Origin of the sequence: Chryseolinea sp. T2 (assembly GCF_037203685.1) — a bacterium.
In the GTDB taxonomy this organism is placed as follows: Bacteria; Bacteroidota; Bacteroidia; order Cytophagales; family Cyclobacteriaceae; genus Chryseolinea.
Window position 1 is genome coordinate 1 of sequence record NZ_JBBCAU010000010.1, and the last position, 57,671, is coordinate 57,671.

At 47.5% G+C, this 57,671-nt stretch carries 27 protein-coding genes (1 of these 27 running past the window's edge); 17 read left to right on the forward strand and 10 right to left on the reverse strand.

Going from position 1 to position 57,671, the window contains the following annotated elements:
• Positions 1-162 precede the first annotated feature (162 nt).
• The 3 genes from WBG78_RS26540 to apaG all read right to left on the reverse strand — a co-directional run bounded on the left by WBG78_RS26540 (position 163) and on the right by apaG (position 2,429).
• Positions 163-1,086 (reverse strand): chromosome segregation protein SMC, encoded by a 924-nt coding sequence (locus tag WBG78_RS26540; RefSeq protein ID WP_337329548.1) that lies wholly within the window; start codon positions 1,084-1,086, stop codon positions 163-165.
• Between the two features lie 57 nt (positions 1,087-1,143).
• The gene (locus tag WBG78_RS26545) at positions 1,144-1,803 is read right to left on the reverse strand and encodes an O-methyltransferase (RefSeq protein WP_337329549.1); all 660 of its coding nucleotides are present in this window, start codon (positions 1,801-1,803) and stop codon (positions 1,144-1,146) included.
• A 239-nt stretch (positions 1,804-2,042) separates the two neighbouring features.
• Positions 2,043-2,429 carry a Co2+/Mg2+ efflux protein ApaG gene (gene apaG, locus WBG78_RS26550; RefSeq protein WP_337329550.1) on the reverse strand — a complete coding sequence of 129 codons (387 nt, stop codon included), beginning with the start codon at positions 2,427-2,429 and terminating at the stop codon, positions 2,043-2,045.
• A 175-nt stretch (positions 2,430-2,604) separates the two neighbouring features.
• On the opposite strand from apaG, the gene ung reads away from it, so the two are divergent.
• On the forward strand, positions 2,605-3,267 hold the full coding sequence (gene ung / locus WBG78_RS26555) for a uracil-DNA glycosylase (RefSeq protein ID WP_337329551.1): 663 nt from the start codon (positions 2,605-2,607) through the stop codon (positions 3,265-3,267).
• Between the two features lie 241 nt (positions 3,268-3,508).
• Here ung and lepB read toward each other — a convergent pair whose 3' ends face one another.
• The 7 genes from lepB to WBG78_RS26590 form a co-directional block, all read right to left on the reverse strand.
• Positions 3,509-4,663: a signal peptidase I gene (gene lepB / locus WBG78_RS26560; RefSeq protein WP_337329552.1), complete on the reverse strand. Its 1,155-nt coding sequence runs from the start codon at positions 4,661-4,663 to the stop codon at positions 3,509-3,511.
• Between the two features lie 123 nt (positions 4,664-4,786).
• A complete protein-coding gene (gene dapB / locus WBG78_RS26565; RefSeq protein WP_337329553.1) occupies positions 4,787-5,494 on the reverse strand; it encodes a 4-hydroxy-tetrahydrodipicolinate reductase in 708 nt (235 codons plus the stop codon).
• Positions 5,495-5,754: 260 nt separating this feature from the next.
• Positions 5,755-6,375 carry a DUF5683 domain-containing protein gene (locus tag WBG78_RS26570; RefSeq protein WP_337329554.1) on the reverse strand — a complete coding sequence of 207 codons (621 nt, stop codon included), beginning with the start codon at positions 6,373-6,375 and terminating at the stop codon, positions 5,755-5,757.
• A gap of 18 nt (positions 6,376-6,393) precedes the next feature.
• Positions 6,394-7,323 (reverse strand): ParB/RepB/Spo0J family partition protein, encoded by a 930-nt coding sequence (locus WBG78_RS26575; protein WP_337329555.1) that lies wholly within the window; start codon positions 7,321-7,323, stop codon positions 6,394-6,396.
• Positions 7,320-8,093: a ParA family protein gene (locus tag WBG78_RS26580; RefSeq protein WP_337329556.1), complete on the reverse strand. Its 774-nt coding sequence runs from the start codon at positions 8,091-8,093 to the stop codon at positions 7,320-7,322. The genes WBG78_RS26575 and WBG78_RS26580 overlap by 4 nt, the downstream gene beginning before the upstream one ends.
• A gap of 476 nt (positions 8,094-8,569) precedes the next feature.
• Entirely contained in the window at positions 8,570-10,387 is a 1,818-nt protein-coding gene (gene yidC, locus WBG78_RS26585; RefSeq protein ID WP_337329557.1) for a membrane protein insertase YidC, read from the reverse strand.
• Between the two features lie 20 nt (positions 10,388-10,407).
• The gene (locus tag WBG78_RS26590; protein ID WP_337329558.1) at positions 10,408-12,033 is read right to left on the reverse strand and encodes a CTP synthase; all 1,626 of its coding nucleotides are present in this window, start codon (positions 12,031-12,033) and stop codon (positions 10,408-10,410) included.
• A 1,316-nt stretch (positions 12,034-13,349) separates the two neighbouring features.
• Here WBG78_RS26590 and WBG78_RS26595 point away from each other — a divergent pair.
• From WBG78_RS26595 to WBG78_RS26670, 16 genes are all read left to right on the forward strand, one after another.
• Positions 13,350-14,528, forward strand: a complete 1,179-nt coding sequence (locus tag WBG78_RS26595; RefSeq protein WP_337329559.1) for a hypothetical protein — start codon at positions 13,350-13,352, stop codon at positions 14,526-14,528.
• 1,010 nt (positions 14,529-15,538) lie between these two features.
• On the forward strand, positions 15,539-17,122 hold the full coding sequence (locus WBG78_RS26600) for a hypothetical protein (RefSeq protein ID WP_337329560.1): 1,584 nt from the start codon (positions 15,539-15,541) through the stop codon (positions 17,120-17,122).
• Positions 17,123-17,295: 173 nt separating this feature from the next.
• A complete protein-coding gene (locus WBG78_RS26605; protein ID WP_337329561.1) occupies positions 17,296-18,459 on the forward strand; it encodes a hypothetical protein in 1,164 nt (387 codons plus the stop codon).
• A gap of 3 nt (positions 18,460-18,462) precedes the next feature.
• Positions 18,463-19,239, forward strand: a complete 777-nt coding sequence (locus tag WBG78_RS26610) for a hypothetical protein (protein ID WP_337329562.1) — start codon at positions 18,463-18,465, stop codon at positions 19,237-19,239.
• A 1-nt stretch (position 19,240) separates the two neighbouring features.
• A complete protein-coding gene (locus WBG78_RS26615) occupies positions 19,241-19,822 on the forward strand; it encodes a hypothetical protein (protein ID WP_337329563.1) in 582 nt (193 codons plus the stop codon).
• Complete coding sequence (locus tag WBG78_RS26620) at positions 19,819-24,735, forward strand: hypothetical protein (RefSeq protein WP_337329564.1); 4,917 nt, start codon at positions 19,819-19,821, stop codon at positions 24,733-24,735. Before WBG78_RS26615 ends, WBG78_RS26620 begins: the two co-directional genes overlap by 4 nt.
• A gap of 46 nt (positions 24,736-24,781) precedes the next feature.
• Positions 24,782-28,441 carry a leucine-rich repeat domain-containing protein gene (locus tag WBG78_RS26625; protein WP_337329565.1) on the forward strand — a complete coding sequence of 1,220 codons (3,660 nt, stop codon included), beginning with the start codon at positions 24,782-24,784 and terminating at the stop codon, positions 28,439-28,441.
• A gap of 7 nt (positions 28,442-28,448) precedes the next feature.
• Positions 28,449-29,132 (forward strand): LolA family protein, encoded by a 684-nt coding sequence (locus tag WBG78_RS26630; RefSeq protein WP_337329566.1) that lies wholly within the window; start codon positions 28,449-28,451, stop codon positions 29,130-29,132.
• Between the two features lie 39 nt (positions 29,133-29,171).
• The gene (locus WBG78_RS26635; protein WP_337329567.1) at positions 29,172-37,478 is read left to right on the forward strand and encodes a leucine-rich repeat domain-containing protein; all 8,307 of its coding nucleotides are present in this window, start codon (positions 29,172-29,174) and stop codon (positions 37,476-37,478) included.
• Between the two features lie 11 nt (positions 37,479-37,489).
• Complete coding sequence (locus tag WBG78_RS26640) at positions 37,490-38,134, forward strand: hypothetical protein (RefSeq protein WP_337329568.1); 645 nt, start codon at positions 37,490-37,492, stop codon at positions 38,132-38,134.
• 543 nt (positions 38,135-38,677) lie between these two features.
• Entirely contained in the window at positions 38,678-47,104 is an 8,427-nt protein-coding gene (locus WBG78_RS26645) for a PKD domain-containing protein (RefSeq protein WP_337329569.1), read from the forward strand.
• Positions 47,105-47,137: 33 nt separating this feature from the next.
• A complete protein-coding gene (locus WBG78_RS26650) occupies positions 47,138-48,175 on the forward strand; it encodes a PorP/SprF family type IX secretion system membrane protein (RefSeq protein ID WP_337329570.1) in 1,038 nt (345 codons plus the stop codon).
• A gap of 270 nt (positions 48,176-48,445) precedes the next feature.
• Positions 48,446-49,870: a CCA tRNA nucleotidyltransferase gene (locus WBG78_RS26655; RefSeq protein ID WP_337329571.1), complete on the forward strand. Its 1,425-nt coding sequence runs from the start codon at positions 48,446-48,448 to the stop codon at positions 49,868-49,870.
• 233 nt (positions 49,871-50,103) lie between these two features.
• Positions 50,104-53,103, forward strand: coding sequence for a SusC/RagA family TonB-linked outer membrane protein (locus WBG78_RS26660; protein WP_337329572.1), 3,000 nt, complete (start codon positions 50,104-50,106; stop codon positions 53,101-53,103).
• 17 nt (positions 53,104-53,120) lie between these two features.
• Complete coding sequence (locus tag WBG78_RS26665) at positions 53,121-54,737, forward strand: RagB/SusD family nutrient uptake outer membrane protein (protein ID WP_337329573.1); 1,617 nt, start codon at positions 53,121-53,123, stop codon at positions 54,735-54,737.
• A gap of 274 nt (positions 54,738-55,011) precedes the next feature.
• Positions 55,012-57,671, forward strand: partial view of a VCBS repeat-containing protein gene (locus tag WBG78_RS26670; RefSeq protein WP_337329574.1) — the 5' portion only. Its footprint extends 574 nt past the window's final position; only the first 2,660 of its 3,234 coding nucleotides appear in the window; the start codon lies at positions 55,012-55,014; its stop codon lies off the right edge, out of view.

Here is a 57,671-nt window from a genome sequence, read left to right on the forward strand (position 1 = left end):
GCCTGCTTCCGTTTTGGTTCAACGAAACAAAATTCATCGAGCCAAACTATATTTACAAACTGTCAAAATTCCCGGCCACATTCAGAGAGCCTCAAACGAAAACGGCCCCTGCTGGGGCCGTCTCTAATTATCAATTGTCAATTATCAATTATCAATTATCAATTATTTCACGACGAATTCCCCACCACCCATCATGTAGTTGTCAGTATATACTTCCATGCGATAAGTGCCCGATGCATATTCCGATCCTTTGTTATAGATGAATGACAACTTCTGCCGGGTATTGTCAAACAGAACTTCCTGTGACTCCGTAAAGAATTCCTCTTTGCCATTGAGGAGGAATGTTCCGGATCCTTTGGCAACATCAAACAGTACCTGTCCATTCTCGTCAACGATGCGGATCATGATCTTCTTGCCTTCAACAGGGGCAACCTTGTTCTCAGCAATATTGAAGTCAATTCTCAGCTGGCTCAGCTGACGTGCCTTGAAGGGTGAATCGCGTTCCTTCCCTTTTTCAGTGAGGCCTACAATCTTAACATTCTCAACTTTGAGCTGTGAAGCGATCGCTACCTTGCCGGCAAGTTCGTCCTTGCTTTGGCTCAGCCGGTTTATGGAATCTCCCAGTTGATTCTTCTGAGTCTTCAGCGAAGTATTTTCTGTGAAGAGCTCTTTGTTCACCGACTGAAGATGTGCAATCTCTTCGTCCTTAACCTTCAAGAGTGTTTCGTAACCTTCGACCTTATCTTTGAGCGCTTTAATCTCCTGGCCGGTTGCACGGCGCGTGCGCTTCAGTTCGGTTTCAATTTCTGCTTTCGCCTTTTCGAGATCCGACACGTCGCCACCGAGTTTGGTAACTTCTGCGATCTTTTGATCCAGTTCCGCGCTGATCTCTGTGAGCCGCTGCTTGCTGGTCTCGAGTTCCTGCTCCGTTGAGGTGAGCTCGGTTTTGATCTCCGTCTTCTCCTGTGAGTCGAGATAGATCTTAATAAACTGGATAACAATAACCAGTGAAAGCAGGGCGATTATGATGGCGTTCTTGTTGCTTTTCTTAGGCTCCGGGGAGTGAGCCGATGAGTTTCCGTCCATAGTTTAAAAAATAGAAATACTGTGTAAAAATAGGTTTTCTTACATGCATTTCAATGGCTAATTCTGTAAAACGAAGTGTTGGCTGTTAAGTGACGGTTCAAAGAACACGAATCCGCAGCGGTAAAGGTCAGCAGTCCCTGTCACTGCCGGGTCCTGTTTGATGCTTGTCCACGCTGCTTCCATCTCTGCACTCGAATGAATATCGTCAAGCACGACAATTGATCCGGCATGTGTCTTCGAGATAATAACTTTGAAGTAGGCGAGAGTTGGGGCGAGCCGGTGATTGGCATCCAGAAAAGCGAAGTCAATACGGGGTACACGATCGACAATGCCGCTCAGGATCTCGTCGAGGTTTCCGCATTCAACGCGGATGTTGGTAAGCTTATGTTCTTCGAAAAGAGAGGATGCGAGGCGAGCTATCTCAGGCGAGCCTTCAATGGTAGTGACATTCGCTTCGGGGTCAGAGGCGAGATACATCGTGTTAACACCAAGTGACGTGCCCAACTCCAGGACATGTCGTGCATGGTAGTGAGTAAGTGCACGATAATACATCTTACTGTAATGGCTACTGCTCAAACTATGTTTCGCTATCTGTGACACTTGCCTTTTTGATCCCGACGCATGTTTGGAACCAGCACCGAGGTCGGTCACTTCGATGATCGAATGATCAGAGAGTAGTGATCGTCTGGCTTTCTCTATATGATTATGACTTTGCATTGTTGACCTGCCCGCGATTTGATCAGCGCTCTGAATTGCTGACGCACTCCCGATATGATCATTAGCTTTTATAGCTGACGCACTTCCCTTATGATTATCGGTTTGAACGGATGATGTACTGCCAGGATCGAGTACGACCTTCGTATAGAAATCGTAAAAAAACGGAGAGTGAATCGAATGAGCGTCGACGGCGTTTAGCCAGTGCGTTATGAAGGAACGGATTTGAAAGAAGAGGTGACTCAATTCAGTCGGAGCGGCGCGACCATCGTAAATTCCGGAATGTTAACCTGGAGGGTAACACCGTCAACGACGCGTTCCATCAGGTAATTGCCGATCATCTTACCAATACCGGACTTAAGATTGCAGCCTGACACATACTGGTGTGTCTGGCCCGGTTCCAACACCGGCTGTTGTCCGACTACACCTTCACCCTCGACTTCCCGCTGACTGAAACCGGCATCGTAGATGTGCCAGTGGCGGCGAAGCAACTGGATGGTGTATTCACTATGATTTTCGATGGTGATTCTATAGGTGAATACGTAATGGTACTGACTGGGACTCGAATACGCTGGCTGGTATTCAGTCTCCACACTAACCTTTATGCCTTTGGTTATCTCGGTTACCATATGGATCAAAAGTAAAAATTTTTTACAATTCCTATAATTAACGTACAGTTTTCATTGGAATTTCCTGCCGGAGAGCTGCAAATAGGGCGCCAAACGTCGATTTAATCCGTTGACATCATTGTTTGCGGTTATCCCGCGCAGACGTACTTTTGGCCCGGACCCTTTTAACCGGGACATGGACGTCAAAATATCATCAAGCTGGAAAAGTCGCCTCGCCGACGAATTCACGAAACCTTATTTTCAAAAGCTGGCCGACTTCGTCCGCCAGGAATATTCGACTCAAACTGTTTACCCTCCCGGAAAGGAAATATTCCGAGCGTTCGACGAATGTGACTTCGACCAGGTAAGAGTTGTGATCATAGGGCAAGACCCTTATCACGGTGCCGGCCAGGCCAACGGTCTATGCTTCTCGGTGCGGGAAGGAATAACTCTTCCGCCTTCACTCCTCAATATTTTTAAAGAGATCAGAGCAGATATCGGTAAGCCGATTCCTGCATCAGGAGACCTTGAGCGATGGGCCACACAGGGCGTGCTGCTGTTGAACGCCACACTTACCGTTCGGGCCTCGACACCTGGCTCGCATCAGAACAAAGGATGGGAATTGTTTACTGACGAAGTTATACGAAAGCTCTCGACAGAAAGGCAGAACATCGTTTACCTGCTCTGGGGAGCGTATGCTCAGAAGAAAGGGGAGATCATAGACCGCAACAATAACCTGGTTCTGATGTCGCCTCATCCGTCACCCTTCTCCGCCGACCGCGGCTTCTTCGGCTGCAAGCACTTCAGCAAAACCAACGCTTACTTAAAGGCGAAGGGGCAGGAGGAGATCGAGTGGTAAATTGATAATTGATAATTGATAATTGATAATTGATAATTTGGGAGGGCCTGTCGGCCCTTTTTTTTTCTTACTAAAACTGATTTGGAAAGACTTCAGGGTATTGATTGGTTTGGCGGCGACCAGGATTCAAAAAGGACCCGACATTAAAAAAAGAGGGCCGCAAACGGCCCTCCAAAATTATCAATTATCAATTATCAATTATCAATTGTAAATTATCAATTGTAAATTATCAATTGGCCCCCTATCTGATAATCTTAAAGAACCGGCTCCACCTGATTTTGTTGAAGAAGCCTGAATGGTTGTCGAGTGACAGCCAGATAAAGAAGGCTTTGCCGACGACGTGGTCTTCGGGGACGAAGCCCCAGAAGCGTGAGTCGAGGGAGTTATGACGGTTGTCGCCCATCATGAAGTAGTAATTCTGTTTGAAAGTATATTCCGTTACTTCCTTGCCGTCGATAAAGAGTTTGCCCTGCTCGATCTTTACATCGTCGTTGTGATCGTACAACCTGATCGTAGTGCCGTAGTAGGCAAGCGTCGAATCGTTGATAGCGATGGTAGCGCCTTTCTTTGGTACCCACAGTGGACCAAAGTTGTCCGCCGACCAGCTCGAATATTTCTTACCAGTACCAGACCAATCGTAATACGATGAATAGGGGATAAGTCCATCGTCGGTGTTTCGGGTGTCCTCAGTCACAGACCTGATGAATGGCAGGGCCTTCAGTTCGTTGACGCGTTCTGTTGTCAGGAACATGTTGTAAACGAATTTGCCATCCTGCTGGCGGCCGGCAATCTGATAATCTTCAGGACCAAGGTCCAGCTTTTCTAAGTTGCGGTCATTGATAGGACCATCGGCAATCACCACGTAGCTGTATTGCATCTGGGGAGGATTCTCTTCCGCAACGCCATTGGCAAATACCTGTTTGTTTCGAACAGAGATGGTGTCGCCGGCAATGGCAACGCAGCGTTTGATATAGTTCGTCTTAAGGTCGACTGGGTAGTCGATACCTTCATTCAAACCTCTCGGCGGCACATTAAACACGACGACGTCGTTGCGTTTGATGCTGGAGAATCCAGGAAGGCGGTATTGTGGCAACTTGATCCACTCGAGGTATGAGGGAATGTTCGTAAACCAGATCTTCTGATGGGTGAGCGGGACCTGAAGCGGAGTTGTTGTGGTGCGGGTTCCGTAATGGAACTTGCTCACGAAGAGGAAGTCGCCTACCAGCAGTGAGTTCTCCATAGAAGGTGTCGGGATCGTGTAGGCCTCCATGATGAGCCAGCGGATCAAAGTTGCCGCAACCACGGCAAAGAGGATCGCGTCCCACCATTCTCTAACCTTCGATTTGGGCTTGGGAGCTTCCTCAGCCTTCGACTTCTTCCAAAACTGCCAGTTCATAGTTTATCCGATAAAAAACCGTGCAAATAAAAGCAAAATTATTGAGCTGCCCTTGACCTCTGATGGAGAGGCCGGCAGGTGCAGAATTTAGGGGGAATCGAATGCGGGAAGTGGATTTTCGTTTCAGAAATCGAGGTAGTCATCCATGGTCAGGATGCCTTTTTTACCGATGATCCATTCTGCGACCATAACGGCGCCACGGGCGAACCCCTCGCGGGAATGGGCCGTGTGCTTGATTTCAATGTCGTCGATCATGGACTCATACTTTACAATGTGAGTTCCTGGCACCTGGTCGATGCGGAAGGAGCTGATGTAAAGGTCCTCTGATTTTCCGGTCTTTTCGTTTACCCAACGCTTCTTCCTTTTCGAGTGCTCAAGGATTGCCTGGGCTAGTGTAATAGCGGTACCGCTCGGTGCATCCTTCTTTTCCATATGGTGGATCTCATCCATCCGTACATCGTACTCGGGAAATGCGGAAAGAATGTGTGAGAGGTATTCGTTCACCTTGAAGAACAGGTTAACGCCGACACTGTAGTTGGATGCGTAGAAGAAGGTGCCATCATTCGCCTTAGTGAGCGCCTCGATCTCGGTCTTTTTGCTTAGCCATCCCGTTGTGCCGCATACCACGGGTATACCTTTCAGCAGGCATCGGCGCACGTTTTCAAACGCCGCTTCAGGATGCGAGAATTCAATTGCTACATCGCCGTCAGCGGTTTCAAGAGCCTCTGGATTGTCGATGTCAATCCGGGCAACGACTTCGTGGCCACGTTCCTGAGCTATACGGTCGATGGTGCGTCCCATCTTACCATAACCGAGTAATATAATTTTCATAACCTGTAGTTGCGCCAAAAATGCAACTTTTTAGGTTGTAACAAGGAATGTTTCGATGCAAATATGCGATTGAGGCGCGCAATATCTTTGAACCGAAATGTTCATGGGAAGATTCATATCCCGGCGCCGGAGACGCAATGCATGGTGCGGGAATGTATGGTGGGAATGTATTGTGCGGGAGACGCAATGTTTTGCGCCGGAGACGCAATGCATTGCGTCTCTACCCACGATTTGGGAATGACGTTGGTGATGGGAGCGAATTAAAATTTGAGGACGACGGTAAATCCCTTTTGAGAACCCAACATTGCCGATTGTTCCAGAACGGGCTCTACCGATACCTGAAGATTGGGATTGAGATCGAACTCTTTCAAGTGAGCATCCACATGGGCATCGATGATCTGCAGCAGATACATCCCTGCCATAAGGATGATCATGAAGTCGCGTTGTCGTTTATACTGGTCGACGATTTTTCGATAGTTGCCCGTTGTATAAGGAGGGTTGTCCTCCGGGTTAAAATCCCCGTCCTGTTCGAACCCGTGTTCCAGATTATAGTAGAGTTTGTTCTTATACTTGATGTATCCCTTCTGGTAGAAGTTGATTCCATAGGCAAAACCAATGAACCCTCCATATACAAGGGGAAGCTTCCAATACTTCTTATTATAGATCTGGCCCATGCCCGGAACGACTGCAGCATAGAGCAGGGCCTTCCTCGGATCATAGCGAGCGGCATATGACTTTAACAGTACTGTATCGGCAACGGCCTTTTCGAAGGTGCTGTCGCCGGCAACCAATGCGCTGTCGCGTTTTACGATGAGGGAGTCTTGCGCCAGGGCTTGCAGTCCGAAGAAGAGTATGAAACCAACAAGCAATCCTGTCCTCATGAATCGTTTAAAAAATCGCTACGAATATAGTTTCAAAATGTCGAGAATCCTGTTCAGGTCCTCCACGGAAAGGAATGGGATGCGTATATCGCCTTTCTTGCCGTCGCTTTTCACGACAACTCGCGTGCCAAAGTAGCTCGATAATTTGCTTTGAAGCTGCGCGATCTCACGTGAAGCAGGGGCAGCCGGGGCCGCGGCCTTCTCGCTGTCGCTCTGTGCTTTCTGTGATAGCTCACGAACCAGTTCTTCAACCTTCCGAACCGACAGTTCTTCACCCATGGCCTTCTTGAAGATATAGAGCTGCTGGTCGGCGTTCTCCACATTGATGATGGCGCGGGCGTGACCCATCGACAGCTTGTTGTCGCGTACTGCGATCTGGATATCGGGTGGAAGCTTGAGGAGCCGGAGGTAGTTGGTAACTGTAGAGCGGTTCTTGCCAACGCGATCGCCGAGCTCTTCCTGTCTTAGGTTACACTCCGACATCAGCCGCTGATAGCTTAACGCAATTTCTATCGCGTTCAGGTTCTCGCGCTGAATGTTCTCGATCAGGGCCATCTCCAGCATCTGCTGGTCGTTGGCAGACCTGAGATAAACCGGTATGGCTGTTAATCCAGCCAGCTTCGATGCCTGAAAGCGACGTTCGCCAGAGATGAGCTGATACTGACGCTCCGCGAGACGGCGGACCGTGATCGGCTGGATAATGCCATGTACCCTTATCGACTCTGCCAGTTCTTCAATGGCCGACTGGTCGAAGTGGGAGCGTGGCTGGAAAGGGTTTACTTCAATTTCATCCAGCAGGATTTCGGTGATACCATGAGTGATCTCCGATGCCGTATGGGTAGCACCCACCTTGCTGGTGGGCAGGTTGTCTACTTCGAGATTATCGTCGTTCGGGGTGTCGCTTAGCAATGCGCTAAGGCCACGGCCGAGGGCCTTTTTCTTTGTCATTTAGAGATGCCGTTTTTGTCGAGGACTTCATGGGCCAGGTTCAGGTAGCTGATGGCGCCCTTACTTTCAGCGTCATGCACAATGGCGGGCAACCCGAAGCTTGGTGCTTCACTCAATTTAATGTTACGTGGGATGATCGTAGTAAAAGTCATCTTCGAGAAGTGGGTTCGTACTTCTTCGACCACCTGATTGCTCAGGCTCGTGCGCGAATCATACAACGTCAGAAGTATGCCTTCTATTTCAAGCCGGGGGTTGAGACGTGTTTGTATAATCTTGATCGTGTTCAACAACTTGCCCAGTCCTTCCAATGCAAAGTATTCGCACTGCACCGGGATGATCACGCTGTCAGCCGCCGTTAGCGCGTTGATGGTGATGAGGCCGAGTGAAGGGGAGCAGTCTATTATAATGAAATCGTATTGGTCTTTAACCAGGGCGAGGGCATCGCGCATCTTTTCTTCGCGGCGTTCGATGCTTACCATTTCTACTTCGGCCCCCACGAGGTCGATGTGTGATGGAAGCACCTCGAGAAATTTCAGTTCGTTGGTTACGACCGCATCTTTTGCGTTGATGCCATCTACCATGCACTCATAAATGCCGGTTCGAACGTCTTTGGGATTAAGGCCAAGTCCGGAGGTTGAGTTCGCCTGAGGATCGGCGTCCACCAACAAGGTCTTAAACTCAAGCACCGCCAGGCTGGCGGCGAGGTTAATGGCAGACGTGGTTTTGCCGACGCCGCCCTTCTGATTTGCAATCGCGATTATCTTTCCCATGCTTTCTGCTGAAGTTCAAAAAATAAACCCCGACAACCGGTCGAGGCGCACAAAGATAAAAGAATTGGTATGCCGGCGTGGAACAGCGTGGAACAGGTTGTCAACATTCGGTCAACACAATGCCAATTGATAATTGACAATTGATAATTGATAATTGATAATTTGGGAGGGCCTGTCGGCCCGTTAATAACTGGAGCCTGGGATGCGGAACAACCCGGGGGCGAATTGATAATTGATAATTGACAATTGATAATTTGGGGGGCCTGCCGGCCCGTTTAACGTTGGGTTTTGTGACTGGCGATGCTATTAAAACTTTACTTAAGTTCATAATAGGTGTTTCTATCCCCTACATGCACTTGTCGCTGAAATTGATTCCCTTACTACACATTTCCAAAACTCGATAAAAAAAGCCCGCGTTAAGCGGGCTCCAAAATTCTCAATTGTCAATTATCAATTATCAATTATCAATTTGGCCTTTATTTCTTCTTCTTCTTCCTTTCCTCATCCGCACGCTTCCTCGCCTCTTCACCGGCCTTCATCGCGTCTTCCAGCTTACTCATGAATTTGGACTTCTTCGCCGTTCCACCTCCGGCCGCAATCTTCTTCCTGTTCTCTTCCATGATGGCCTTGATCTTGTCCTCATCCACAAAGCGCTTAATAATTGCCTGCTGGGCAAAGGTGAAGAGGTTGGAGATCAGGTAGTAGAAAGTAAGACCTGCAGAGAAACGGTTCAGCACAAAAAGGAAGATCACCGGCATCACATAGGATACAGACTTCATTGGACCCTGGACAGCACTTAGCTGATTGTTCTGCCACGTATAAATCAAAGTTGAGATCGTCATCAGCAACGTGAACAAGCTGAGGTGATTACCGAGGAAAGGAATGTCGAAAGAGAAGTGGATCAGCGAGTCGTACGTCGACAAGTCTTCCGCCCAGAACAAAGGCTGCTGGCGCAACTCGATGCTGGCAGGGAAGAGGTAAAACATCGCAAAGATCAAAGGCATCTGCAACAACACCGGCACGCAACCGCTGATTGGATTCACGCCCACCTGTGAGTACAGCTTCATTTGTTCCTGCTGCACCTTGGTCATGTCTTCACCAACGCGTTCTTTGATTTCGTCGAGCTCTGGTTTCAGCACACGCATCTTCGCCATGCTCAAATAGGAGCGGTAGGAAAGCGGAAACAATACCAGCTTCAGGAGGAACACCAGGATAATGATGATCAAACCATAGTTGGAGATGAACTGTGTTAACAGGTTGAACACCGGGAAGATGATGAACTTGTTAATCCAATAGATGGGAGGCCATCCCAGATAAACGTTCTTCGCGAAGCCGTCGGACACCTTGCCAATCTTCTGATAGTCATTAGGGCCGAAGAAGAACTTGAAGTAGGTGCCATCGGATAAGGCAGACTTCGGAACGTTAAGTTTTACGTTAGCACGTTTTACAACGGAAGGATCGCTTTCGTTGACGTTGGTCTCAAGTTGACCGCCTCCGAATTGCGAACTGGTTATGAATGCGCGAAGGAAGAACTTCTCTTTAATAGTCACCCACTTAAGCGGGTCTGTTACAGTTTCAGTTTCAGTACCTGAAGCGCGGGGATCCAGCTTGCTGAAGCCATCTTCATCCGAGTAGTAATTGATGGTACTGTTTTCACGGGTGTCGACAAGATCCTTTTCCAGTGGCTTAAGAATGCTTACCCAGTTAAAGCTCAGGTTCTCGCCTGATATGATCTCGGAACCACCTTTAATGGTGTACTTTATCTCGTGACCCTGTGCAGGGATCTTATAAGTCTGGACGAATTTCTTACCATTGGCGAGCGGAATGGAGAAGTTAACAATTGTGGTGTCTCCTGATTTCTGTTGATCTACCTGATAGTAAAGTGTATAAAGGTCGAGATCGCGTCCATTCACTGAAGTTCTAAGGCTGAACTCATTGGAAGTAGGCGTGATGAGTTTAAGAGGTGCTTTGTGGTAGGTCTTGAACTTCTTGAGCTCGAGGTCTTTGATGATACCGCCGCGGTTAGAAAAGGTAATGTCAAGATCTTCGGTTTCCACGCGGGTAGTGGTCTCTGTTCCTTCAAGTGACGAACCAAGAACACCTAGCTGCGCAACCAGGAGGCTATCCGCTGCTGGAGCTGGCTCGCCTCTCAGGGTGTCGGATTTGGTTTCGGCCAGCGACGGCACCGACTGTTTTGTAGGCGGCACAGGTTGCGTGGTTGGTGCGAACCAGTAAAAGTACACGAGAAGCAAAAGGGCAATGAGCGTAAGGCCGATGGCTGAGTTCTTATCCATTATGCGTGCGAGATCAATTATTAAAGGTTGACGATAGTGCTCTTCTTATATTGTATAGCTGCCTCAACGAAGCGCACGAAGAGCGGATGCGGATTGAGCACGGTACTCTTCAATTCCGGATGGTACTGAACAGCAACATACCAGGGGTGGTCTTTGAGTTCCACCACTTCGACCAGGTTGGAGTCTGGATTGACGCCAACAGCTTTGAGTCCGGCGTGTTCCAATTGCTCCAGGTACTTGTTGTTTAATTCGTAGCGATGTCTGTGACGTTCGTGGATAAGTCCTTCGCCGTAAGCAGCATAGGCCCTTGATCCTTTCTTAAGCTTGCAGTCGTAGATGCCGAGACGCATCGTACCGCCCTTGTTGGTAACTTTCTTCTGCTCTTCCATCATATCGATGACGGGATTCTTCGTCTTGGGATTCAGCTCGGTAGAGCTTGCCTCAAGACCCAACACATTCCGGGCAAACTCAACCACCGCGCATTGCATGCCCAGGCAGATACCGAAGAAGGGAACCTTGTGTTCACGGACGTAGCGGATCGTTTCAATCTTTCCCTCAAGGCCGCGTTCGCCAAAACCGGGAGCAACGAGTACGCCATCCAGATTGGACAGGATATCGGCAACCGATTCACGTGTAACTTCCTCAGATGAAATCCATTTCACGTTCACCTTGCAGTCGTTCTGCGCACCAGCGTGCACAAAGGCTTCGGCAATAGACTTATATGAATCGGGTAGAGAAACATACTTACCTACAATGCCTACGGTGACTTCGTTGAGCGGGTTCTTCAATTTGCCCAGGAATGTCTTCCAGCTATCGAGCTGCGGCTCTTCGCGTGAGCTTACCTTAAGTTTGGCGAGTACGCGTTCGTCGAGCTTCTCCTTGCGCATGAGCATCGGCACGTCATAAATCGTGTCGGCATCCATGGCCTCTATAACTGAGTTGAGGTGCACGTTGCAGAAGAGTGCCAGCTTCTTGCGGATCTCCAGGGGAAGTGGTTTTTCAGTACGGCAAACGAGAATATCGGGCTGAATTCCGGCCTCCAAAAGTTCTTTAACTGAATGCTGTGTGGGCTTGGTTTTTAATTCCTTAGCTGCATTCAGATAAGGTATTAATGTAAGGTGAATTACCAATGAATTGCTAGGGGGGAGGTCCCACTTAACCTGGCGGACGGCTTCAATAAATGGCAGTGACTCAATGTCACCCACGCATCCGCCGATCTCTGTTATAATGAAGTCGTACTCACCCGTTTCGCCGAGAGAGAAGATGTTTCTCTTGATCTCATCGGTGATGTGAGGAATGACCTGCACCGTCTTTCCGAGGTACTCGCCCTTTCGCTCCTTGGTGATGACGTTATTATAGATGCGTCCAGTCGTGACGTTGTTGGCCTGCGAAGTGCGTACGTTGAGGAAGCGCTCGTAGTGCCCCAGGTCGAGGTCGGTTTCGGCGCCGTCGTCGGTAACATAGCACTCGCCATGTTCATACGGGTTGAGGGTACCCGGGTCGATGTTGAGGTAAGGATCGAGTTTTTGAATAGTGACTTTGAATCCCCGGGCCTGCAGCAGTTTAGCCAGGGATGCGGCAATGATGCCTTTTCCCAGCGATGAAGTAACGCCGCCGGTTACGAAGATGTACTTAGTAGTGGACATAGGTTCCCCCTTGGATTTGAAAAATCGCTGGCAAAGGTATGGTTCTGGGGGCAAACTTCAAGGTCTGCGCGCGAAAGTTGCGGATGGTTTCGAAGCGACCGATTGCGGTGTGAGCGCACGCTCGGGGCCGGCGGAAGGGTCGATTTGAGGACATGGTCTGGGCGACTGGATTTTACTCGGCGGCGGGGTCGAGCGGGTGTGCTCGTTTCAGGAAATTATCTGGCGGCGAATTGTGTCGGGCTTTACCACGTAAAACAAGGTCGCTCAGACCATGTCCTCAAATCGACCTTCCGCCCCGGGGGAGATTACACGCAGCCTCCTGCTCGACTCTAATACCGCAATGTTTGTTTGAAACAGCCTGCAACTTTCACGCGCAGACCTTGAAGCTTCATCCAGAACCGGGAACAAAGGGAGCAACACTGTTCGCGTTGCGACCAGTGTTGCAGCAAGCCGCTTTGCGGTTTTTGTCGAACGGACAGATTCCGGTGCGATGGCCACGTTCGAGGCCCGGAAGGGTCGATTTGAGGACATGGTCTGAGCGACTGGATTTTACTCGGCGGTAGGGTCGAGCGGGCGTGCTCGTTTCAGGAAATTATCTGGCGGCGAATTGTATCGGGGTTTACTACGTAAAATAAGGTCGCCATGTCCTCAAATCGACCTTCCGCCGGGGGAGATTACACGCAGCCTCCTGCTCGACTCTATACCGCAATGTTTGTTTGGAAACAGCCTGCAACTTTCACGCGCAGACCTTGAAGCTTCATCCAGAACCGGGGAACAAAGGGAGCAACACTGTTCGCGTTGCGACCAGTGTTGCAGCAAGCCGCTTTGCGGACTTTTTCGAATCAACAGATTTCGGCGCGAAGCCCAGGTTGAGGCCCGGCGGAAGATCGATTTGAGGACATGGTCTGAGCGACTGGATTTTACTCGGCGGTGGGATCGAGGGGGCGTGCTCGTTCAATGAATTATCTGGCGGCGAGTTGTGTAGGGGTTTATTACGTAAAATAAGGTCGCTCAGACCATGTCCTCAAATCGACCCTTCGGGTCGTGGTCTCGAGGATCCAAATTATCGTATACTACGAAGCATCCGGGATGCACTTTTCAATCGGGGCTGGGTGCAGTGTCGGAAAGAGAAACGGCGGACGGGGACTGACTGGATGGATAAGATATGGAAGTGATTCGGAGGAGGGGTGGATGTACCTAAAATATCGGTATAAAACCTGTGTATGCTCTGTGTAACCTCTCTATAATGTCTTTATAAGTTTGCTCGATGCATATGCATACTTATCTTTGCAAGATAATTCTTTAAATACAATATCGTGCCAAGAAGAAGACCTTTACTGCCGCATGAACGTCCGTCTAATGGAAAGATCGTAGTTGAAAGTGCTACCTGGGGCAGGCATGAGCGTGCGAAGAGGGGAACCCATAAGCCGGCGCCCGTGAATCAGGCGTTTAATGATGCGAGGGCGAGACTGCAACTGGCAAATCCATTTGCCGCGGTCATCAATGATGCTGTCCGGCCATTCAACCGCGATATTAAGGATGGCACTCTGTGGTCGCGATTAACGAAGCACTTTCATGCGTTTATTAAGGAACAGCGTCCGATAGACTTCCGGAGTGTCGTCAATGAAGTTGCTATTCACAAAGAGCACCGGTTACATCATACCCTGACTTTCAGGGACGTTGAGCTGTCTAAGAGCGAGGAGGGGTCTCATTTGCAGATGGTTGTGCAGGGCATGACTCTTAAGTTCACGGATGCCATCAAAACAGTTGAGGCTGCGCAGGCTACCATGATCGGGATCTTTATTGACGATAGGAATGAGTTTGCAGACACGCGAACACAGGTTATCAAATTGGAACTCACCGATAAAGAGGCGCGGTTTGCGTTACCGATTCCACTAAAAACCGCAACCATCATCTTATGCCTGAAGTGTGAGGCGATCACGAAGGGTTTCGTGAGCGGGAATTTGAGATTGAAAGGAATGGACTTTGTGAAGGCGGTGCTGACTAATGAGATAGCAGTATCGGGCGAGGTTGTTCAAGGAGCTGTGGCTGCGGTGCGCGAACCGGCAACACCTGAAGATAATCTGGTCGCGCTAAGAATAGAAGCCGACTCAAACGTTAAACCAGTCCGTCAGGAAACTGAGCCGGCACCTTTTGAAATTGACGAAGTAGTAGTTGAGAACGTTACGGCTGAGGTTGAGCCGGCCGCAGTCAACGGCAGGGCTATCCAGGCTGAGGGTGAACCAGTGGCTGGTGAGCCAATATCTTTTGAAGTTCAAGCAATCCCTTTTGAAAGTGAGTCGGACCCCATCGAGGTCGCTATGGAATCAGTTGCTATCGACGTTGAACGGCTTTCAGATGACGGTGACCCGGTTACAGTTCAAGTTAATGAGCGTGTCAGCGACGTTCGTGAAGTGACTTCAAGTCCAGTATCAGATAATAAGGACACGAAGGAAAAAGTGGAAGAGGCACCCAACCAACTGTCGTTGTGGTGAGTTCTTTCAATCATAATTAAGGGCGACCATTATTAACTGGCGCAGATCGATTAATAACACTTCATCGACGTTCAGAAATGTGAATCATGAATGGTGTGCACTTCTAAGTTAGGCGAACTGTCAGATTAAGTTGGAACTACTTCATGTTATCCTTGCCATTGTTTGCTTGCTCGGAATTATTAGAACATTTCCAGCAGTCAATTTTTTGTGTTTCCAACATATACCTATCCGTTGCTGGAACACCACCTATCAACCATTGACAATTGCGTATTAGCAGGTGGGTATAGTAGAGCTTCTACAAAATCAGCAAAAATGGTCTTCATTTTTGTTGCGTACTTATAACATGTAAGAATACGCTTAAGGAATGCTCTCAATACGTCCAAGTGTGCACGCTAAAAAAAATGTTGATTAAGATTGGTTACCTATTACTCTCTTAAGTTGAAGGGTTCGTCATTACTCTAACTCAATGTATTATCCGATTCCGGCGCAGTGAATGAGGATTAAATAATTTGGATTGCGCGTGCGTTTTATCAATGATTAGCAAATTCCTGTATTCACAAGATGCATGCAATGAAAGCGATCATTTTAAAGAATTACTTTTTCGCAGAGATGCCAGTTTTGCGCCCGTTAGTTTTAAAGTTTGAGACAAGATGCTGGTCATTGTAACAGTTAGCGAAACCTGATCTGATAAGAAACCACGTAAACATCAACTAAGTCATTTATTGCTTGAGACATCAAACAGTTTGCAACGACAACAAATCGTGTCGGAATGAGATTGGTTTGTCGTTTTACGTATATGAGTCGGTCTTGACGTACATGACAGCGGCGCTGTGATGAGAGCGGGACGCTAGTTGCAACTTGCACAAACAAGACACCATAGACGACGGTTGTTCTCGACGCGAGAACTTTTTGAAGAGAAAGATTAAAGTGACTAAGCTGATTTGAGGTAACGAATTCGGATGAGGTTAAAGGAGTTAAGAGGTATTGTTGATATTATTTGGATTAGATATATGTTAAGAGTGTTGAACAAGAAAGCTTTAATTCTTATACTGACATTATGCCATTACAGTTTCGATACGTTTGCACAATGGAGTACCTCTGGCTCAAATATTTACAGTAGCAACTCAGGGAATATTGGTATTGGAACAACTGCACCGGAACGCAAGCTCCATGTCTATGGACAGGCCATGTTTCAAAACCCTGATGGTAACGGTTCAGTTATCATTTCTGGAAATCCATGGTACACCCAATTTATTTCCGATAGATTGGCGTTTTACATCAATAAAGAGCTGCAGGTTGACGGTCCCATTAAGTCCTACGGCAGGCCATTGGAACTTTACGCTCAAAACACGTTGGGACTGACAATGTCCAACACGTCTGGGTATGTCGGTCTCGGAACTTCAAGTCCGGCTTCGCGACTGCATATTTCCGGTGCTGTCGTTGTAGATGACGTCGCACCCACGCTTTTTACGGGGTCAGGATCAAGTGAGTTAAGTCGCTACGTTCATATAAAAAATTCGCCTCAGACATCACTTACCGCTGGTCTTAAAGCCGGAGGTCTATTGATATCCGATGAATATTCCTATGCCAATCCGGCAAAAAATGACCTTATCGTCAAAGGTAAGACTGGGCTAGGCGCAACTAACCTCACTGAAAATGTAAAGCTTGCAATCGCAACATCAGATTGGCATATAAAATTAAGCAATTCTGATCCTGGCGGTGTGGATTGGAGATTGGGTAGCACCTCAAACAGTTGGGCTACGGGGGGTGGCAAGTTCATAATTTCAAGTAATAACGTCCCGACCAGTGCTTCATTAGTGATTGACCAGTCGAAGAATGTCGGTATAGGAACTATATCTCCCGTCGATAAGCTTCACATAGTCGGAAACATGGTTTTGGACACATCGTCACCAACTCTTTATACCAGTTCGTCAACAAGCGATCAAAATAGATTTATCCATTTAAGGAATTCCCCGACTCAGACAGCAGTGTCTGGTTTAAAGGCAGGAGGAATTCTTGTTGCTGACAGCTACGACTATGGTAGTCCTGGTAAGAATGACATAATCGTAAAAGGGAGAGTCGGTATAGGCACACCGTTGACATCGAACCCAAATAACTACTCTTTGCTTGTTAATGGAACTGTAAACGCCACTGCAGTATATATGAATGATGAACTTGTAAGAAGTTCTCAGTGGACCACTAATAACGGTGCAATACATTATGGAAATTCAGTTGGGATTGGCACTTCGCTCACTACCAACCCGAATAGTTATAAGCTGGCTGTAAATGGGAAGATTGGAGCGCACGAAGTTCGGGTTGAAAAATCCAGTACAACCTGGCCGGATTACGTATTTGCTCAGGACTACGAACTTCCTCCATTAAACGACATTGAAAAATACATAAGAACGTACCGACACCTCCCCGAAGTTCCCACTCAAAAGGTAATAGAAGCTGATGGGCATGATCTGGGCTCTATGGATGCTATACTACTGAAGAAGATTGAGGAGCTGACGCTATACATTATTCAGCAAGAGAAACGCATGGTGAGTCAGGAAGAGGAATTAAGAAAGTTGAAAGAGTCGTTGCGCAAATGATATTACAGGAGTTATCAGGGGCCGCTATCTATAGTTTAGGTATCGATCCTGGAGTGGTAGGCTTAGAACCCGAAATCAGTTCAAATATTTCCCATGATCAATGTTTTGTACCGAATGCGTGACCGATCTATCTACTACGCAATCAAGCTCTGAAATCGTTCAATCACCAGAAGATGTTACGTCCGTTGTCAATGTTCGGGTCGCTTAAGTCGCTTGTTGCTTTCTTACTTTTCCTTAATGTGAATTGTTATGCTCAGCACATTACAGTTAGCATTGCTGACACCACTCATTTTAAGGATTCACTGCGCGTGCTTGAGCAGAAACATCAGGATGTTCTTCAGAAGACGAATAAGGTTAGCAGCGAACTCCAAAAGCTGCAGGAAGTGGGCCGAGCAACCTCGGTCGATGATGTTATTCCGGATACGATTCAGTCAGCTATAACGACTGGTACTGAATTCCTGAAACATAGGGTGTATTCAGAAAAACATTTGGCTGCGATCCGCGATTCGATAGAACGCGCGCTCGGTCGACCGCTACCGGGCAACCTACCACTGAAGAAGGAGATGTCCCCCGAAGAAATGTTAGATGCGCTCAATCAAAAGTTCCCAGGTGCAGGTGAGCATAGGTTTACAAACGATTTGGGATCCGTCACTGAAGACAGTCTGAAATCACAAGTTCCTTATCAGGACAGATTTCCGGATTTACACGATTATAAGATTTCAGCTGACCACCTCAAAGACATGGTTCCGCTGCCTGGTAGCATAGTCAAGTCAAAATATCTTCGAAGCATTGATAGTCTAAGGAGTATCAACCTCAAGGAGGAGAAGTTAAAGTACAAGGAAAAGGCAGTATCGCAGCATGCTAAACTTAGCAAATTTCAACAGAGGCCAACGTTCAAGGAACGTAGCTATTTTGAAGGTATTGTTGGCCTCATTACCGGGAAGTCATTAACTATCTATTCTGCGTCACCTGCTTTAGGCTATCATTTTGTCGACAATTTCTCGCTTGGAGCTGGTCCCAATTTGCAAGTGATCGCCGTTGATAGGGACATTAAGTTCAACGGCGGCATACGGGCTTTTTCGAAGATTGAATTCTGGAAGCGTCAGCTTTATGTTCAGATAGAGGATTCAATGAACCCTTGGTCGCCAAAGGACGAGAGGATTCAAGTGGATAAGCACAATGTAATGGTTGGGGGAGGTGTCTTACTGTCTGTCAAGGCACCGGTTACTCTAAACTTTTCCATGTTGTACAACTTGACAGAGAACAAAACGACTATTAGTGACATTTCGCCATTTGTGTTCAGGATAGGTATTAGCACCGTGAAAGTTGAAAAGTAGTTTATGAAATCTTCAGTTCGTGTGATGGTCTTTGTTGCGATGGTACTGGTTACGATTATGGCTGCAGGCCAATCGAGCGTCAATTCGGAAACTCAGCTGTACATAGATATCAACAAGGTCAATAAAAAAACGGTGTCTGATATTAAAGACGAAGTTCTTGGCCTTCAGTACATGGATGCATATGGACAGCTCAAGTCGATTCGATTGAAAGTTTATGATTGGAAACGAACGCAAGCTGCTGAGCTTGAACTGGCGAAATCCCGAGGTCAAAATCATTATAGGCTGAACCTTAATCAGATTCTTCCTGGTCGTGAAAAGGATGTGATATACACGCTGTCGTTTGTTGATGAAGCAGGGAAGGAATATAAGATTCTTGTTCGATTTATTGATTTGAAGAAGACCAGCGAAGTGACTTGCAATATCACGGTGAATCCAAAATACATCCACTGTGACGATGAGTTAGAAGGCAGCCTTATAGAATTCTTAGGCAATACGAGCAAAGGCAAAGCACCTTATACAGTAAGCTGGTATGTGCTGAATGACAGCCGAACAAAGTTTCTATTTCAACCCCGTGAACAGATTCTTGAAAGGCCAGGATTGACCCCATCGATCATGGTTGATAAGCAGCCCGATTACTATGTGATCATGACTGTGAAGGATTCCTGTGGAGGGGAGGAACATCAAGTAGTTCATGTAGTCTGCGAGAACGGACAGAAGAGAATAAACACGGTGTTCTTTGAATCCGTGCAGGAGATGACGAATACAAAGAACATTCAGTAGGATGATGAAGAGGAGTATCTTATTCGTTTTGATGCTGGTGTTGTCAGCTTCATGCCAGCGCCGATTGGATGGCGAAGCCTTCGGAAAGTGGATCCATGATTTGGATAATGGTCTTCATGTGCGGAAAAGGTCGGGCGAGTTCCTGTTCGACGTTCAATACGAGCCTTCATCTTATGTCGCGCTCAAACAAGTGATCAGCAGTCCGGGAATGTCATATGATAGTGCGTTGCATGACACCGAACAATTGCAATACTATACGTTGATGATTGGGTTGCCAGAATCGACGAGCGACTTTTTAGAGAACCAGGTGGGTTCGCCTGAAGAAAAGCAGCAGTTGCTATACTACTATTCCTATCAATTTCAGAATGATCTTATACTTGAAGATGGAGGTTCGAAGCTGCCTTGCGTGTTATTTCATTTTGAACGTTCGGCGGATATGAAGAATAGCCGAACGTTCGTGCTTGCATTCGAGAACGTGCATGCGGATTCAAGAGAAGTGAACCTCTCTATACAATCTGAGCTGTTCCCTCAACTTATTACCATAAAGATTTCCAAGAATAACATTCCATCGTTAAAGGTATGATTCGTTTCCTTAGTCAGTATCGACGATCGTTAGCTGTTCTTTTTGTTCTCCTGCATGCGAGTTCTTTCTTGGGTTCTATCCAGGTTTTTGCCCTGACCAGTGGGCCATCTCAGCCAGAGCAACAGGCCTTTCAATCCGCAGGAACTACCGAAATGGTCGATCTTTTTTCCGGCGATTTCGGATATAACATACCACTCTTCGAATTGCCGGGACCCAATGGCGGTTACCCATTTAACCTGTCCTATCAGGCGGGTGTTGGTATGGATCAGGAAGCAAGTTTTGTAGGTCTTGGATGGAGTCTGAACCCGGGTACGATTAATCGACAGATGCGAGGACTACCTGACGAATTTAAGGGTGATGTGATCAAGACCAAGACGGCAATTGAACCGAACATCACGGTGGGTCTGGGTGTTGGCGTGGGTGTCGAATTGTTTGGCGCTGATAATGAGAAGGGCAAAAAGATCAAGGGGACGGGCTTAGGAAAAGTGTCTTTGGGACTTGGCGTGTATAGGAATAGCTATCGTGGAATTGGATATTCTATTGACAACACGCTTGGCTTCGCGGCGGCTACCAACTCCGGACTGACCGGCGGCATAGGTCTCAGCGCAAGTGTCGACTCGAAAGAAGGTGTGAGTATTGCGCCATCGCTCAACTTTGGATACAAAATAGGCAGTCTTGGAGTTCGCGCAGGATACAATTCGAAGGAGGGATTGAGCTCTGTTTCGGCGTTGGTCGATGTGTCGCGTACTGAGCAACGCACACGTAACGTGGGAAAAAAGGAAGTAACAACATCGTACAAACAGGGATTCGCCGGTACTGCTTCGATTAGCTTTGCTCATCCAGGTTATACGCCGCAGATCAGCATGCCCGTGCTGAACACGAACATTGCTGCGAGTTTCAAGGTCGGAGGTGCTTTCTGGGGTGTTTACGGAGAGGCTTATGTCTCAGGCTTCTACAACGAGCAGCGCCTGCGCGACAACGCGAAGAAAGTGCCCTCACCTGCATATGGCTATCTAAACTATCAGTATGCAACCGGCGATAGGGACATGATGGACTTCAATCGCGAAAAGGACGGCATGGTGAGTACCGTCACACCGAATCTCGCGATTCCATCGCTTACATACGACATTTATTCCGTCACGGGTCAGGGCATATCGGCAATGTATCGCCCGATGAGAAACGATATTGGCGTTGTACGCGATCAGGAAGTGGAGTCTCTCTCTGCGGGAGGTAGCGTAGGCGTTGATGTGGGCATTCCTGCGCACGTCGGCGTTAATATAGGTGTCAATCATTCACGCTCTGTGTCGGGTGCCTGGAAGGGTGATAAGAATCAATTCCGCAATGACTCGGACATGCAGTTTCAGCAAGAATCTTTAAACAGTGATTACCAACCCTGGTACTTCAAAGTTCATGGCGAAGCGGCTTTGGAGCGTTCTTCAACAATCGAGTCAATAGGTGGCGAAGATGCTGTTCGAGTTAAACTTGATGAAAACCGTGAACACCCTACGGCCTTGAACAGATTGCAAAGCGAAAACAAGAGCTTTGACAAATCAACGCCAGACCACTTTAATCGTGAGCGAAAGTCGCGCAACCAGGTCGTTGAGCCAATCACCGGCGAGCAACTATTGAATGGATCAACTGAAATGAATCCTTTGTTCAAGGTAGCCTATTATGACAAAGGCGGCGTGCTGACGTCTTATGTCCGCGATAGCCCTCTTCACCACACAGCAGGTTTTACCGCCCTTACTCCCGAAGGCCTCCGCTATGTTTATGGAATTCCTGCCTACAATTTAAAGCAGGAGGAGGTTACGTTCAGCGCAAGAAAGTCTACAGCAGATCCTAAACGGGTTGAGGTATTGAAGCCGGGCTCTAAAAAGAATGGCAATGCTGATCCGGACTATGAGTACGCCGGCACCGACAAATATTTGAACCGTGTGGAAATGCCCAGGTTTGCACATTCTTATCTATTGACTGCCATTGTCGGGCCGGATTATGTAGACCTAAAGGGAGATGGCGTAACTGTTGATGACCTGGGTTACTGGGTAAAATTTTCATATCAGCGGGTTAACGATGCTGGCTCACCATACAAGTGGCGGGATCCGTACACCAAAGCCCATTATCAGGAGGGCTGGAAGACCGATGCCCGTGACGATCGGGGAAGTTTCGTTTATGGTGAAAAGGAAATGTGGTATTTAGTTAAGGCCGAAACTAAATCACATGTGGCTTCCTTTTCACTTGCTGATCGTGACGATGCTCGCGGCGTAGGAAGTTTCCTGCAAAAAGCGGATTCTGCTCAGATCGGATCGCCATCTAAAAGATTATCCGAAATAAAACTTTATACACGTGCTGCCGGCGAAGCGCACCCAATTAAGGTGGTGAAGTTCGAGCACGATTATTCTCTTTGTCGGAACACGCCCAATAACATCAACCAGGGAGGTAAACTGACATTAACAAAACTCTGGTTTGAGTATGGTGGAAGTCAGCGAGGAAAACTGAATCCTTATGTGTTCGACTACCATGCAAGCAATCCCCTTGAAAATCCCAACTATAGTCCTTACGAATACGATCGATGGGGCAACTATAAGCACAACTCAACGACCGACCCTTTGTACAATATTGACTTTCCCTATGTAGACCAGAACGTCAACAACAAAGATGTGCTTGACAAAGAAGCTGCTGTCTGGAGCTTAAAAGAAATAAGGCTTCCCTCAGGGGGAAAGGTGATCATCGACTATGAGACCGACGACTACGCGTATGTACAGCATAAGCAAGCCATGCAAATGGCGAAGATTGTTGACCCGGTCGGAACGGAAGCGAATTTTAGAATATCGGATAACAATCTTAAGGTGAAGTTCAGATTGGCCGCTCCCATAGACAGTGCACTAAATGCAGATCAACAAAAAGCAATGGTATTGCGCTATCTGGACCAAAAAAGTAAGCAAGTTTATTTCAAGCTTAAAGTAAATCTTGGAAAGGCTCAGGTCGAAAACCTCTATGAGTATGTTTCCGGGTACGCAGATATAGACTTCGAACAGGAAATGGGGCTGATCGCCGAAGGTCAAGACTACGTATACGGATATTTTTACTTAAAGCCTGATCACAACCGTCACCCGTTCTCATTACGCGCATGGCAGCACATGAGGACCAATCAACCTAATCTTGCGAACTCTACTGATCCCATAGAGCGCACCGAGGATAAAAACCAACGCGTTGACCTTATAAGAGGACTCACCAGCCTAGGCAGTCAGGTCAGGCGAATGTTCGACGGATACAACAAATACTGCGCTGACAACGACTGGGGCCGCGAGCTTGTGGCCGACAAGTCATGGATACGTCTGAAATCACCGGATCAGAAGAAATATGGCGGCGGTCTGCGGGTACGACAAATCACCATGATGGATAGCTGGCAATACGACAAAGAGGGGATATATGGCCAGGTGTACGACTACGAGACGGTCGAAAATAATGAAATCATCAGCAGCGGTGTGGCATCATACGAGCCATTTGTTGGTGGAGATGAAAATGCTCTGCGATATGCCAAGAAGTACACTGAATCTGTGCCGCTTCGATCTGACAATAACTTGTTCTTCGAATATCCTATTAACGAGAGTTATTACCCAGGCGCGCAGGTAGGCTATAGAAAAGTTAAGGTGACGAGCCTTGCTGCCGCAAGCCTGGAAGCGGCATCGGGTTTGCGCACTCGTGAGGTATTGCATACCGATCTTGGAAATGGGAAGAAATTATTTCCGACTGGAAGTGGAAAATCGTTCGGGACAACAGGTGCCACCGTTCACGAATTTTATACATCAAAGGAATTTCCAGTAATGACCGATGAAACGTCGAAGGAAGACAGGCCTTACAACCTGAACTTTGGCGTGCCTTTTCTGGGTAATGTCGCCATTTCAAAATTGTCCTCCAGTCAGGGCTACAGGGTGACGACCAATGACATGAATGGTAAGCCATTTAAGGTGAGCAACTATCACCAGGACGCAGCGGGGAGGATCAACAAGGAGGCTATTTCATGGGTGCGCTATAACTATGCCGCTGATTCCATCATATACCAGGAGGAAAAAGTGTTGACGGTGCGAAACAAGTTCAAGGAGAATGAGGATGGCAGCCTTTCATTGCTCACCTCCAATGAAGCACGAACATCAGTGTTGACCACTTATACGCTGGGGCAGGAGAACGAATTCTTTGCAGATATGCGCTCCTTTGAAGACGCAGCGTGGATCGGTGGGACCAATATTAACACGGACATTGTCTATGTTTTATTCGGCGCTATACCCATTCCAACCTGGTGGCCGAACATCACAGCCGATAAAAAGGAACTGCACACCGCGGTAACAAACAAGATTATTTTCAAATCCGGAATTCTTGAGAGCACAGAAGCTTACGATGGCGCTTCGCGAGTAGTTACCTCGAACGTGAAGTGGGACAAATACTCGGGCGCCACAATATTGACGCAAGTCAACAACAATTTTGATAAGCCGGTATTCAATTATTCGATATATGCACATAAACAGTATGAGGGTATGGGCGGTGCTTATCAGAATGTGGGTGTAAAGTTTAGGATTACCGACGTGGACAACTTACCCTATCGCGATTCCCAGTACGAGTTCAAATCACCGGCCACCGTGAAGTTGTTCCCTGGTGATGAAATATTGCTGTACAAGCCCGGAAACAATTTTACCAAACCGATTGCCAAAGTGGTGTATACCGGCATCGATGCGGGTGATAAACTTCTTTATTCGAAACAGGCTTTGGCGGATATACAATACGATGCCATGATCATACGGTCGGGCTACCGCAATCAGTTGAGTGTGTCAGCAGGTAGTATCACTGCCCTGGAAGATCCTGCAAAGCCTGGTTCCCTCAAGCCCTTTACGAAAAAGATAACGTTGCCTAAGGAATAGTAGTCGGATGTACGGTGAGGATATGGTCGTGATGAATTGTGTAAAAATGACTTGGAGATTGTTTCTAATAGTCACGCTCACTTTGTGTGGGTCACTTGTGCGGGCACAAGGTGTCGTTTCCGATGCTGTGGAACGCTCCGCTCTACTGGATATTTATAATACCAACATGCTTGGTTTGGACACCACGAATGCTCAGAGTTGGACACCCTATAGGATCAGTAGATTTCCGACAGTCGGATTATCAGGCGTGACCTATACCGGCGGAGATATTGTTGGAATAGCGCTTTCCGGTTTGGGTATGCATGGTGTTCTTTCATCGGGGGTTGTAAACCTGTCTCAATTGAAGTCCTTGAATCTTAACCAGAACGATCTGACTGGTTTGCCTTCACTTACACCACTGACCCACTTGCAGATCCTAAGGCTACAAGACAACAATTTTGGAAATGCAGTATTCCCCTCCTGGATCGGGCAGTTGACAAGCCTGCAGGAACTCGACCTCTATAACTGTCAATTGATCGGGCCATTGCCGTCAACGATCGGACAGCTGACAAGTTTGACTGTTTTGACATTGAGTCGAAACAATCTTAGCGCATCGAATTCCATACCGTCGCAATTCTCCGGCCTTATCTCGCTGGAAAAGCTCTATTTGGATTATTGTTCGCTCCTCGATGCTTCTATTCATGCGAATGCATTTTCGGGCTTGCCAAAATTGAACCTGCTAAGTTTGAACTATAACAGTGCGCTGATAGAATCGGGAATCTATTTCCCGGCCAAGTTCCATTCTCTTCCGTCGCTTACCACATTGAATCTCCAGGCCAACGGCTTCACCGAATTTCAATCCAACTCGTTGACCACGATGCTAAATCTGCAAACCATCGACTTTAGTTTCACCACCCGATATAGCGATCCTGCAGAACTTGGAAGGGTCATTGATCAGATCAAACCTCAGTCAAACATCAAGACCGTAAAATTTAGCAATTGCAATATTCAATCTTTACCCGCCGATTTCGGTGAATTAGATTTCATTGAGACCCTTTACCTGGATAACAACACCGATATACTTCCGTCCTCTTGTCAACAGCTGGCTGGTATACAGCATTTGACAAAGCTATACATGGCGAATTGTGATTTGAATTCTCTTCCTTCGGATTTTCAGTATTCTTCGTCGCTACGCGAATTATACATTTCCGGCAACGCGCTTCATGTATTGCCAACGACAATCATGAAGATACCTGCACTTAAAAAACTGGACATAAGCAGCAATAGCATTGTTGAACTGCCTTCATGGTTCGGAGGTGGCAACATGGGCACCCTGGAAAGCTTAATGGTACGATCCAACGGACTGACGAGCCTTCCAGATAGCGTTGTGTATCTGACCAACCTTACCTACTTGGATTTGCAACAGAACAAGCTCACGGGTACATGGCCGAATGGATTTGCGGACGGCCTCAAGAAAGTCCAGTACTTTAATGTAAACTTTAATAATATAACTACACTACCGGATCTAAGCACTTGGGCGGATCTGGCTTATGTATTTGTTCAACGCAACAAACTGAACGGTGAGATACCGGATTATCTGACTCAGAAGACGAGCACCAAAATTCAGGTGGACTTTTCTTACAACGGGTATACCAGTGTCTCCCCAGGGTATGGTCTATCGAATGCGTCGTTTGTTAACGTGGCCAATAACAAGCTTACTTTTAAATACGTCAAGCAACTTGATCCGGCTGGGACCTATCTCTATGTTCCACAGGACACGGTCGTCGATAAAGCTCGTGAAGTCAGGGTGATTCAACCCGCTCCGGTTAGGCTCGTTGCATTTGCCAGCGATACGCTTGCTGCCTTGAATTGCGAGTTTCAATGGTTCAGGTACGTAGACGGCATAAATGATGTGCCCTTGTTTACAGCGTCTACGCATGAAGGATATCATTATTCGTTCGAGCCCACAGAAGCGGATCAGGGCGCGAAATTTTATTATAAGGTCACCAATTCAGCCTTTACCAGCGGGAACGGGTTGAACCTTGTTTACAAAAGTAACCTCATAACCGTTGTCATCTTATGCGAGTCGGTACCGTTGTCGGTGAACTTCAGCAACAAGAAATACATGTGCGCTGTTGGGTTCACGCCAACGGCTGCCTATGAAGAGGGCTGCCGCACCAAATCCATTTCCTGGGATTTTGGTGATGGCACAACTTCGCAGGACAAAAGTCCGCTGCATGCATACAGCAATGAAGGTACTTTCACAGTGCGGATGAATTTGCAATACACGTGTGGCATTTGTGTGCGTGATACGCTGGTCTCAAAAACCATTAGTTTCAGGGCTTCGCCGACGCTTCTGAAGGATACTACAATAACTGTGTACTCGGAGCAGAAAAACAAGGTGCTTGCCGCGAGCGCTGCAACCTTCTCGGATGCCTGGTTATTGCATCAGGATGCTACACCGGTTGATGCTGATGCATACAGCAGCGGTTCGCGCGGCGTGTGGCGCAACGAAGGAACATTTGTGTACGACACTGTTCGCGAGTTGTCAACCCCAACAAACATCGGTACGGATGGCACATTCTCGCTCTACAACTTTAATTGGGCCCAGGCGGAGGTGGGGGCTATACCGCAATGGATAAAGGCAAACACGATGACCGAGTACAGTGCCTACAGCTATGAGTTAGAAAACGAAGACGTTCTTGGCGTATTTACTGCCGCGCTGTACGACTATGGTGGACATCTGCCGTCGGCTAACGGCGTTAACATGCGCAATCGCGAAATGGCATTCACCGGATTCGAATTCTTTGACAATAATTTGTCAGGCAACTGGGTCTTCGGTACCAATGCTCTTCCTGCTTCTGTAACATACGAGGTGTACTGGGGGAATGCGTACATGGCGATCGTGAAGACTTCGCTGGCAAACCTGGAGAATGTAACCAAGGTTGATGTCTCGAGTCGTGGATTAGCATCCTCTGCATTGTTGGGCCATAATCGCAGCAATTTTATTTCAGATGACGAGATCGTTTGTGTGCAGACTTATCCATCCAATCCCGAGTGGTCAATTATTGTGTTGAGGCGAGCGCCATTCGAGGGCATCTGGCGCGGCAAAATTACAGTCAACAACGTTGTCAGTCCGGCCGTAGTAGCGACAATAGACCAATCGTACGGTCACACGGGCCGCAGTAGTTTGAAGGTAGTGAATGAAAAAACATTCAAGCAGCCCATTCTCAAGCTGGATTCGGCAAAGACCTATCACATAAACGCCTGGGTGTCGACAGGGACTGCACAGCTGACCGCCCCTAAGCTGGGAGATCAGATCACGCTGGAGGTAAAGTTGGTTTCCAGAAATGGCGCTACAAAATTGCTGAACAAGTTCGAACCCGCTGGTCCTATCATAGAAGGTTGGCAACAAGTGAAAGGCACATTTGTCCCTCCTGACGATTTCCTGAATCTGGAACTAACATTTAACGCAGGTACAGCTGGTACGGTGTGGTACGACGACATCCGTCTTCATCCGGAAAAAGGAAATATGAAGTCTTATGTTTATGACATAACAGACTATCGCCTGCGGGCAATATTGGATGAAGAGAATTTTGCGTCATCCTTTTACTACGACAAGGAGGGAAATCTTTATCTCACCAAAAAGGAAACTGAAGCGGGCATCAAGACGATTTCAGAGAACGTTTCCTACATGAAAGAAAATAAACAAACCTCTTCCAACTAGTCAATATATGCTCAAGAGAAGAACTATACTGTTTGTTTCACTACTGATGTTGGCAACAGGTACTACAACAGTGGCGCAGGATTTCAAAACGGTGTTTGCGGCCATGAAGGAAAAGCATGAACATATGAACAGGTTTCATGTGGTCATGACGGTAGAAGCGATGGATGGTGAAAAGGAAAAACCTTTCTACAGCGAAAGGTTTGAAATGAAAAAGGACGACAACCATTTCTTGTATGGGCTGTCAAATAGCGTTGTTTTATTGGGCGACAGGCATGTTATCGAAATTGATAAGGCGACCGAAAGCATTGTTGTCAATAAGCGGGATATCAAAATCGAGAAATCTCTAACGAGGCAAATCAGATTCAACCTCGATAGTATACTCACGTCTTATGAATCGCCCACTTATCTGGGCGAGAAGAACGGACAGTATTCATATCGCTTAGCGGTAAAGGAAGGTTCGGTAAACACGATCGACTTGGACGTGAACAAAACGTCTGGTCTATTGTCGCGGATACAATATCGTTATCGCGATGGTCAATTAGTGAATATTGTATTCGATGTATTTGACACCCAGCCCGTCTTTGCTGCGAATACTTTTTCAGAGGATAAGTTTTTGGTTCAGGAGAAGGGAGCCCTGCAGCCAGTGGGTGACTATAAAAATTTCAGAGTTATTAACGTCGATTCTAAATAGCGTTGTAACGAAAAAAAATACATCGCGAAGGATTGGTTGATGGAGAACGTTGACATGAAGAAGATTGCTTTGATCCTGGCCATGATGGCCGTTTTTACAACACATTTGTCGTGGGGGCAAACCATGCCATTGGAAAGCGGCAATGTGCCGCAACCGTTCAAGGTCAGTCGCGAAGGCATTGAGCCACAGGCTGACCCGGGGCCGGTTTATAGCCTCAACCTGCTGAAACGAGGTACTGACAAGCCAGTGTTCAACGGCTGTCGCGACAATGCGGCATATGTTGCCTTTCAGCTTTTTTATGATGTATTGGCTCATGGTAACACGACAATAGACTGGACGTTGGACGTAAACCTGGCGTTGCTTCACGGCGAAGACACCGTTTGGAACCGACCCCTTCACCTGGAAATGGCCGACCAGACTTTTATCGCCACGCTGTTTCACGATGAAGCACTCACTTGTCTGGAGGATTATCACTTCGCTATTGCAAGCAAAGATAGCACAGGCACCATGCCATCGGATTTTATCGACTTGAAGCTGTTGTACTACGACAAGATATCCGATCCGTTTGTTCCTTCAACGACGTTCCCTTATAACTGCGCCTACAATCAGGTTAAACATGAGACAGCCCTGAGTTGGAGTTTCCCCTCAGGTCAGCCGTTGCGTGAGTTTGATGTGGAGTGGGTGTTTATTGATTCGGCCGACCTGTTCACAGGTGACGCGGAGGCTGCATTTGCACAGCGAGAGCCGGTTCGAGTTACAACGCCTGGTTCTACATTCAGTTACGACCACCAGGTGTATTACCCCTCGGGTAAGATATGGTATCGTATACGGGCAGTGGGTTATAACCTTGAGTATCCCGCCCATCGTGTGCCAGGAAACTGGCAGTATATGACCCCTGGCATTGTCATTAACAACCACCAGAAGAACATGACGTGGCAGGAGCAGATCGTTTATGCGGAAGAGGGCAAAAGCAAACGTGTTGTGAGCTATTTTGATGAGAACCTTCGACAGCGACAGGCACTGACAAACCTGAGTTCACAGCAAACCACATTGGTGTCAGAGGCACTGTATGATTTTGAGGGACGAAAGGTGGTCGATATTCTGCCCGTGCCTGCTAAGGACAATTTGCTTACCTATCATGCGCAATTCCACGACTTCCAATCAGTTGACGCCATAGTTGGTGCAAACACCGGAACAGCTCAGCAAAAATTTAACTACGATAACAATCGCCTTCAGAACAGTATCCTTAAAGATGCAGTTGGAGCTGGTAATTATTATTCACCAGCGAATAGCTTTGCATCTGTCCACAAAGGCATGATTCCAGATGGTGAAGGTTATGTTTATAACCAGATAGAATATATGCGTGACGGAACCGGTCGCGTCAGCCGTCAATCTGGAGTGGGGAAGGAGTTTCGGCACGATGGCAATCATACTACTCGCTATTTCTATGCTGGAGCGACAAAAACAGAGCTCAAGAGGCTTTTTGGCAGCAACGTCGGAAATGCCGCACATTACAAGAAGAACATGGTAGTGGATCCCAACGGTCAGGTAAGTGTTTCATACCTCGACCAGGAGGGGCGTGTGATCGCCACCGCACTTGCGGGCGACGTTCCCTCGAATGTCGATTCGTTGGCGAGCTACAAGAATCTAGTGCTGTCGCCGGTAACCGAAGTGCTAAATGAGAAGAACGGAATAGACGAAGGTGTGAGTGTCACGCGTCATGGGTTCCTGAACGTAGCGCCAAATACAGTGTATACTTTCCACTATGATCTTTCTGCGATGGCGGCTGAAGTGGAATCGGCCAGATGCCTGTCGTGCGCATTCGACCTGCATATTACCCTCACCGATGCCGATGGAAGTCTGGTGCAATTGCCCGCCAATATTCCGGGCAACCAATCCACGGACGCTCTAGATTACCGAAGAGACAACATCACTGCAGCGGATTGTAACAATCCGACGACCATCAATGACATAGAATTTCAGGTAACGCTGTCAACCATCGGTGATTACACGATCACCAAAACGCTTACTCCACACGAGATGTCTTTCACGGAGATCAGGACTGAACTGGAGCAGGATTCTTCCACGCAGGTGCTGATGCAGCAGATTCGCGATAGTTATATGGCCGACCCAACGGACTGCGAGATTTGTACGGAAACGTGCGACGAGGCTGAAGCATACGTCGAAGAAGCCATTGATGAGATTGTCGCGCTCGACTGTGAGAATATTCTTAGGCAGATCGAACAATATTATATTGATCTGCATCCAAACGATGCAGATTATTCTCCGGACCAATCGGAGATCGCTAATCATCCATTGTATTGTAAATATTTGTTGTGTGCGAAAGATCAGCAAAGTGACGCGTTCGACAAGCGGATGGCGCGTGTGGAGTCGTGGGGCGGGATGAGCAATCCCCTTGAGGAAGATCCTTTTTTCAACATCGCATCGCTCAGTGGTGCTTCGCGCAAGAGCGACATGCAGCATATGCTCGATAACACGTCACTGGGAACGATAGGGAATACAACCTATGCGGGCAAGATTGGCGACGTGACCAATCCCGACAACGGCGTCTTCTATGTAAACGGTAACGGAGAACACGATGCTGTGAACGGAAAACACATCCTGTACCTTGACCTGATGAGTCGCCGGAGCGAGCTAGGTGAAACGGCCTACAAGCCGGAGCTCGACAGGCAGAGATGGACCATGTACCGAAGCATGTACGAGGAAGCGAAGCGACAAATAAAACTTTCGATACCGGAATACCAGGCGTGCCCTTCTGCCATGGAAGCGCTTGACCCATACAGTGATCTGGCATCATACGAAGTAGAAGACATAAAAAAGTGGGCCAAGGCCAATGGGCTGAAGGAGTCGGTCAGTGACGCAGAGCTTGAGATGTCCCTGTATAGCATCACAAGTGCATGTGATACAAGGTTGACGCCTCAGGACAGCGCAACTGTGAGGAACAACCTAAAATCCTACTTCAACAGCGATCCACAAAATATACTTCGGATCGTTCAAACTGAAGACGTCGAGTCGGATACTACTAATAGTCTAAGTGCAATAAATGACGTGTTGCGAGGATATAATTGTGCTCTTGATTCGGTAGCGCTGGAGAACATAATGAGTTGCGTCAGGGATACTACAATTGTGCTGCCTGGGAATATTCCTTCGTCGGCTCCTTCTGCGTTCAGAACTACTATGCCACTTGCAAGTAAACTCGCTTTCTCTCAAAAGCGACGCAGCGTGGGTGATCAACAGGAAGAACTTCTCGCACGCATCAACCAGTCCAAGAGTAAATCTCTTGATTCCATTCTCGCGCAGGCCGAAACGGAGATAAAGGAGAGAATATTTTCTGAAGCACGATTAAACAACCGGCCTGAACTTGCTCGCATCGGGACAAGATCTATCGTCCTTCCTGATCAGGCTGAGTACGCGGCCCTAATTGCTTTGTATTATGCGACGAACGATTTTACAAATACTGACGGAGACCCTTACGAGCGCACAAACTGGATTGACAATACGGGGTGGGGGAATGCAGATCCTAATGTTGTTGAAGACGTGAGCGGCTGGTTTGGGGTAACGACTGATGATGATGGTCATGTTACGCAGTTAAAGTTATCAGGTAACAGGTTGGATGGCGTCTTGCCTCCAGAACTCGGTAACCTACAGCATTTGAAATTTATAGACATGAATTACAACCAGCTGCATGACTCTCTTCCTTCGGAGATATACAGCCTTCCTAGCCTGGAGCACTTGTCATTGGCTGGTAACAAACTGCAGGGAACTATTCCCGCGCAGATTGGGCAGCTCTCATATCTAACGTATCTCAACTTAAGCGGTAACCAATCTTTCGAGGGATCTATTCCTCTGGAAATTACTACGCTTTCGAACCTTGTGAGTTTGGACCTGGGAAACAATGAGTTATCGGGCACTATACCCGTGCAGATTGGGAATCTGTCTAACCTCCAATCTTTAGACCTTAGCGGGAATCAGTTGACTGGCGTTATTCCTGAGGAATTGGGGCAGCTTTCAAACTTAACTCACCTAAGCCTCGGAAATAACCCATTGCATGGAAGTATGCCTACAACATTAGCAAATCTGTCTGCTCTTCAGTATTTAACGTTGGATTTCCTTGACATCACAGCACAAGTAGATGTGCTGACCGGATTAAATAACCTTGAACTTCTTGGTTTGCGTGGCATTTCGATCGACTCCATCCCGACCTCGATTGGCAATCTCTCCAGCTTAAGAATTCTGAGCATAGGGTTTAATAAAAATATACGAGGCACAATTCCTAATCAGATTGGGAATCTCAGTAACCTAGAAGTCTTAAATATTGCTGGCACCAAAGTAAGCGGATCAATCCCGCAACTTAACGGTCTCTCTAAACTCTATTGGCTTGATCTCGACGATAATGAATTAACAGGAGGAATTCCTGCCTCCATTGGGAACACGAAATTGTACTACTTATATCTGGATCACAACAAACTAACCGGATCCGTTCCCATGACTTTGGCGAACCGAACGCTCTACAACCTGTTGCTTAACGACAACGAACTGTCTGGAGTATTTCCTATGGGCGTAGCTAAATCAAACATAACTATCGGTAGTTGCGTGCGCAATGATTTCACATTCGCCGATTTAATGCCTGCATTGTCAAGCTACAGTAATTACATTGGTCGTTACGGTTTTTATCCCTTTCCCCAGGATACTGTTGACATCCCCAAAAGAATCGTGTTAGGTGGCCAACCAATAACCTTCACGACAGAGATTGACAGAGATGTCATACCGAAGTGTAAATATCAATGGTTCCGTTATGTTGATGGAGTGAACGATATTGCCTTGACACCGCTCGATACATCGAGTTACTCGTTTACCATTGCATCACCAACAGTTGCCGACATAGGAGATTACTACTACAAGATTGTAAATGACAATCCGATGATAGGTAATTCTGGTTTGGACGAATTGGTGCTATATAGCTTTTTTCAAAAGGTGGACTCAGCTGAATCGAAGAGATTCAACTTGTGTCTCCAATATGATCCCACGAATTCCACCGTTCAAAAATTCACGGTTCAGTTAAACCTCGATGACCTCGTGGAGCAATGCAGAGCCCGTGCTGCACACGAAGACGCTATCGTGACCGAATATGCCATCGAACAGTTGATAGAAGACAAAGCCTCATCCTTCTACAGCGAGTTCAAAACAAAGTGCCTAGATAACGTAGATGAGAACCTGGAATATCAGTACATCCCCAAGGAGTATCACTACACGCTGTACTACTACGATCAATCGGCCAACCTGGTACAAACAGTGCCACCGGCTGGCGTGCATCCCTCTATCGATTCTGAAGCAGCACACTCGCTGGTCACGCGCTACCGATACAATTCGCTTAATCAGTTAATCTGGCAAAGCACACCCGATGCAGGGGAATCCAATTTCTGGTACAACGACAAAGGACAGCTCAAGGCTTCCCGGAACGCGCAGCAGGCGTTGGACAGTGCTTATTCATACACGCGGTATGATGCATTGGGCCGTATTGTAGAGGTCGGTGAAATGAAGGCCCTGATCAGCGAGCATGCGTTAAAAGATTCCATTCAATCCATTTCGTATCCTCATCAGAATGCGCCCGATGTTCTGCTGAGTGACATCACACGCACCCATTACGATTTTGCCAATGAGAAGGTCTCTAATACGCTGCAGCAGACAAATCTTAGAACGCGCGTCTCGTACGTCGAAGTGATCGACAAATGGCAGGACACCACGCGCACGTTCTATAGTTACGACATCCACGGCAACGTCAAGTCAATGCTTCAGTCTCTCCCTGATTTCCCTTTCAAGCGCACCGACTATGTATACGACCTTGTAAGCGGCAAGGTCAACTATGTCATGTATCAATACGGCGAGCCTGATGAATTCATCCATCGCTACGATTACGACGGTGACAACCGGATTACCGGTGTGGCCACCTCATCTGATGGTTTTATATGGAACCACGATGCGGAGTACAGTTATTACGCGCACGGCCCGCTGGCACGCGTTGAATTGGGAGAATACAACGTACAGGGCCTCGATTATTACTACACGCTGCAGGGCTGGATCAAAGGCGTGAATATGCCTTACGAAGGCGATCCGGGTGGCGATGGAATCACTAAACCATCAGGGCGAGACGTCTACGCCTACTCGCTGGGTTACTACAACGGGGATTACAAACCGATCAATAATTCCCTAACTTTAAGTGACAGCCGCGATCAGCTGTGGCCGAGACAAAACGAACTGAACAACCACTCTGGTTTGTACAATGGGAATATCTCGTGGATCGTGACTGACCTGGCAAAGATCGGAGCAGTCAACAAAGATCGCGGTAAGGGTATGCAGGCGATGATTTACAAATACGACCAGTTGCACAGGATAGCAAAGAGCCGCAGCCTCACGGAGTACACGACCGCAAACGGCTTTGCTACACGCGATGCGTCGCCGCACGCCTACGACGAAGACTATTCCTACGATGCAAACGGAAACCTGCTAACGCTTAATAGAAAAGACCACGAGGGCAACACCTTGCACGACTTCAACTACGAGTACTATCCCAATACGAATAAACTTCGTCAGGTAGGTCCTCCGGAAGACATGGTTTACAATGGTGCATTGTCGTCGAATACAAAACTGTACAGGAAGATCACACTAAAGAACAACGCCTATGTGCCGCAAGGCAAGCCCGTAGAGATAAGGGCGCTTGAAGAAATAGAGATGGATCCCGACTTTCAGGCAGCAAGCGGAACCGACTTCTACGCTCATATCGTGGCAGACTCAGGAATGTACCAGTACGACAAGATCGGAAACCTGGTGCTGGATCAGCAGGACGGAGTGAAAATCAGTTGGACACCGTATGGAAAGGTTCGCGAGGTAAGGTCGAAGAGTGACAGCTTGATCACGACGTTCCGCTATGACGGAGCCGGTAACAGGATTGAGAAGAAAGTTACCAGAACGGACTCCGCTGATATTACTCACGTCACGCGGTATGTGAGAGACGCGGGTGGCAATGTGATGGGTATTTACAGAGACAGCCTAATGTCGGAGCAGTATGTTTATGGAAGCAGCCGTTTGGGCTTGTACAAGGGACGTAGGCACATCGGACAACGGAGTCTGGGAGAGAAGAACTATGAGTTGAGCAACCATCTGGTGAATGTGCTGGCAGTGATTACTGATAATATTGGGATGAACTCAGAAGATTCGGTTTGGGCGAGTGTGGTGAGTACGAGTGATTACTATCCGTTCGGCTTGGAGATGGAGGGTCGGACGTGGACAGACAGTACTACGTCAAACAAATACAGACATGGTTTCAACGGAAAAGAAAAAGATGGTGATGGAGAGTTCGGAAGTACCACCTATGACTACGGGTTCAGAATTTATAACCCGGCAATAGCCAAGTTCCTTTCTGTTGATCCATTGACGAAAGATTTTCCTTGGTATACGCCTTATCAGTTTGCAGGGAATTCGCCAATTGAAGCTATTGATCTTGATGGATTAGAAGAGGTAAGTAACAAGGTCATTAATGATGTGCGATTTGTGGAGTTAAAGAATGTCACGTTTAAGATGGTGATTAGGCAATCAACTGAAAGTCTAACAACTGCTATGTCCAAAACTGTGGATTCCAAGCTGGACAATTACTCAGTTAATACACAAATGGGAGAACCTGTTCCTGGTACTGAGCCGGAATATGAAGACGCTGAAACGCCACAGCCGAATTACAGGAGTCAGGGATTCAATATTGTGAATGGTAAAACTGTTGGAGGGAGATCTTCTTCGGAAACTTGGCACATGTCCGTGAGTGAATCTGGCGGTGTGACTGCTGGTAAAGGGAATCCAAGTCAAAATAGCTCTTTTGCAGTTGGAGGTGCCACACCACTATATGTTAATGGTTTGAAGTATGGCGAAACAAATGTTTGGAAACCTGATACTCCGAAAGAAATCGACAGAATTCTCAAAGGAGCTGTTGCGCCAGAGAACCAAAAATGGTTACAACAAAAAAGCAACGGTGTTTATGCGGATCAAAATTCCATATTTAAAGGAAAAACTGTTCTGGGTTACAATTCTGCTAACCAGCACTGGATGATGGTTTCACAGGAAAATTTGTTTTTAGGTGGAATGACGTACGATGCAATACGAGATCAATTAATTCGGCAAGGTTTTGATCTAATACTTGGATTTGACGGATCAGATTCTTCGATACTTTTGAAGAACGGATTAGAAAGCTACTCTGCCCCGGCAGACTATAAAAACAATACTATGCCTTCTGGAATGACACTGTCTGTTCCAAAATTGGGCGCAGGTAGAAAGAAATAGACCATTACGTTATGTTGGAGTTTCGTCCGTCACTATTAGCAATCACGCTGTTCATTATTACTAATGCTTGCGACAAAAAAGAAAGCGATCTTCTTGTTAAGAAGGACGAGATTGTCGCAAAGGAAGAATATTGTGAAATCGTGTCGTCATACCCCATAATTTATCCGGGCAACAAAGACACCACCATAAACTCTTTGAATCGTAAATTAAAGAATATTAACCACCTTGATCAATCAACAAAGTATTGCAATAGAGCCAATGAAACACGTAAGAGGATAAAGATACAAGGAACTTATTCGGTCTTGTTCGAATCCAAAAATTTACTTTGTCTTGAGTATTTGACAACCGTTGAGGGAATTGACGTGAAAAGATTCACACCTTTATTTATTGATTTGAATGAAAAAAGAATAACTTCTGATCGCAAAGCTTTTCCTATTCCAGATTCTCGGGTGTTAGTTCCTTACATTACAAGCTTTTGCGACAGCAGCAAAATTCAGATCAATTTATCTGTGTATGAGAATAACAAAACGTTTGCCATGAGCTACGGAATTACTCCAGATGATTTAATTCTCTATTTAGGGGGCGAGGGTGAAGGATTTGGATATCATAAATTGTCGATTCCACTTAAGGAACTTGGCCTGTCGACTCTATTTTGAATAATTGAGAAATGGAAGTCTTATTCTTATTTCCTAAAAGGATTGGAGTTGCATAAGAGGAGTGTATTCAAAAAGATTCAAAGCTAATAGCCATCACATATTAAGTCGTTTGTGAACGAGTTTTCGTTTCACCTTTCCGCACGACCCTTAATTCCTTTTTAGATTCATATATTAATCGTTACATAATCTCGCCCTTTCATCAACTGGCAATTACTTTATTTCGTTGTCTATCATACATCAACATTACATATCGCAGTTTCCCATTCCTGGACATTGCTAAAACTGCTTACTATTTCGATTCCGTTCGGCGCCCGCAATTGTAAATGATGCTTTTGCTTATGTCGTTCACCTGCTATATCAGCAGTATACCAAACGTGGATGTTGTTTAGGCCTAAATTGGTGCATTGACAGTAACTACGCAGGGTTACCAACATTTTTTCCTGCGGATACAGAACCGATATGATTGGTTAGTGCGGTTGATGAAACATTCAGCTTTTCGCTGGGCACTCATGTCGGATTTGGTTTTTCAAACGTCGTTAGTGCATGCGTACATCTTTACACGGTTATCTTCAATTACTTGCCATCGTCCTATTATTGGTCGTATCGCAGGACGCGTTGGCGCAGGTTGGATGTGGTGGTTGGGTTGGTCCAACTCCAACAGGAGGTGCGATCAGTGTGGACAATGGAAAGTTATGCTTGAACAAGCCGGCCAACATCAATACTGTTGGTGATCCTGCTATCATCAGTATTACGGCAGCGAACGTCGCCGACGGAAACAACCCAAGTAACTTTGCTGTGGAGATAGATTGGGATGACGGATCGCCGCGTCAGGTCGTTGCGTTTGGTAACGCAACCATTCCCGTGACTAACAACGGGCCTCACAGTTATAAGATTGATGAAGTAAAGCACATATTTCTTCCACGGGCTTGTGGAGTGCGCCCCGGAGCAGAATGTTCCTATCGTCCTCGGGTATTTCTTCGCATTGCCGGTGTCACCTGTCCGGCGCAGTTTGGTACATCACCAGACTTTTTCCGTTTCAACACGGATGATCAGTGTTCGGGTGACATGGTATTGACGGAACAGAATTCAGGTGCTAATGTTTTTGAAGTTTGTGAAGGGGTTGCAACCACGGTTCGATTTACCGACCGGACCAGGTTGAATTGTTTACCGCCTCAGGAACTAACGGCACTTAACTCACCACAGCGCTGGAGAAACTTCACTTATGGAGTTGTAAACACAATCACCGGTACTGTGCTTGTGAATGTTACTCCAATAGGGGCACCTTTAACGATTCCCGCTGCACCGCTGGCATCACCACAACCGTTGGCTACCTCGGCGCCGCCGTTTGGTGTCAATAACACGGAACAGATTACCATTCCGGCGACGGCAAAAGCAGGGGAGGAATTTCATATTCGAATGAACTACTGGAACCAGTGTAATCCTTATCCCGCAGATCCTGCCGTTCATGAAGTTGGTATTATCAGAGTTGTTGCACAACCTGCACCACCAACTCCGACGAATCAGGACATCTGTAACGGAGCGAGTTATAATCCGTTCCGCATCACTGTTCCGGGCGGTGGCAACGATCGGGTATTTTGGTTCAGAGACAATTCAAATTCACCGGGTACCGCGTTGCCGAACCCTGGAGGAAACAATAACAGCACAAGTTATCCAGCAGCATCAGTACCCGGTTTCAGCAACACAACAGCCGGTGTTTATCGCGTTTGGGCGAGCTATCTCCGACAGGTCAATGTTGCGGGGCTTAAGTGCGAAAGTGTGGTCATACCTATTACCATCACTGTTCGTGGTGCTGTGCCAGTAGCCGGTCCGATATCGGGTGACAATGCGGTTTGTAACGGAGAGAACGGAATTGCATACAGCGTGCCAAATCCTGCCAATACGCTTACGCCTGGGGGGCCAACTGAATTTGTGTGGGACGTAGTGAATAATTCCAACACCGTTGTCACCGATGTTACGCTTACCCCTACCGTTGGTTCAGGCGCCACGGCGCAGAACATTACGGCCGCCTATAATGTTGCCAATGGAACGTTCGGTGGTGGAGGGACAGTTATTAGAAAGATCCGTGTTCGGAGGAAGTTTGTGAATTCACCGTTCTGCGAATCCACTATTGCTGAGTTCCCTGTCACAGTATCACGCGCTACCGCGATTGGCACAATGTCGGGTGGCGGCACATTTTGCGAGGGCGCGAATCTCGGCAACATCAGCTGGAATAGTCCCGGCTATGGTAACATCGTATTGTGGCAGCGGGCAACAGCGGCAGGTGGACCGTGGTCGACTATTGGCTCTTTCGGCACCAGCAACCCGGTGTCTCCGAATTCACTCGCTCTGACAGCCGGTACTTACTTTATCCGAGCTCAGGTAAAGAATGGTGAATGTCCTCCGGCATTTACCAACGCTGTGCAGTACATTATCAATCCGAACCCAGCGGTAGCGGATGCGGGATCTAATGCTGCGATTTGTGTACCAGCGGCCAATCCGTTGACTTACACGTTAGCTGGTAACAACATCGCGGTCGCTACGCGCGACTGGGATCTGATCTCCGGACCCACTGGCGGCACAGCGGCATTTGCTAACCAGACTTTATATAATACTACGGTTACCGTAAACAAGCCTGGTAACTATAGATTTCGTTGGCTCTTAGACAATGGGTCCTGTCAAAGTGAAGATGAAGTGGAAATCCAGTTCGGTCGTGACCCGGCTATTCCCGCACCTACGTCGAATTCATTCTGCGGGACCACAGGAACACTGAACGCAACGGCGCCGGTAGGCGGGGAAATCATTCTCTGGGATTTAGTTTCCGGCCCCGGTACAGCTACGATTGTAACTCCGGATCAGATTCCCAGCAATGTCACGGTGAGTACAGTCGGCGCTTACACATTCAGTCTTACTTACAGTAGCGGTTCGTGCACACCTCAAACAAGGAACGTAATCATCAATTTTTATCAGCCGGCAACCTCCGCCCCTGAGATTGATAAGACCGTGTGCGTTGATGTAACGAACCTGCCAGCTTCGGCATTTGCCGTCACTGGTACGGTAGGAGGGGGAGCTCTGAGTGGACAGTGGACTACCAGTGGTACAGGTACATTTGCCAGCTCTGGAACCAGCACCGGAAGTGTCATTTCCAGTCTTACCGTGGCCGACACTTACACACCGTCGGCGGCCGATCACACTGCAGGTGCAGTCACATTTCAACTCGTGGCGGTTCATCCTAACGCTCCCACCTGCGCGAATGTTAGCAATCCACTTGTCGTTACAGTCGATAAGAAACCGGCCAATGCGTATGCAGGGGCGGACAATGATGTATGCGGAACAACGGCTACGCTGAATGCAACGGCGCCCACCCTTTTAGGTATTGGAACGTGGTCGGTTGTTACACCGGCGACCCTGGGTATCAATGATCCTGCAGACAGAAATACCGGCGTGACTAATCTGGACTTTGGAACGAACGAATTCATGTGGACGGTGAACAGCGCATTGGGGGTGTGCGCCGCGACTACGGACATTGTGGCTATCAATCGTATTAACGCGCCGACGGCAAACAACGTAACGCCTACTGCGCTTTGCGAGACCGTGGCCAACTCATCGACGGCCTCAGCGCAGGATCTTACTGCATATAACACAGCCATCACGGGTGGTTCAGGGAATCCGGTGCTGTGGTACCGTAACGCCGCGCGTACTGTGGCCGTCCCTACGCCATCGTCGGAGGATATTTCAGACGGCGAAATCTTCTACGTTCGTGTGAATACTACCGGAACACCTGTTTGTTCATCCGATGCTATCGTAACTTTCACGGTCACTTCAAGGCCTTTCGTTGCCAACCTCAATCCCGCGGTCTGCGAAACAGTTGCAGGCACGGGTATTGTCGATGATCGAAACCTTACTATTTACAACGGTGATGTTTCGTTGCTTCAGCCGAACAGAACCATTACCTGGTTTACGGATGCGGCTGTTACTGTTCCTGTTCCTGATGCTACGAACGTGGATGGTGTTACCGATGGAGAAATATTCTATGCAAAGGTGGAAAACACTTCACTCGGTTGCTACAACGTGGCAATGGTAACGTTCAGTATCAATCCAATTCCTGCGGACAACCCTATCCTCGGTCCATCACTCGTGTGCCACGATCCAGCGACGGTAATGTTCTACACCGTGCAAAGCTATCATCCGGGTTATAGCTATAAATGGACTATTTCCAGTGGCGTAACGGTCACTACAGGATCGACGACAGATTTCTTTGTGCTACTCCAGTTTCCCAGCGCCGATCCTCTTGGGTATGACATCTCGGTGGTTGAGACATCGCCTGAAGGTTGCCCCGGTGCAGTGCAGTCTCTGCACATCACTGTCGAAGACAAGCCAACCGCGAGTATTACTGGACCAAGCGAGGTGTGCGCTTTCCAGACGGACGTTATCTTTTCTGTTCCAGTAGTTTCCGGCACATATTCCTACGCGTGGTCCGTACCCGCAGGAGCGTCAATAATTCTGGGCCAAGGCACTAATGTGATTCATGTTAACTTTGGAAGCACGCCAGGTGACGTTGCGGTTATTCCTGTTACTTCCGGAGGATGTTCCGGTATTCCTGCCACTCACCCTGTGGACGTCAATGGGTTGCCTGTGCTGGCGGCTCAAGACAGGGAGGTTTGTAGTCAGTCGCTGTCAGAGATCTCTCTCACCACTTCGTCAGGACCTACTGCGGTGAGTTATATTTATAAAGCTTACCAGCCGGATCCCAACCTGATTGTCATGAATGCGGCGCCGACACCGCCTCTCGGTTTTACGCTGCCATTCACGCCGGACAATTACTTATACAATGATCAATACCGTAACCAGACGCCCACGCCGTTAAATGTTCAGTACGTTGTATCAGGTGTCAGCGCAGACGGGTGTGAAGGACCTAACAATATTATCACCGTCGTCGTTAAACCTCTTCCTCAACTGGATCTACTCAGCAAGAGTATTTGTAGCGGAGAGCAAACAGGGATAACGTTAACTTCTGCGTTGAATACTTTCCCCGCGGACCGTTTCATTATCTCAAGCATCAGCGTCCCTGCCGATGTCACGCCGCTGGTTCCTGGTAACATTCCTACACCAGGGTCTACTCAATACCTTGCGGATGTGATCAGCGACGATGCCTGGATAAACTCAGGTGCGTCTAACCAGACCGTTGTGTATACGGTAAACCCGTACAGCACCTTATTAACATGCCAGGGTGCACCGACACAAGTAAATGTCCAGGTTTATCCAAGAACAATTGTTGATCCCGTTTCCGTTGCGCCGCTTTGTAATGGTACTCCACTTAATGTGACGTTCAATTCTACCAATAACCCTGGTGGCTCTTTCCACTGGCGAGTTGTTTCTTATGATAATTGGATCACGGTGGGTAGTCCCGCATCAGGTACAGGCAACATTACTAACCTGGGTATAATCAATAATCTGTCCACGGCCGACGGCACCGTTACATTTGAAGTTTACGGAAAGAACGTATCTACGGAAGAATCGGCTGCCGGTTGCTCCAATCCAATCCAGACGTTTACTGTAACTGTAAATCGCAAGACGCAGGCGACCGATCAATTGCTCTCAGCATGTTCGGATACCCCTGGTGGTACCAACTACACGGCTAATCTTACAACACTTGAGTCTGCCATCAACTCAGGTGCCGGTACACCAGATGTTCAGATCAAATGGTATGCATCAGATCCTACCTGTAGCTGCGTGCCAGTCATCCCCGTGGGTAGCCTCAACGCCTATGTGATGACCGACAACACCCCTGTGTTTGCAGAAGTAATTTATGTGCCTACAGGCTGCCGTGCGGTGGCAAAAGTTGAATACGATATTAATCCTAACGTTTCGTTCTCGACTACGCTCAGTGATTTTACGGGCTTCAACCTGAACTGTACTGGCGACAAGTCAGGGCAGGTGCGCGTCGACGTATTGAATGGTTCACCGGTATACTCTTACCGTCTGACAAGCGATCCATTGAACCCTGGTCCATGGATTAACGCAGGTCCTAATGTGTACACGTTCAGCTCACTTGATGCGGGTAACTATACCGTTGACGTTAAGGACGCGAAAGGTTGTACAGCAACTTCTCCGGTGCTTCTTGTAGAACCTCCGGTGATGTCGGCAACGCTTGCCGAAGTAGATCCGATCTCCTGCTTCCTGAGACAGGATGGTTCACTCAGCACCAATGTTACCGGTGGTACCGGAACGTATACTCAATATCTGTTGCTCCAGACCAACGGCGTGGATGCCGATAACGACGGTATCTTCACCGGACTTGGTGCAGCAACTTATAACGTGCGTATCACCGACAGCAACGGTTGTAAAGTGGACTCTTCACCGTTACTTCTTGATCAGCCTGCTGCCGTTGAAATCAATAACGTGAGCGTGCTTACGGATGCCAATGGTTTTAACCTCAGCTGCCGCGATGCAGTTGACGGTGAAGTAGCGATGGCTGTTTCCGGTGGAAACGTGCCGAACAATTATACGATCACGATGACCAAGTCATCGGATCCCGGTAACCCGATCATTGCCAACACACTGCTGCACAACTATACCTTTACCGGTCTTGGTGCCGGCAACTATGCGATCTCTGCTGTGGATGCAAAAGGATGTCCTGCGCTTCCTGCAGTGGCGATCATCGTCAATCCTCCTCCGTTCAGCCCTGGCTTCATCGGTATCAATCAGGCGGTCTGCGATGGTGATGATGCTGCACCGATCAATCAGCTGGTGCCAGCCTTCGGTGGCGTGGGTAACTATCGTTATCAGTGGCAATTGTCACTCACCGGCTCTATGAACGACGCTGAGTGGATAGACATACCGTTGGCGACTTCGACAACATACGATCCTGGCGTACTTGCGCAGACTACTTACTTCAGACGTCTTGCCAGCAGTATATCGGCAAGGACGAACACAGCCTGTGAGATACTTGGAAAAGACAACATCGTACAGGTTACTGTGAACCCTCTGCCAGTGGTGTCATTCAATGCACCGTCGGAAGTTTGTCAGGGTGATTCATTCACGCTGCTGCTGGGCATGACCGGCGGCGCGGCACCTATTGAGTACGACTACTCGTCGGGATCGACTACGTTCCTGAACATGATTGGCACTGAGAATACGATGATACCGGTCAGCAACTTCCAGGCAGCCCAGGACTACACGTTGCTGCGTGTGAAAGACCTCAACGGATGTTTGGCGGCGAACGTGCCTCAGATGTTGCATGTTGATGTAATCAAGACAAATTCAGACTTTACTGTTCTTGCGCCGGCGGAACAATGCTCGGGAGGAACGTTCTCGTTCCAGTGGCAGGTTGAAGCTGGTGTGAAGTATACCTGGATATGGTCTGACGGTAGTCAGGATGTTATCGTAGATGGTGAAAGACCAGTTGGTAACAACACCATCACGCACGTATTCACCTCTGGAAATACGCAAACATCTACTCCTTATCCTGTGAGACTGCAGGCAGAGAACGCACTTTGTTCTCCTAAGTTCACCACGAAGAACATCACGATATTGCCAAGTGTACGCCTCAACATTATCCCTGGCGATACGATCCTCTGTAGCGGTGAATCAATTCGCTTCATCGATCAATCAGAAGGTGTAGACAATGGAAGATGGTACTATCGTCCGGTGGGCAGCGGAGAAGAACGCGATGTTCGCTCTGGTCCATTGTCCGAGATCAGCTATCAGATGTTCAACACGACGACTACGAACCCTATCTTCTACGAGGTAGTGTATGAAGCATCGAACACAGAAGGATGCGGTGATACATACTCTCAGGAGCTGAAAGTCTATCGCGGAATAACGGCCGGTATACTGAATACACCGGATCCTCCAAATGCATTCATCGGTGGTATCTCGACAGTAACTTTCACGAACAACTCGGCTCCTCTTGATGATGCTGCGTTCGAATACACGTGGGACTTCGACGATGCCAAAGCGACGCCTCCGACAGGATCTGGCATCAACCCGATCACGGTGGACTACTTCAGGGCGGGCACGAAGAGCGTGAAGCTTACAGCAGTAAACATTCTTTCACGTAACGAAAACAATACCTGTGCAAGCACGATGATCAAGCCGATCACGATCATGCTTCCGACAGTTGGTGCGGCCTTCAAGGCAACTCCTCTGGCATCGTGTTTCCCAGTGAACATCACGATTACGAACCTGTCGCCAGGGGCAGACACCTTTGAGTGGGAACTGTACGACCAGTCTGGACTTGTTGGTACGTCTAACCTGCGCGAACCGGAATTCAGAATCCTAACGCCTGGGGTATACGACATCTACCTGACCGCCAGCTATTATGCTACTGGCCAGACAGCCACTGCTGTACAGAAGGGTATTGAAGTAATGGATGTTCCGACCGCACTCTTCGAGATGCGTCCGAACCCGCTCTACGTACCAGATACCGAGCTCCAGACCTTTAACAAGTCGGCGCGTGCTACCGAGTATCATTGGGACTTCGATGACGGAGCCACCTCCGACGAGTTTGAACCACGTCACTACTATAAACTTGAAGGCAAGTACAACGTAGTGCTCGTAGCCGGAAAAGACTATGGCATGCGCGACATCGACGGCGATGGTGTTCTCGACAAGAGGATCGTCTGCTATGACACAGTTCGTAATGAATTAGTCGCTCTCGATGGTGGATTTGTGAAACTGCCGAATGCGTTCACGCCGAGTGCGAATGGTTCGACAGGCGGCATTGCAGGCAACGGAACGTTTAACGACGTGTTCCTGCCAATCGCACGAGGAGTGGAAGAATTCGAGATGCAGATCTTCGACCGCTGGGGTAACATGCTGTTCGAAAGCAAGGACAGAAACATGGGTTGGGATGGCTATGACAAAAATCATAAAGCAATGCCTGCCGGTGTATATGTCTATAAGTTGATCATGCGACTCTCGAACGGGCAGCGAACGACAAAGATTGGCGACGTCACTCTAATCAGATAGCAAGGACAGTTGGGAACACAAACTTTTTGAACGATGAAGAAATTTTTACCGCTTTGTGTACTGTTGCTGACCGCTGTGGTTTCGCATGTTCGTGCGCAGGATCCGCAGTTCTCACAGTACTACCAGGCGCCACTCTATCTTAATCCGGGCTTCACCGGCATCACGCCGCAGCAACGGATCGTACTTAACCATCGCGTGCAATGGCCCAATCTGCCACAGGCATTTTCGACGTACGCGGCTTCATACGATATCTTCGTCAACGAACTGCGCAGTGGTTTCGGCTTCCTGTTCACCACTGACAAGATGGGTTCCGCAGGATGGCGCACGACAACGGCCAGCCTACTGTATTCTTATAAGGTGAAGCTCTCTGAAAACCTCGTCTTTTCTCCTGGTCTGTCATTTGGTTATGGATCAAACGGCCTCGACCGTTCCAAGCTTGTGATGGGAGATGGTCTTGAGTACGATGGAATTTCCCTCGATCCTGATCTTAACAAACTGGGTCGTCAGAATTACTTTGATTTTGGTTCGGGCTTTCTCCTGTACAGCAAAAGTCTATGGCTTGGCGCATCGTTCACACACATGAACCAGCCTAACCTTTCTGTACTGAACGATGTAAGCCGCCTTCAGATGAAGACTGCTATTCACGGTGGTATTCGTATGAGCCTTGCCGGCGGCAAACTGACTTCGCGTTCACGTGCCACTTACCTGACGCCTTCCTTTATATATAGAATGCAGGGTAAGACGTTCCAACAGCTCGACCTCGGCGTAAACTATCACATCGATCCTGTGTCTATTGGTATTTGGTACCGTGGTAAACCTTTTCAACAAACAGTTATCAGCAGTATTCAGCAAGACGCCCTTATTCTGTTTCTTGGCTTGTATTTCAAACAGTTAACAATAGGTTACAGCTACGACTTTACGATCTCGAATCTCCAAACCGCATCTGGCGGGGCACACGAAATCTCAATCGTGTGGGAGTTCAATACGAAGTCGACGCAGAAAGACGTAAAGAAGAAGTATAAGCTCATTCCGTGTCCGACGTTCAATAGTAAGGAGGGCTTCTGGAATTAATTGATAATTGACAATTGATAATTGATAATTATGGAGGGGCCGGATGGCCCCTTTTTCTTTGTGAAAGTCAATGTCTGACTGGAGGTCTTTCTACAGGGCCTCATAATCGACAATTGCTAGTTGCTAATTGATATTATTGATAACGGATAATTTTGGAGGGGCTGAATGGCCCCTTTTTTTCGTTGTGAAGTAAAAGCCTGAAAGGAGGCCCGACAGGGGCCCAATAATTATCAATTATCAATTGTCAATTATCAATTATTTTTGCGCACTATGACTCTGGCGCAGGCGGTGGATCTCCCCATTTTTAGAAAGATTGGCCAGGTGGCTGATCAGCTCAATCTTGAAACCTATATAGTAGGAGGGTACACGCGCGACCTAATATTAAAGAGGCCGTCGAAAGACGCTGACTTTGTGTGTGTGGGCAGTGGCATCACGCTGGCGCAAGGTGTGGCCCGGGCGCTGGACAATGCGCACGTAACTGTTTTCAAAAGCTTCGGTACGGCGCAGGTGAAGTTTGGTGACTTCGACCTCGAGTTTGTAGGAGCGCGGAAGGAGTCTTACCGGTCCGATTCCCGTAAGCCTATTGTGGAAGACGGAACGCTTGACGATGACCAGAAGCGACGGGATTTCACTATCAACGCTATGGCTATTTGCCTGAACGCTTCGCGTTTTGGGGAGTTGATAGATCCATTTAACGGACAGGAAGACATTAAACGAAAGATCATCCGCACACCGCTTGATCCTGCCATCACGTTCTCCGATGACCCTCTGCGCATGATGCGCGCCATTCGTTTTGCGTCACAACTCAATTATGATATAGAGGCCGATACCTTCCAGGCAATCGTTTCGCAAGCTTCAAGGCTCAAGATCGTATCGCAGGAACGGATCACTGATGAGCTGAACAAGATCATTCTCAGTCCGGTGCCCTCATATGGTTTCAAGCTGATGTTTCACAGCGGCCTGCTTCAGCAGTTCTTTCCGGAACTGGTGGCACTGCATGGGGTTGAGTATGTTGGCAACCGCGCCCATAAGGACAATTTCTTTCATACGCTTCAGGTGCTCGACAATGTCGCGGTTGTTTCCTCTGATCTTTGGTTACGGTGGGCAGCCATTCTCCACGACATCGCGAAGCCTGCAACGAAACGATACGACAAAGTACACGGATGGACTTTCCATGGTCACGAAGACCGCGGCGGTCGCATGGTACCGGGTATCTTCAAGAGACTAAAGTTGCCTCTCAATGATCGTATGGAATTTGTTCAGAAGCTCGTGCGCCTGCACCTTCGTCCAATTCCTTTATCTAAAGGAGAGGTGACTGACTCAGCAATACGACGCCTGTTGTTTGATGCAGGTGACGACATCGACGCGCTGATGGCATTGTGCCGCGCAGATGTGACTTCGAAAAACCTGGAGAAGGTGGGGCGTATTCTGAAGAACTTCGACCTGGTTGAACAAAAGATTGCCGAGGTTGAAGCTAAAGATCATATCAGGAATTTTCAACCACCCGTTACCGGCGATGAGATTATGCAGATGTATGGCCTGAGCCCGGGTCGAATTATCGGAGATCTGAAAGAACAAATTAAGGAGGCGATAATGGAGGGAGAGATAGGGAACGATCGACAGGAAGCGTTAACACTTCTCGCGAGGATCGCGGCAGATAAGGGGCTTGTCATTCCTCCTTTTTCGGGGGTATAGAATTCGCACTACCGGGACAATTCGGGTTTCGGGGCATTTCAACGTCAATGCAAACGATGAAGCGGCTCAATTGATCAATTGAATCGATTGCGGTAACGATTTCGTTTAAAAAAAACTACTTTTTTCGCTGGTTAGATTGGGAATTCTCCATACTTTAAAATTGGATTTCAAACGTGTGATTAACCCTTACTACGGGTTGGAATCCACTGAACAATTAACCCAAACCAAAATTTATGACGAAACTCTATCTGTCCTTATGCAGGTATGCAGTTTTGCTAATGGTAGTCGCTGCCAACATTGCGTACGGCCAGAGCAAAACTGTGACAGGGAAGGTGACTTCCGGAGAAGACGGGACTCCTATTCCAGGTGTGAACATTATTGAGAAAGGTACCAACAACGGTACAGTGACTGATGTTGATGGCCAGTATACTATTGCTGTTGCGTCGACGTCCACGCTTGTGTATTCCTTTGTTGGATTTACTTCCAGCGAAGTAACTGTTGGAAATCAAAGTAAGATTGATGTCGCCATGAAAGCTGACGTCACGTCTTTGGCAGAGGTTGTCGTTGTAGGTTACGGCACTCAGGAGAAGAAAGAACTTACGAGTGCTGTTACCAGCGTAAAGCCGGAAGATTTCAACAAGGGTACAGTTAACGATCCTGCTCAGCTCCTTCAAGGTAAAGTTGCCGGTCTTAATATTGCTAAAGCCGGAAACGACCCGAACGGAGGATACAACATCCGCCTTAGAGGTATAGCGAGCTTCGGCGCGAATACAGAGCCGCTTATTGTAATCGACGGTGTTATTGGTGGAAACCTGAACACGGTCGATCCGAATGACATTGCCTCCATTGATGTATTGAAAGATGGTTCTGCTGCGGCAATCTATGGATCCCGGGGTGGTAGCGGTGTGATCCTGATCACCACAAAGAGTGGTAAGGCTGGTAAAACTGTTGTTGAATACAATGGATCGGTGGCGTTGGAGACAATTGCAAACACGATCGATGTAATGAGTGCTGATGAGTATCGCGCGCTCCCTGGAGCAAAGGATTTCGGAAGCAATACCGACTGGATGAAGGAGGTTACGGATAACGGATACTATCAGGTACACAATCTGGCTGTGTCCGGCGGTGCGGCTGGTACATCGTACCGCGCTGCTGTCAACTATCGCGATGCTAATGGTATTGCGATTAATTCCGGATTTCAGCAAATCAACGGACGCTTTAATGTTACACAGAAGGCGTTGCGTGATCGTGCTACGTTCACTTTCAACCTCTCGACTACACGCAAAAAGGCTGAGTACGGTTTTCTTGAATCGCTGCGTTATGCGATTATCTCGAATCCAACCATGCCGGTATATGACAACCAACGTTCGACCGACAGCGAAACCGGAGGCGGTGAGTTTGGCGGCTATGCTGAACGTGGTATTTTTGACTATTTCAACCCAGTGGGTATAGCTGAGCTGAATAAGAGCGATGGTGTTGATACAAGGTTATTGGGAAGCATCAGGGGCGAGTACGATTTTTCGGATATTCTCCCTGGGTTCAGAGCGTCGGTTTTCTATTCATCACAGAGTGACTCTGAAGTTCGTGGACAATATTTCGGTAAAACCTCCAAATGGGGTGGTTACAACAGAAACGGTTTGGCTAACAGACTTATCAAAGAAGCTTACGCTCAATTGTTTGAAACCACGCTGAACTACGATAAAAATATCGGTACCATGGACATGGCCCTTCTGGGTGGCTATTCGTATCAGTATTTTGTTAATGATGGTTTTGGTATGCAGGGCGGAAATTTCCTGACAGATGCCTTTACTTATAATAACATGGGGACTGCGCAGGATTTCGACAATGGCCTAGGCGATATTGTTAGCTATAAGAATTCCAATAAACTCGTTGCGTTCTTCGGTCGGGCAAACCTTAACTTTTCCGATAACTATTTTGTGTCGGTGTCGGCGCGATACGAAGGCTCGTCAAGATTTGGCGCAAACAACAAGTGGGGTTTATTTCCTGCCGCCAGCGCTGGTGTGACTTTGAGCAACCTTATAGAAATTCCGGCGGTTAACTCTTTAAAGATCAGAGGAAGCTACGGTGTTACAGGTAATCAGCCAAGAGACTCTTATCAATCATTGCAGCGCTTCGGTCAGCGCGGCAGCTTCTTTTACAATGGAAAGTATGTGCCCAGTTATGGCCCGGTTAGTAATGCTAACCCTGACTTGAAGTGGGAAACGAAAACGGAGTACGATTTCGGAGCTGACTTTTCAATGTTCGACAATAAGCTGACTGGTACAGCGGACTATTACTTCCGTAATACAAATGACCTGCTGTTGACAGTAAACGTTCCTGTCCCTCCGAACTTATATAATCAGACGCTTGTCAATATTGGTGAATTGAAGAACAGTGGTTTCGAGTTTGCCGTAAACTATGCCGCCATCAGCAAGCCCACATTCACGTGGACAACGGGAGCAAACTTTGCGACCATGAAGACCCGCGTGGAAAGCTTATCAGAAGGCAAGCTTTCTGTGGGTGAAGGAGGTATTCTATACAGAGCCAACATGGGATCTCCCGGACAGAACGACACACGACTGGTTAGGGTTAAAGAAGGAACCACACTGGGTCAGCTTTGGGGACCTGTTCAGAGCAGTGTTGCTTCCGATGGAAATCTTGTTTTTGAAGATCTCGATGGAGACGGCAAGTACTGTAATTGTGACGACGACAAAACCGTCATTGGTAATGGACTTCCGAAATTGACTGTTGGATGGACAAACAGCTTTACATTCGGTCACTTTGATGCGAACATTTTCATCAGAGGTTCGTTTGGCCATGATTTGTTGAATAGCTATCGTGGCTTCTATGAAAATACTGAGCCTACGACCGTTATTAACTACAACGTTGTTAATACCAAATATTTTGACCCTTCTGTCAAGAAGGCAATAGTTAACAGTGTTCACGTTGAAAAGGGCGATTTTGTAAAACTTGACAACATGTCAATTGGCTACAACTTCCCGATGACAGGAAAAGCTGTTAGCAAGTTAAGGTTGTATGTGGCAGGTCAGAACCTTTTTACGATCACGAATTACACTGGTGTTGACCCGGAAGTCAGATATGTGGATACCAATGACACCAATCCGAATGGATTCTTTCCGCCGGATCCTGACCCACTTTCTCCTGGTATAGAACGAAGAAGTACGTATTTCACAACGAGAACGTATACGTTTGGCCTTAACCTGACCTTCTGACCCAAAAAGACAACGACATGAAAAGAGTAAATATGAGACGAAATGTATGGGTAGCGTTGGGCATCATGGTCTGTACGTTTTCCTGTACTAACCTTGACGAAGAGCTTTACAGTGATGTAACAGCGGACAACTTTTTCAAGACCGATGAGGAATTCATCGCTGCACTCGGCCAGGCCTATTCTTCTTTTGGAGGTATAGGCAATCACTCAGGACTTTGGTCTATTAATGAGCTTGCGTCTGACGAATTAGTAGTCTGTACGAAAGGCGGTGACTGGTATGACGGTGGTGTGCTGTTACAGCTTCATAAACATGAATTTGCGATTGATAACGGTTTCTTTAACAATGCCTGGACGTTTCTGTACGGCGGTATTAATACTTGTAACCGTTTGATTTATCAGTTCGAAGCTTTAGATACCGACGAAGCTGATGCCTTTATCGCAGAACTTCGGGCTGTCAGGGCACTGTGGTATTATTGGGCTGTAGATGCATTCGGTAATATTCCGCTCGTAGTGGATTTTACGGATGTAACACCGCCTGCAACCAAGGGCAGGGCGGAAGTTTATGCGTTCATCGAAAAGGAGTTAACGGAAGTCATTCCTCTTCTTCCCACGGCAAAAAGTGCAGCTACGTATGGCAGAATGACCAAATGGGTTGCGCTAGCCATTCGTTCGAAACTGTATTTGAATGCAGGAGTGTTCACAGGAACTCCACAGTGGCAAAAAGCAGTTGACGACGCTACTGAAATCATCGATAAGGGTGGCTATAGTCTTGAACTGAGTTACAAGGCGAATTTTACGGCCAAGAATTCTGGATCGAAGGAGAATATCTTTGTATATCCATATGATCAGGTTTTCGCGCAGGGTTTCAACTGGATTGCGATGACGCTGTCAGTGGCCAGTCAGCCAACGTACAATCTGACATTCCAGCCATGGAATGGTTACCAGACGGTGGAAGAGTTTTATAATTCTTACATTGATCCTACTCAAAACCCAGGACCTCAGGGACCTGTTTGGAAAGGTCTGACAAAGGATGCGAACAAGGATGGAGTATCAGACGATATCGGCACAGTAGATGATCGTTTATCAAACTTCATTGTTGGTCCACAATATAATCCTGATGGAACGCGTACCCTGGACGGTGGTTTCGAGCCTAATGATTTCGATGGTGCTCCCGTTACGTTTACACCTCAGCTCAATGAAATATATCCACAAGGATTACGTCAGGCTGGGGCACGTATTGGTAAGTATGAATTCGAGTCTGGCGCTACAAGCAACATGAATAATGATTTTGTAATCTTCAGACTTGCCGATATCATTCTTACAAAGGCCGAAGGATTGCATCGTTTGGGACAGCCTGGCGCTTTGGAACTGGTGAATTTGCTTCGTGCACGGGCAGGGGTTGATCCTTACCCGGCGCTTACAACTGATCTGCTATACGCGGAGCGTGGTAGAGAAATGTTTGGTGAAATGACTCGCAGACAGGATCAGATCCGGTTCGGCAAATGGCAGCAGGCATGGTGGTCTAAAGAGGTTAAGGATGCTCATTATCAGTTATTCCCTATTCCTAAACAGCAAATTGATGCTAACAAGGAATTGAAACAGAATCCTGGATATCCAGGTGCCACTGGTGGATAAAAGAGTCATTAATTAGATCGTAACAATAAGCAGGTGGCTATTAGTCATCTGCTTATTTTTTCTTACCTCATTGATGTTTTGGAATTTGTATTTTTGTTCAGAAGTTTTTGTGCTGGTTTTGCAATTTGGATTTGGGAATAATTGAATGAGCCTTAGTATTTTGAGCAGGGGCGGGGTGTTGCGGTTGGGCCTTCCTATTCTTTTCTTTTTCAGCTGTGTCTGCTGCAAGGATGAAGTGTCTTCGCATGATTCGTCCAATTCATTATTTCGACCTTTGGCTTCCCACGAATCAGGAATCGATTTTGAGAACAAACTGATTCATACCGAGCAACTCAACACTTATACATATAAAAACTTTTACTCCGGCGCCGGAGTTGGACTTGGTGATTTTGACAACGATGGACTTGTTGACATCGTGTTTGCCGGCAACATGGTCGACAACCGGATTTACCGGAATACCGGTAGCCTGAAGTTTGTGGACGCGACGCGTACGGCCGGAATTCAGTCGGAAGGAAGTTGGACGACAGGAATTAGTGTCGCCGACGTAAATGCTGATGGCTTGCTGGATATTTACCTGTGCAAATCAGGTCCTCCAGGCGGAAAGCGCAGACGCAATGAACTCTATATCAATGCTGGCAATTTCAAGTTTGTCGAGCAAGCTTCCCAATACGGGCTCGCTTTTGAAGGCCTTTCAACGCACGCGGCGTTTTTTGATGCAGACAAAGACGGAGACCTCGATTGCTACCTTCTAAACAATTCACTCAGATCGGTTGGTGCCTATGATCTACGTCGCGGGCAACGCGACATCCCTGACGATTTGGGAGGAAACAAGTTGTTGATGAATGAGAACGGCAAATTCATCGACAGAACCAACACCTCGGGGATTTACTCCAGTGCTATTGGCTTTGGACTCGGTGTTGCAGTCGCCGATATCAATCTTGACGGTTGGCAGGACATTTATGTTTCAAACGATTTCTTCGAACGCGACTACGTTTATATTAACAACGGAAAAGGTTCTTTTTCTGAACGTATAGAAGTAATGATGCCTGAACTTAGCTTAGGTTCAATGGGCGCAGACATTGCCGATTTGAATAATGATGCACTCCCGGACATTTTTGTAACTGAGATGCTGCCGGAACCGGACGCGCGCAGAAAGACGACTACTCAGTTTGAAAGCTGGTACAAGTATCATTCGGCCGTTGTAAATGGCTATCATAGACAATTCGGTCGTAATACCCTTCAGAGGAATAATGGCAACAGTACTTTCAGCGAAATAGGAAGGTTTGCCGGTGTTTCAGCCACCGACTGGAGTTGGGGGCCTCTGGTGTTTGATATGGACAACGACGGTCTTAAAGATATTTTTGTCGCAAATGGAATTTACAAGGACTTGCTTGACCAGGATTACGTGCACTTCTCAGCCAATCCGGACATTATTGAAAAAATCAGGACGAAGCGCACTGGAGTATTGCTTGAACTAATCGATTCGATACCGAGCACTCCGGTATCAAATTATGCGTTTAAAAATCTGGGAGATTTTCGGTTCTCCAACGAAACTACATCATGGGGCCTTCAGGACCCCGGCTTTTCAAATGGTTCTGTTTATGGCGACCTTGACAATGACGGCGACCTTGACCTGGTGATTAACAACGTTAACATGCCATCAGTTGTTTATGAGAACAGATCAAGGCAGATGTTTCCCTCGAACGCTACCCTGAGCGTTAAGCTGAAAGGAGAGGGCAATAACTCATTTGCGCTCGGGGCTAAGGTGGTTTTAAAAATCAAGGATAAACTTTATTACCAGGAAGTTTCGCCTATGCGTGGCTTTATGTCGACGGTGGATAGTCGATTGTTTTTTGGTTTGGGCGAACAGGCTTTAATCGACTCGCTGATTGTGACATGGCCTTCTAACAAAGTAAGCGTACTTAACAACGTGAAAGTGAATCAGCAACTTGAGCTATTCGAGAAGGATGCAAAAGCTGCGAGGTCGATTGTCGCTCCCAGAAGATCCGTCACTTTTTTGAAACGCGATACGCTCAAAGGCGTGACCTTTGAACATCACGAAAATGAGTTCGTTGATTTCGATAACGATCGCCTGATGTTCAATATGATTTCCAATGAAGGACCTTGCCTGTGCGCCGGCGACGCGAACGGTGATGGTCGTTCCGACTTCTATGTCGGGGGTGCGAAGGGCCAGGCTGGAGAACTTTATATGTCGTTAAAAGATGGTTCATTCAGCAAGAGCAAAGAACTGCTGTTTGCATCTGACAGCAGCTCTGAAGACACCGACTGTCAGTTTTTTGATGCCAATGGGGACGGCTTCCCGGATTTGTATGTTGCAAGTGGTGGAACGGAATTTACGCCAGGCAATTCGGCCCTTATGGACAGGTTGTACATCAACAATGGACACGGTCAATTTAAAAAATCCAATAACACTCTACCGTCGATCCGCGCCTTTGAGAGTACATCTACTGTAGAGGCGTCTGACTATGATGGTGACGGAGACGCAGATCTTTTTGTGGGCACCCGCCTCGTGCTGGGTAACTATGGCATTCCTGCCAATGGCTATGTTTTGCAGAATGATGGGAGCGGCGTTATGAAGGATGTAACTGGAGCGATGGCTGCCGGCCTGGCGAATTTAGGAATGGTGACCGATGCAAAATGGTCAGACCTTGACAACGATTCAGACAGTGATCTGGTCGTGGTTGGCGAATGGATGGGAATAAAGATTTTCAGAAACGACAGGGGCAAGCTGACAGATGTCAGCAGTTCGTTTGGAATGGACAGTACCAATGGTTGGTATCATGCAGTTCAGGTTGCTGACCTTAATGCCGATGGCCTGCCGGACATTGTCGCGGGCAATCATGGTCTGAATTCATTTTTTGCAGCTACAAGAACACATCCGTTGACGATGTACGTGAATGACTTCGATCAAAA

Excerpts from the sequence above, each read along its gene's own strand:
- dapB (WP_337329553.1), bottom strand. The coding sequence starts at position 5,494 with ATGAAAATTATATTACTCGGTTATGGTAAGATGGGACGCACCATCGAC.
- WBG78_RS26575 (WP_337329555.1), bottom strand. The coding sequence starts at position 7,323 with ATGACAAAGAAAAAGGCCCTCGGCCGTGGCCTTAGCGCATTGCTAAGC.
- apaG (WP_337329550.1), bottom strand. The coding sequence starts at position 2,429 with ATGGTAACCGAGATAACCAAAGGCATAAAGGTTAGTGTGGAGACTGAA.
- WBG78_RS26540 (WP_337329548.1), bottom strand. The coding sequence starts at position 1,086 with ATGGACGGAAACTCATCGGCTCACTCCCCGGAGCCTAAGAAAAGCAAC.
- WBG78_RS26635 (WP_337329567.1), top strand. The coding sequence starts at position 29,172 with ATGGAGAACGTTGACATGAAGAAGATTGCTTTGATCCTGGCCATGATG.
- WBG78_RS26610 (WP_337329562.1), top strand. The coding sequence starts at position 18,463 with ATGAAATCTTCAGTTCGTGTGATGGTCTTTGTTGCGATGGTACTGGTT.
- WBG78_RS26545 (WP_337329549.1), bottom strand. The coding sequence starts at position 1,803 with ATGCAAAGTCATAATCATATAGAGAAAGCCAGACGATCACTACTCTCT.
- WBG78_RS26570 (WP_337329554.1), bottom strand. The coding sequence starts at position 6,375 with ATGAGGACAGGATTGCTTGTTGGTTTCATACTCTTCTTCGGACTGCAA.
- WBG78_RS26645 (WP_337329569.1), top strand. The coding sequence starts at position 38,678 with ATGCGTACATCTTTACACGGTTATCTTCAATTACTTGCCATCGTCCTA.
- lepB (WP_337329552.1), bottom strand. The coding sequence starts at position 4,663 with ATGAACTGGCAGTTTTGGAAGAAGTCGAAGGCTGAGGAAGCTCCCAAG.
- WBG78_RS26580 (WP_337329556.1), bottom strand. The coding sequence starts at position 8,093 with ATGGGAAAGATAATCGCGATTGCAAATCAGAAGGGCGGCGTCGGCAAA.
- WBG78_RS26625 (WP_337329565.1), top strand. The coding sequence starts at position 24,782 with ATGACTTGGAGATTGTTTCTAATAGTCACGCTCACTTTGTGTGGGTCA.
- WBG78_RS26655 (WP_337329571.1), top strand. The coding sequence starts at position 48,446 with ATGACTCTGGCGCAGGCGGTGGATCTCCCCATTTTTAGAAAGATTGGC.
- WBG78_RS26620 (WP_337329564.1), top strand. The coding sequence starts at position 19,819 with ATGATTCGTTTCCTTAGTCAGTATCGACGATCGTTAGCTGTTCTTTTT.
- WBG78_RS26665 (WP_337329573.1), top strand. The coding sequence starts at position 53,121 with ATGAAAAGAGTAAATATGAGACGAAATGTATGGGTAGCGTTGGGCATC.
- WBG78_RS26615 (WP_337329563.1), top strand. The coding sequence starts at position 19,241 with ATGATGAAGAGGAGTATCTTATTCGTTTTGATGCTGGTGTTGTCAGCT.
- WBG78_RS26590 (WP_337329558.1), bottom strand. The coding sequence starts at position 12,033 with ATGTCCACTACTAAGTACATCTTCGTAACCGGCGGCGTTACTTCATCG.
- WBG78_RS26640 (WP_337329568.1), top strand. The coding sequence starts at position 37,490 with ATGTTGGAGTTTCGTCCGTCACTATTAGCAATCACGCTGTTCATTATT.
- WBG78_RS26650 (WP_337329570.1), top strand. The coding sequence starts at position 47,138 with ATGAAGAAATTTTTACCGCTTTGTGTACTGTTGCTGACCGCTGTGGTT.
- WBG78_RS26600 (WP_337329560.1), top strand. The coding sequence starts at position 15,539 with ATGTTAAGAGTGTTGAACAAGAAAGCTTTAATTCTTATACTGACATTA.
- WBG78_RS26660 (WP_337329572.1), top strand. The coding sequence starts at position 50,104 with ATGACGAAACTCTATCTGTCCTTATGCAGGTATGCAGTTTTGCTAATG.
- ung (WP_337329551.1), top strand. The coding sequence starts at position 2,605 with ATGGACGTCAAAATATCATCAAGCTGGAAAAGTCGCCTCGCCGACGAA.
- WBG78_RS26605 (WP_337329561.1), top strand. The coding sequence starts at position 17,296 with ATGTTACGTCCGTTGTCAATGTTCGGGTCGCTTAAGTCGCTTGTTGCT.
- yidC (WP_337329557.1), bottom strand. The coding sequence starts at position 10,387 with ATGGATAAGAACTCAGCCATCGGCCTTACGCTCATTGCCCTTTTGCTT.
- WBG78_RS26630 (WP_337329566.1), top strand. The coding sequence starts at position 28,449 with ATGCTCAAGAGAAGAACTATACTGTTTGTTTCACTACTGATGTTGGCA.